Raw genomic sequence first — 56,761 nt, forward strand, 5'->3', positions numbered from 1 at the left:
CCGCAACCGCGGCCTGATCCACAAAGAGACCGTCTACAAAACTTGACACAGCCCAAGAGCTCCTATCCCCATCGTGTCGGCGTGGGGCGTTGCGGTCATGCTTCTTGGTGGTCGAGTCGGGAGATGGCGCGGTGGCCGTGGGGGCCGAATAGGTGCAAGATCTCTGCGGCGGTGTCGTTTGCAGGGCCGAACCAGTGCGGCACGGCGGCGTCGAACTCCGCGGTCTCTCCCGGATGCAGCTCGAGTTCGTCGTCGCCCACGATCAGTCGGAGTGTGCCGGCGAGGACGTAGAGCCAGGCGTGGCCCTCGTGTGAGACGAGGTGGGGTGTGCGTGGTCCGACGACGTGTTTGAACGCCTGCACCCGTGTCGGGTAGCGGGTCAGGGGCACGACGATGCCACCGCGGGAATGACGATGGGGCTCCAGGTGCACTCTCGGGTCGCCCGTTGCCGGTGCGGCGACGAGTTGATCCAGTGCCACCTGGTAGGTGCGTGCGAGCGGTATGAGCACGTCGAGTGTGGGTTGACGGCGACCGGTCTCCACCCGCGACAGGATACTGATGGACAGTCCCGAGGCGTCCGCCGCCTCGGCGAGTGTCAGTTCTCGGGACTGCCGGAGCGCGCGCAGGCGCGGCCCGATCGCGTCGAGGATCGCGGCAACATCCGCACCGGGAGTCGTTTCCACTCTCCTAGTTTTGCAGATTCCGCAAACCTACTAGGGGGTAGTGCCCGCGCCGCTGGAGGATCGACGAAGACAAATTCGTCACCAGAGTGAAGGGCGTGGTGCTGCTGTGGTTGAGACCATCGTGGACGAAGCTCCCGGTTTGAGCGTGCGGCGCCGGTGGCTGGTGTTGGTGATCTGCGCGTCGGCGTTGTTCCTGGTAGGGCTGGACACCACGATCGTGACGGTCGGGCTCTCGCACATCGGTGCGGGCCTGGGTGCGGAGCCGGGCAGCTTGTCGTGGGTGGTCGATGCGTACACGGTCGTGTTCGCGAGCCTGTTGATCACCTCCGGTGCGCTGGCCGACCGGTTCGGGCGACGCCGGGTCTTCCAGACCGGGCTCGTGGTCTTCGGGGCAGCGTCGCTGCTGTGCGCGGCAGCCGGGGACCTCCCGGTCCTGATCGCCGGCCGGGCGCTCCAGGGGATCGGGGCGTCGATGCTCCCCCCGGTAGCGCTCGCGATCGTGGTCAATGCGATGCCCGACCCGAAAGAGCGCGCCCAGGCGATCGGAGTGTGGGGAGCGATGTTCGGGCTGAGCATGGCCGCAGGCCCGGTGGTGGGGGGTGCGCTGATCACCGCGTTCGACTGGCGGGCCGTGTTCTGGGTCAACGCCCCCGTCGTCCTCCTCGCGCTCGTGCTCGTCGCCGCCCTGGTGCCGGAATCGCGTGGGCGACGCATCCGCCGTATCGATCTACCTGGACAGCTCCTTCTCATCGTCGTGCTGGGGCTTGCCGTGGCGTTGCTGATCGAAGCGCCCGGACTCGGCTGGACCTCTCCGGTCGTGCTCGCCGGCTTCGGGGTGCTGGCGGTGCTGGTCTGGGTGTTCGTCTGGGTGGAGTCGCGGCGGCGCGAGCCGCTCATCGATCCCGGCCTGTTCCGGGTGCCCAGTTTCACCGGGGCGATCCTCGGGGCCGTCGCGGTGTTCGTCGCGTTCAGCATGACCCTACTGATGACCACCCTGTTCCTCCAAGACGCGCAGGGGTGGGCACCTCTCGCGGCAGGAGCCGCGACCCTGCCGATGGCCTTCGGCGCGACCGTCTTCGCACCCGTGTCCGGATTCCTGGTCGGCAGAACCGGCCCCCGGCTCCCGCTGCTGCTCGCCGGCACGCTCATCCTGGCCGGCGGACTCTGCCTCATCACCCTCACCGGCGGGATGAACGTGCCCGCGCTGCTCATGGCGTACCTGTTGATCGGCACCGGTATCGGGTTCGCTAACGCGCCTATCACGAATACCGCCGTCAGCGGCCTGCCACCCGAACGCGCCGGAGTCGCCGGAGGCACCGCCTCCACCGCCCGGCAACTGGGCACCGCGATCGGCATCGCCCTCGCCGGAACCCTCATCGCGGGCGTATCACCCGACCGATTCGCCGCAGCAAGCCTCCCCGGGTGGATCATCATCACCGCCTGCGGCGGACTGCTCCTCGCGGTAGGAACCCTCGCCCGGCACCGGGAGGCGGCACCAGCGTAGGGGCGTGTCCGCGAGCTGCTTCTCACCGGCGAACTCCGCGGTCGCAGGATCGATCTTCGTGATGAACCGGTCAGCATTCGTTTCGATCAGCCCCGTCGTTCATCAGTGCGGCCCGCGCGCACCGAGGAACGAGTGGCGTCTGACCTGGACTCGGCAGCCATGGCGGCAGGCACCGGCGGGGCCTGTTACCGCGATGGTGCCGAGCTCTCGTCGGGATGGTTCGGCCGTGAGGGTCGTGTGAAGCGCGGGTGAGTGAGGACGAAGGTGGTGACGGCGGCCATGATGATGGCGGCGACGATCACGGGGAGGGGTGCCCAGGCGCTGTAGAGGGCGGTGCCCGCGGTGGGTGCGATGACGAAGGTGAGGCCGTTGGTGGCGCCGATGAGTCCGGCCAGTCCGCCTTGTTCATGGCGTTCCATGAGCAGGGAGGGCCCTGCGGTGTAGCCAGGCATGGCGATGCCGAGCCCGAGACCGATCAGCAGCATCGCGGCGAGGATCGAGGCCATGCCCAGGTCGGGGATCAAGACGACGAACCCGATCAGGGCGGTGGCGCTGCCGGTGCGCAACAGCGCGGGTGGTCCCCATCCCAGGCGCGGGACGATGACGGCTTGAGCGAGGACCATGCCGACGCCGGCGGCCAGGAGCGCTGCGCCGGTGACCAGTCCGGTGGCGGAGGCGTCGAGGCCGAGGCGGTCCTGGACGATGAATCCGGTGATGACCTGGATGAACCCGAGGGCGGTGAACATGCCGAACCCGGCCAGCAGGAACGGCCAGACGCGCGGGTCGGTGGGGCGGATCCGGGCGGGGTCGTCGATGAGTGTGGTGCGCGGCTCGCGGCGCAACCGGAATCCGACGATGCTCAGCCCGGCGATGAGAAGGACAGGAACGGCCGCGAGGGAGGTCATCAGACCGAACGCGGACAGCGCTCCGCCAATGATGGCGCCGCCGACCATCGCGATGCCTTGCACGGCGCCGACGCCGGCCATCCCTTTCACACGGGTGCGTTCGTCGATGGTGACGTCGGCGATGTAGGCCTGCGCGGTCGGAGGGACGGCCGCGATCGCGGTGCCGAACGCGATGCCGCGCAGCAGCACGAACAACACGAACAGCACGGTCCCGCCGATCAGGCCGGTCATCCCGAGCTGCGCGACGATCGTGAACAGGATCATCGAGACGGCGGCGAGGGTGAGCGCGCCGACGAGGACAGGTTTGCGTCCCCAGGACTGGGATCGGCGTCCCCACAGCTGGCTGGTGGTGACGACCATGATCGCGGCGGTGCTGATGGTCACCCCGACCTGCCATTCGGCCAATCCGACCTCGCGGGCGAGCGGGGCGATGACCGGGTTGAGGGTCATCTGCCCCAGGAACACGATCAGCACCGCAGACAGGACGAGCGGGATCTGCGGCGAGTGCTGGACCGGCACGGGCACGGTGGACGGAGAACGGTTCATGACCTGGGCTTTCCAAGAGCGGGGGTGGACGAGTGGAGAGTCGGGGTCAGCCGGTGGCTTTGCCGTGGATCCAGTAGAACTGGGTGAACTGCGAGGACCGGTCCAGCTGGAGGTGGTCGCGGAACACCGAACGGACATGTTTGATCAGGGTCTTCTCTCCCGCCGCCCACGCGTACAGGCCCGGCCGGGCGTGCTCGGAACCCGTCAGATGCGCCGCGAGCGCGGCACCGCGCGTCGCCTCTGGCCCCACCCAGGTCCAGGTCACGTTCTCTCGCGCTGCACAGGGCAGGCCGGCGAGGTCGTCGTGATCGTCTTCGATCGCCACTGATACGGGCAGGTGGGTGGGGATGGCGTCGATCCAGGTGTTGATCGCGGGCAGGGCGGTGGTGTCGCCGGCGAGGATGACCTCGGTTGCTTTCTCGGGCAGGCTGATTCTGGCTGGGGTCAGTGCGACGTCGAGCCTCTGGCCGATGGCGGCGTTCTTTGCCCAGTCTCCGGCGGGGCCGGGTTGTTCGTGCAGGATGAAGTCGAGAGCGAACGTGCCCTCGTCTGGCCGGATGTCGACGAAGGTGTATCCGCGCTGGCTGAGGTGCCCCTCGCCTTTCGCAGGGTGCGGCACCCACAGGCGTAGCCAGAGCGTGGGGAACACCTCCAGCTGGTTGACGAGGTCTGGCGCGGTGAAGGTGATGCGCCGGTAGCACGGGGTGTAGTCGTGGATCACGGTGACGGTGACCGCGTGGTTGGGAATGCGCATCAGGCGCATCACGCCGCGCTGCCAGTTGGCCATCAGTGTGATTCCTGTCCGTGTGGTGTGGCGGTGGGTTCGAGGCGCCATCCGGCAGCGCGGCTGTGTTCGGCCCAGAAGCCGGTATAGCGGGCCGCCGGCAGCCAGGTTGGTTCCGCGTTGAACGATGCGGCCGTGCTCGTGTGCGCCGGAGACTGCTCAACGGTCGTCATGGCGTTTCCTCCTGTCGGGGTGCGAGTTCCTGTGCGATGCCCGCGAGGACGACGCCCAGTTTCCGTTCGAACCACTCGACCGGTTCCACCCGGATCGCCCGCACCATCTCCGCCCGCACCTCGTGCTGCCCTTCCGGTCCCGGTGACACAGGGGCTGTGCGCCATCCGTGTTCCACTCCGCCTCGAGCGGCCGTCTCACCTGGCTCGCGAATGGTGTCGAGCGCCTCGACACCGCGACGGTTGTCCGCCGCGAGGTCGAAGACGAGGTCGACGGCGAGCACGGCATCCGCGGCGATGAACCCCCGCTCCACGAGCGCTCCGCCTATCCGGTCGGCGAGTCCCACTATCGATGGCGGGATCACTCCACGCGAGATCGCGAACACCGCACCGGGATGCTTTTCCCACGCCCGCCAGGACGCCACCGCCCATCGCCGCAGCAATGAGTCCCACCGGCCCGTAAGATCCGGCCAGGCGAAACCAGACACCGCCTCTTCCAACCCGAGACGCACCAGCTCGTCACGATTGGCCGCGTGCCGATACACCGTCGCCTGCCCGACACCCAGCCGGTCCGCCACCGAAGCGAACGTCACCTCCCGGAAACCGACCGTCACGACCGCGCCGCCGATGGCCGCCGCATCGATCGTGGGTGGACGCCCCGGCCGACGCGCGCGACCTGCCGCACGGACACCGCTTTCTGAGGTAAGGCTCACCTCAACAGATTATGAGAGTGGACTACCGAAATCAAGGGACGGCGTCATCGACGCCGAAGGACGGGGTCGACAGCTGGGCTACCCGGGTGCTTGCGGCACATGGCGCAGCGCCTGGTTCATTCGAGCAGGTGCTCGATGGTGGCGATTCGCATGGCGATGGTCTCGGCGAACATCTCATCGCTGGTGCGGGGGTCAAGGTCGGACGCTTCTCGTGACCGTGGTGCAACGACGTCGGGGAGGGAGTCCAGCCAGGCTTCGGGCACTGGTTGGCTCATCATCCGGCGCAGTTCGTCGTCGCCGCGGTCGTAGCGGTAGTCGATCAGCAGCGTGAAGGCGAACACGTCGAAGAGGAACCCGCTGCGTATCACGAGCGCCTGGGGCAGTGTCAACCCGAGGTCGACCAAGAACTGTAGGAGGCGTTCGGCAAGGATCACCCGGTGCGGGTCGACCGACGTGGCACTGACGGTCTCGTCCAGTGAGATCAGGGTGGCGCGCGGGTAGGCCCGGTAGGCCTGGCGGGCTTTGTCGTAGGCATCGCGGAGCGCGTCGCGCCAATCCGGATGGTCGAAGGCCGGCATGGGCGTGTGCTGCAGCATGCGCGCGGCGGCGAGATCGATCACTTCCTGCCGGTCTGCGACATGGTTGTAGAGCGCTCTCGGGGTCACGTCGAGCTGGCGAGCGAGTCTGTGCATGGAGAGCGCGGCGAAGCCTTCTGCACCTGCGATCGCGAGCGCGGTCTCGACGATGAGGTCGCGACTCAGGACGATCTCACCCTGACGGGGGCGCCCTCTCCCCCGGTCGCTACGGCGCTCAGTGGACACACCACGATCCTAGCTTGGCGAGAACAATAAATACATGACTATTGATTTTCGCGCTTGCTGCTTCTAGCCTCACTTAGGTGACCCTTACTCGAGCTAATGCCCTGATGTCTGGAGCTGGCGAGGCAGGTGCCCGGCCCGGTGCGGAACCCACCACCCTCGGTGCGATCGTGGCCGGGCACCGTTTCGGTCTCGTGGGCTCTGCCGTGCTCGCCGTCGTCGGTACCGGGTGCTCGCTGGCGCCGTATCTCGCGGTGTATGCGGTGACGGTGGCGCTATTCGCTGGGCCGTCTGCGGATACCGCAGCGGTTGGCTGGATCGCGTGGTGGACGGCGGTCGCGCTGGTCGTGGGCGATCGCGAACGGGCTGTCTACCCACGTCGGGCATGTCGCCGCGTACCGGATCCTCGGCGACCTGCGGCGTGCCATCGCTGCGAAGCTGCAGGTGCTGCCGCTCGGGCGGGTGCAGGCGAGGTCGACGGGTGAGCTGAAGAAGGTGCTGCACGACGACGTCGAGCAGCTCGAGGAGGCGCTCGCGCATGGCGTTCCCGACGGCGCCGCCGCAGCGGCGGTGCCTGTGGCGACGACGATCGCATTGTTCGTCGTCGACTGGAGGCTCGCGCTGGTGGCACTCGCCTCGCTCGTGCTGCTCGTCGTCGTTTCGGCGATCGGTATGAGGCTCGCGCAGCGCAACAATGCCGCTCTCGCCGAGCACTCGACTACGCTCAGCCGGGCTGTCATGGGGTATCTGCAGGGCATTAAGGTCATCCGCGGGTACCTGCGGCCGGACACCGGCTACGACCAGGCGCGCACGGCCGTCATCGAGGCCGCGCGTCTGCAGACGGTGGCGACGGCCGGGCCGGTGAGGTGGCTGGTGGCGGCGATGACCGTGGCCACGGGGCTCACGGTCGCGCTGCTCATCCCCGTCGCAGGCCTGCGCTTCGCTTCGGGCGAGCTGGATCTGCCGACGCTCGTGCTGTTCCTGCTGCTGGCGCTCGGGTATCTCACGCCCGTCATGGGCCTCGTCGGCACGCTGGCGACGATCCTCGTCAGGATCCAGCTGGCGGCGGGGACGATCACCGAGATCCTCGCCGAGGACCCGCTGCCCGCACCGGCCGAGCCCGTCGTCCCCGAGCGTTTCGACGTCGAGTTCGACGACGTGCGATTCGCCTACCGCGAGGACGCACTGGTGCTCGACGGCATCAGCCTGATCGCACGGGAAAGGGAAACACTCGCGCTCGTCGGCCGGACCGGTAGCGGTAAATCGACGCTCGCCAAGCTCGTGGCGAGGTTCTCCGACGTCGATTCCGGTGCGGTGCGCATCGGCGGGGTCGATGTGCGGCAGATCCCCACCGAGTCGCTCGCGGGGCTCGTGGCGTTCATCCAGCAGGACGAGTATGTCTTCGCCGCGTCGCTGCTGGAGAACATCCGCATCGCCAGACCGGCCGCGACCGAGGCCGAGGTGGTCGCCGCCGCGGAACGCGCCCAGCTCGGCGACGTCGCGGCCGCACTACCCGAGGGGTGGGCCACCGAACTGCCCGCCGGCGGCGGGGTGCTTTCCGGCGGCGAACGGCAGCGCATCGCGATCGCCCGGGCCATCCTCAAGGACGCGCGCATCCTCGTACTCGACGAGATCACCGCATCGCTGGACGCCACCACCGAACGCAACACACTCGACGCTCTCGATGAAGTCATAGCGGGACGTACCGTGATCGCGATCGCCCACCGGCTCTCCACTATCCAGCACAGCGCCCAGATCGCCTATCTCGACCAGGGTGTGGTCGCCGCGACCGGCGACCACGAGGGGTTGCTCGAGACGTGTACCCCGTATCGGGAGCTCTGGCACTCCTACCGGGACGCCGAGGGCTGGCGGCTCGAGGCATCGACCGCACCGGTACCCGCGCCGGCACCCGCTACGAATGTCGCTGAGAACCTCCCGGACAGCGCCGCGGACGAGTGGGGGCAGGCTGCGCGTTCCGTCGTGCGAGCGCACATCGGCGGGCTCGGCTTCGCCAGGCAGTGGCGTGCCCTGTACGGGCGGAGCTGGCAGACGCTGTGGCGCCGCGGGTTCGTGCGACTCGTCGCGGAATCGCTCGTGCGCGGGGCGCCGCTCATCGCGGTCTTCGTGATCGTCATGGCCGCCATCGGCGAGGGCTGGGCCGGCGGCCTCGATGCGTCACTGGTCTGGACCGTCACGGCGCTGCTTGCCGGCATGCTGGTGTTGCGTCTGCTCGCCTCCGTCTGGTCCAACGCGCTGGTGTGGCGGTTGTCGGCCCGCTCCAAGGCCGATCTGCAGCTGTCGGTGCTCGAACGTCTCCGGCGGGTTCCGCTGGGGTTCTTCGGTCGCGTCGACAACGGCAGGATCGCCACGCTCGTCGGCAACGACACGGCGATGATCGACTTCCAGAACGTCCCGCAGCAGATCGTCGGCGGGCTCGTGCAGCCCGTCTACGCGATGATCATCCTGCTCGTCATCGACTGGCGGCTCGCCCTCGCGGCGCTCATCGGCCTGCCGTTGTTCTGGCTGCTGACGGTGTGGAGCGATCGCATTCACCACCGGGCCTTCGCCGACCTCTACGCCGCGAGGCAGGAGGCCACCGTCGCACTGCTCGACCAGGCCCGCGGCGCCGCTGTGCTGCGTGGGAACCCTGGGTCGGCGATGGCAGCCCGCTATGACACCGCGATCTCGCGACTCTCCGAGGCGAGCACGGCCATGTCGGTACGGGCCACGCCCGCGACGGCGCTCGGCTCGATCGCGGTCGAGTCCGGGCAAGTGGTGCTCATCGTTGTCGGGGCAGGTCTGTACGCCACTGGGGCGGTGCCTGCCGTCACCCTGCTGGCCTTCCTGTTCCTGTCGCTGACGATCTACCAGCCCATCCAAGAACTCATGATGCTCGCCGGCTACCGGCGCAACCAGCAGCAGATCGCCGCCAAGATCGGCGAGATCTGGGACGCACCCGTGCTCAGTGAACCCGAACGACCCATCGAACCTGCCGACGGGTCGGTCGAGTTCCGTGACGTCTCCTTCACATACGACGGCGCATCGCAACCGGTCCTCACCGGTGTATCGTTCCGAGCCGAGCCTGGGCAGATCACCGCACTCGTCGGACCGTCGGGCTCGGGCAAGTCGACCATCGCCCACCTGGCCGCACGACTGTGGGACGTCCCATCGGGGCACGTGCTGCTCGGCGGCGTACCGGTCACCGAACTCGGCAGCGACCGCGTCATGGCACAGGTGGCGGTCGTGCACCAGGACGTCTACCTCTTCGACGACACCGTGCGCCACAACCTCGCACTCGGACACCCGCACGCCACCGACGACGAGCTGTGGGCCGCGCTCGAGGCCGCGCAGTGCGACGACGTCGTCCGGGCGCTGCCCCACGGCCTCGACACCGTGCTGCACGACGGCGGCACCGACCTGTCCGGCGGACAACGCCAACGGCTCGCGATCGCCCGAGCCCTGCTGAAGGACGCGCCGGTGCTCATCCTCGACGAGGCCGTCGCCGCAGTCGACCCCGGCACCGAAGACCGCATCCAGCGAGCACTGTCCTCGCTCGTGGCCGGCCGCACCGTGCTCGTCATCGCGCACCGCCTGACCACCATCGCCGCCGCCGACCGCATCGTCGTCGTCGAACACGGCCGCATCGCCGGCATCGGCACCCACACCGAACTGCTGGGCGACTGCCCGGCCTACGCGGATCTCGCCGCCCAGCAAGGAGCATCATGACCACCAGCCGCCCCCCGCTTCCCGGTGGCCAGTCCCGTCGCGGGAGGATCGCACTCGTCGCCGCGCTCTACTGCACCCAGAACCTGAGCCTGGGCTTCTTCACCTACGCGTTCCTGACCATCGCGCAGGCCCGTGGCGTGCCACTCGCGCTCATCGGGGCCGCAGCGGGCATCGCAACACTACTCACGCTCAAGTTCCTGTGGGCGCCGGTCGTCGACCGGTTCGGGTCACGACGGCTCGGACACTATCGCGGCTGGCTCCTGCTCACGCAGTCGCTGCTCGCCATAGGATGCGCCTCGCTCGCCCTGTTCGACCCGGCCACCCAGTTCATGACCCTGCTCGTGCTCTTCGCGGTGATCTTCGTCGTCGCCGCCACCCAAGACGTCGCCGCCGACGCCGCCGCGACGAGACTCCTCCGGCCAGACGAGCGCGGCCTGGGCAACGGCTTCCAATCGGCGGGATCGTCAGTGGCACAGGTCGTCGGCGGTGGCGTCGTGCTCGTCGTCTACCAGGCGGCGGGATGGCAGATCGCCGCGCTCTGCCTCGCCGCATGCACGCTCGTCGCGCTCCCCTTCGTGCTCCGCTGGCGCGAGGAGGCCGATGAACGCGACGTACCCGCCCCCCGCATCACGCTGCGGGTGATCGCCCGGTTCTTCGGCGACCGGCGCGTGCGATGGTGGAGCCTCGCACTCATCCCCGCATACAGCGCGGGGTTCACCGTCGCCTACAACCTCGTACGCCCCATGCTCGTCACCGACGGCTGGGACGAGGCCACGATCGGCCTGTACGTCGTGATCGGCGGCAGCCTCACCGGCGTCGCAGCCGGCATCCTCGCCGGCGCATACATCGCCCGGATCGGCAGACGACCCGCCCTACTGTGGCTGGGCGGACTACAGGTGCTCGCCACCTTCGGCACCCTGCCGATCGCACTCGGTGCGATCTGGCCATGGCTCGTGCTGCTGGTCGTGGCACTGTCGAACGCCGCATTCGCCGCCGCCTTCGCGATCATCTACACGATCTCGATGGACCTCACCCGCCCCGAAAGCGCCGGCACCGACTTCACCCTCTTCACCACCATCACGTCACTCCTCATGGTCATCTCCGGCGGCTCCGGCCTCGCACTCGCGGGCACCTTCGGATTCGTCCCAGTCATACTCGGCGCCGGAGTGCTGTCCGCACTCGGACTCACGGTGGTCGTATGGAACATCGGCCGCGTACTCGACGACGACATCCAGAACACTCATCACGCCACACCGTCGACTGGCAGCCGAGAACCTCGTGGCACCCGTCAACGCTGACGCCGGTGGCGACGAGCACGACCGTTTCAGGACATCGGTACCAGTCACCGATCCTGTGGCGCTGACCTGCCGACGCTGCGCGGTGCGGAGTCCCAAAGGAAGCGGCATCAGACCGAGGGCGCTTCGGTCGATGCCACCGCCAAACAACGCCACGGAACACTCACACTCTCAGCAAGAGGCCGGCGGACTCGACGTTATGCCTCCGTGGCGGACAGCCCTGATATACCCCAAACCGCTGCTGGCGGTCCCCGGTAGGCACTCAACGGTCACGCTCGAGAAGACCTGTCCAGACGGGAGCGGACCAGAGGCACGTACGCTGCATCCTTCTCTACCGCGACCACACAAAACCCCGCTCCAGCTGCGGCCTCCACCGTGGTGCCGGATCCGGCAAATGGCTCCAGCACCATGCCACGCGGTGGGGTGACGAGCGTGACCAGCCAGCGCATCAGCGCCAGTGGTTTTACCGTTGAGTGCGACACCCCGAATGCCCGAGGACGCTCAGCGGCGGAGGGCTTTCGGTCGAAGCGGAAGATCGGGAACTTCCTCGATAGCGACTCGCTTTGCCATGTCCCCGTCAACACATCCAACGCATCCGCTTGACTGGCATCGAATGCGACGTTCGTCGGCCACCGGCCGTCAGCGAACCCGGCGCCGTCGATGTTGAGCCCGCCGACACCGTGACTGAGGACGTTTCGGACGACGCTTCCTTCGGGTGGTTTGCGGGCGATGATGATCGGCTCGAACGCAGGCCGCAATGCCGTGCCCCACCCTTCCCACCGTGTCGCGTCCTCGGTGACCGGTGTGCCTTTCGACAGTACCGTGCGCGTTGCGCCGAGCACCCCGTCGTGATCCGTGGCCTGCACGACCCGGTCGGCGCGCTGCATGCCGTGGTGCTTGTCGATCGTGTGCGAGAGGTCCAAGCTCTTGGGCATCCCGGTTGTGTGCAGCCATGCGATCTGGTCGCGGATCTCGAACCCTGCATTCTCGATCCCGCGCACCATGCGATGCCAGGTGCGTGCACCACCGAATGCTGCAACATACGCGCCCGGCTTGAGTGCGTGCAATGCTCCTGCAGCCCAGGCCGTGCACCAGGTCTCGAATACCTCCGGCGCACTCATCCCAGTCATGTCGATGTGCGGGAGGGACTCGCGGAACCCGGAAGCGTCGTCCCAGGCTTGCCCGTTGAAGCTCAGCCCATACGGCGGGTCGGTCACCAGGGCGTCGATGCTGGCCTCGGGCAGGAGCGGGAGAAGCTCAACGGTGTCACCGAGGTAGAGCGTCGCCCGCTCGTCGGCGAAGACGGGCGCGGGAATTTCGGCCAGGCGCGGGGCGGGCGACGGTGTGGGGTCAGGCATGGCGGGGGCTCCTTGCTGTTCGGGGCCTGTCCGCCTTCGTGTGCGACGAACAGTGTCACCCAGCAGGTACGGGCCATACCGACGGAACCGAGCCCACACAGCCCCAGCGTCGACGCCAGGCGAGAGTCAGTCCCAGCGGGCCGAGTCCGAGCTCCCCGAGGTGCCTGCGCTTCGCTGATTTCCAGTGCCTGATTTCTCCCTCACACGATCGGCAATCAGCGATGAAAGGGTCGATATCCGATCGGATGCCGCAGCCCACGCTGTCGCCGAGGCGCCTTGACCGGCGCCTTCTCCGATGTCGCCGATAGTCTGTGACTACGGCAACCCGTCCGCGACGTGCTCGTGGCCGACCTGCATCTGCGTCCTGCCCGGTTTCGGCGTCGCTATCCCGTAGCCTCTAGCTAGCCGGATCGGATCGAGGAAGGAGCTCGGCGTGGATTTTTACGAGCGCCTTTCGATGCGCGGCGTACTCTGGGGGCACCTGCATGAACTGCACGGGAACGCATTTCAGTCGTTCTTCCACGATGTGATGTCACTGTGCGTGCCGGGTTTTGTCGATGTGCGCACGCACGGCAACCTGGGCGATCAAGCCAGCGACGGCCTGGATCTGCACGATGGCAAGCTATACGCCTGCTATGCCCCTGAGACTGTCGACGCCGCTGCAACGGTCCGCAAGTTCAACTCCGACCTCGACGGAGCGGTCAAGAAGCGCTCAGGGCAATTCACGACGTTCGTGTTCGTCCACAACGACGTGCGAGGGGTGCACCCTGAGATCTCGACCGCACTTGCTCACGCAAGGTCCTCGCATTCCAACATCTCCTTCGAGGTCATGGGGATGCGCCATTTTCGTGACTTGCTCGGCCAACAGGACAGCCAGGATGTCGAGGTGTTGCTGAAGAGTCAGCTTCCGATGCAGCACACCGTCGCTGTTGGTCTGCAGGAGATGGAAGAGCTCCTCGCCGACCTCGCGGCCCAGCGGCTCTCCGATATCCTGCAGGCGTCGATCGAGAACGTATCAGTCCACAAGCTGCGCTACAGCGAACTCTCCGAGGAAAGCCAGGCCGAGATTCGTGACGGCTTGCGTCACTCAGCTATGATCGCCGACTACTATCAGCGCCGCATCGACATTACAGAACGCGACGACGTCGCCGCGAGGTTTCACGCCGAATACCTCGAGGCGGTCAACGATGGTCTCGAGCCCGAGGACGCGCTGCTGCGGCTAAGGGAGTTCCTCGCCGGCAACCGGCTGCCTTCCGCGCCGAGCTACCGGGCACAAACGGCGATCTTGGCCTACTTCTTCGAGAGCTGCGACATCTTCGAAAACGCCCCGGCTGGATGGGAGCCGAACCTCCAGGTGAGCGCACCGTGATCACCCCGACGAAGGGCATCGCCCCGCAGCGTGCACTGCTGACCATCGGAGCCCAAATCTCCCTGATCCTCACCGAGCCGATGACTGTCAGCCAGGCATGGGTGGGGCTGAAGACATGGCGGGCACGGCATGCCAATGATGCGGTGCTGCCGTTTTCTTGGTTCGTGCTCGCGCTCGACACGCTGTTCGCGCTCGGGACGATTCACTATGAAGACGGCAGTCTCTACCGGAAGCGGGTGAGCTGATGCTCCGTCAACTTATATCCAGCGACGCACGATTCAAGACGATCGAGTTCAAGCCCGGACGCAACATCCTGATCGCCGACAAGACTGAGCGATCCAGCGGAACCGACAGCCGAAACGGCGCAGGCAAGTCGTCCATCATCGAGATCCTGCACTTTATCCTCGGCATGCGCACACTCACCGGCTCGGTCCTGGAAAACAAGGCGCTTCAAACCGACACGTTCTCCTTACGGCTCGATTGGCCCGATGTAACGGATAGCGTCACCGCCAGCCGCGGGCTCGCCAAGCGAAGCCGTATCACCCTCGCTCCCGACATCACCGCAGGATCAGCGCTCGTTCAGACCGCAGGCGATGCCACGATCCCCGAGTGGGTGACTGCTATCGGCCGCGACCTCTTCGGTTTCCCCGATGAGCACGTGGGAATCAGGCTCTTCACGAACGAGGGTGTAGTCGAGGTCTGAAACCGCCGGCTTCGAGCAGACTCCTGTCGATGTAGTGCCTCAGGTTCCGGAACCCAAGCGCGATCCCGCGCAGATGCTCGAGTCGGCCATTGATCGCCTCCGTCGGGCCGTTGCTGGTCCCGGGCCGATCGAAATAGCCGAGGACGTCAGCGGCTCGTTGCTTGAGCGTACGAGCGAGCTTGCGGACCTCGACCAGCTGCACGGGCACCCCCGTGGAGATCCGGTCGATCGTGTGCTGCAGGAAGAACCTCCCCAGCCCGCGGTCCGTCTCCCGATACGCGGTGATCATGTCCTGATACACACCCCAGGTCGCTTCAACCTCGACATGGCGCTGGTCGGCGAACACCTCCTCGAGTCGCGCATGCTGCTTCTCGGTGAGAAGACCCGCTCCTGTCAGCAGAGTCCGGCGGACCCGGTAGAGCGGATCACCAGTCCTACCCCGACGACCGAACACATCGCGCTGAACACGGCGCCGACAGTTCTCCAGCGCGTCCCCGGTAAGCCGGATCACATGGAATGGATCCATGATCGGAGCAGCGTCGGGAAGCTCTTCGGCGGCGGCGGTCTTGAACCCAGTGAATCCGTCCATCGCAACGACCTCGATCCCGTTCTGCCACTGCTGCGGGCGTGCAGCCAGCCACCGCTTGAAGACTGCTTTGGAGCGGCCTTCGACCATGTCCAGCAGCCGGGCAGGTCCGGCCTTCTCACGCACCGGGGTCAGATCGATGATCACGGTCACGTACTTGTCGCCACGCTTCGTGTGGCGCCACACGTGCTCGTCGCCACCGATCGTGGTGACACCGTCGAAGCGGTGGGGGTCATCGATCAGTTGTCGTGTGCCTTCAGCGAGGATCGCGTCGTTCGCGGCCGACCATGACACGGCCAGTCCTGCCGCGACGCGGGAGATGGACAGATGGTCCACCACGAGTCCTTCCAGTCCCCATCGCAGACCGCCGCGGGAGATCTTCGCCCGCGGCGGCGCCGCTGCGGTCGTGTCCTGGCGCCACACCCGGCCGCATCCTGAGCACTTGTAACGACGCACGCGGATCAGCAGCGTCGTGGGTCGGTGTCCGAAGGGTTCGTGCGCGAGCCTGCGCACCACCGTGTCCCGTGGCGTCCCCTCACATCCGCAGTGCTGGCACCACTGGTCTGGTTCAACGACTCGGCATTGGAGCATCGCTCGGTCGGGTTCCAGGTGTTGTCCGACGGCTTGGAGACCGAGCTCGTCGAGGCGGCAGAACGTGGTCAGGCAGGGCGCATCAAAAGTAGGGTGGGACATGTCGAGGTCTTCCGGATGGGCAGTGTAGGAACTTCCATCTTCAGGGAGACCTCGACTCCTACACGGACAGCGACGCGCTCAACGGACTACACCCTCGTTCGAGAAGAGCCTCATTACCGCAGTTCAGTAGCGTCGGGATCGGGCCCGGTCTGCACCGGGAGGGCGGCTCTGGCGTCAAACTGGTGAATTAACAATACGAAGCTGCCTGGAATTGATCAGGGGGCAAGCTGCCTGTCAGGCACCTCTACATTCTTTCGAGGAATACGGCAATGAAAATGCTGCATACCCATACTGCGATGAGAATAGCCAGCTCGAACGCTCGGAGCGGTCGACTCTGGTGGACCGTGCGTTTCGGATGGGCACCGAAACCACGAGTGTCCAGGGCGAGAGCGAGCTCATCGCTATGCCGGAAACTTGCCACGAGAACTGGCAGCGTCGTCCGCAGTAATAATCGCGTCTGTCCACGAATGCTCCCGCGGGCACGTAGTCGAGCCATCCTGCGGGCGGTGCGCAGGTCAGCTCGCATGAGCATAGTGAAACGTTCCCCGAGTAGCACGGTGTCCATGACCCGATAGGAAACACGGAACCGATCAATCAACGAGTCTGCCAGCACCGGCCAGTTCACATAGAAAAACGGCACCACGAGTAGGGCGCTGAGTGCAACGATACGCAACGCCCCGTTCGTCGCGGCCTCTAGAGGCAGCCACAGGCCCATCCCGACCCAAAGAACCAGGGATAGCGCGCCAGCCGCCGCGATAAAGACAGCGGCAAAGCGGGGTTTCGTCACCACTGTCACCAAGAGACAGCACGCCAGCACTGTAATACTGAACCAGGGCCGTTGGGCGAGCAATACCGCGAGCTGTGCGGGAACGGTGAGCAATACGATAATCAGCGGATGCGGAACCCACCTGCGGGAGTTGAAGCGGGTCATATCTGCCAGACCCCTTTGACGATTCCGGTTTGTAGCTCGATGTGATGAGTGGCGATGCCGCGGAAGGAGCCCGCATCATGCGTCGCGATGACGGCGACGCGATCCTGAGCATTTCCTGCTAACAGCGCACGAATCTGTGCTGTGCCAGTCACATCCTGTGCATTCGTAGGTTCGTCCAGCAGGAGAAATGCCGGTCTTCCGGCGACGGCGAGGAGCACCGAGAGCCGCTGTCGTTGCCCGCCCGATAAGTGCTGCGGATGCACTTCGGCCAGACACAAGAGCCCCGCCCGGTTCAACATATCGTCGATCTCCGCGGCACTAGAACGCGCCCCCGGTGGTAATGCCAGGTGTAGCTCCGTCCGAACGGTGTGGGCGAACATGAGCTCGCTCCCGCGTTGTGGCAGGTACCCAATGCCTCTGGTGAGCCTTACCCGCCGTGACGGATCGATGTGCCCGCGCACCCCGCGTTTCTCGCCGGCAAGCGCATCCAGCAGGCTGGTCTTACCCGCGCCGTTTGGGCCCAGCAGCAGCGCGATTGCTCCTCGGGGAAGTGTGAGGGTGGCGTCTCGCAACAACAGTGCGCTGCGTCTGGCGACCGTAAGAGCCTGGGTTGTCAGACCGGGTGCTGTCTGGTGGACGGTCAACGCGCCGAAGTCTGTGTCACTGCTCGAGGTCTCTTTTGCGGGTAGATGCACGCCGATTCTGCGGCAGAAGTCTACGTTCTCACCGTATACACTGGCGGGCTTGTCGTCGAGCGCGATTCTGCCGTTCTCATCGAGTACGATGACCCGATCGGTATGTTCCAGATGTGGGTCCGGACGGTGGTCGAACGCCACGACGGTGAGCTGGCGAGCGGACCGAATCTCCCTGATGATTTTTCCGAGCCGGTGGCTTGCGGTGCGATCCAACTGTGACGCGACCTCGTCGAGCACCAGGATAGGCGCTCGCAGCACGAGTGCTGACGCGAGGGCAAGTCGCTGTTGTTCGCCGCCCGAGAGGGTCAGTGGGTTACGGGATTCGTCAATGTGGCTCAGACCGACGAGGTGCAGGGCTCTGCGCGCCCTGAACGTGGCCTCGTTGGGTGCTATGAGTTGGAAGTCGAGGCCGGCACGGACTTCTGCCAAGACGGTGCTGGCGAAAAGCTGGGTTTCTGGGCGCTGCCAGACCGCAGCGATCGTACCGGAGCGTTGGGCTGAGTCTAGGGTTGCAAGCTGGGTTCCGTTCATGCTGATGCTGCCTGCAACCCGAGCTGTCGTCATATCTTCAAGCACCCCGACCAGTGCGTGTGCCAGACTTGACTTACCGCAACCGGTGGGTCCGGTGATGAGCGTGTAGCTCCCGCTGACCAGCTCCAGGTAAGGTATATTGAGCACCGGATTTGCGCCATCGTAGGCGATTGTGAACTGCTGTATCCGTACGTTGTAGCGGCCAGGGTCGGCCGAGTTCGGGAGGCTCATGCGACGACGATGCGCTGTGGGTTCACATTTGCACGTAGCAATCCGATGGTCATGACCCAGGCGCCCCACCCGTAGAGCACGCCAAGTCCAACCCGAATGATGAGGGCGAGTAGCTTGATGCTGGGGTCTAGCAGCAGAAACTCTTGGTAGAAGAACATGAAACCGAAGCTCATCAGACTCACGATTGCGCAGGCCAGGATGGCCCACCACAGCCAGAACTGGGACCGGGCAGGGGGCCAGGTGGGCTGGGTTTGTGAGCGCAACCGTCTGGTAATGAAGAAGGTGAGTTCGATGACGATGCCCGCGCACAGGGCGAGTGCGCCGAAGCCTGCGACGGTTGTGACAATCGAGGTGAGCAGCGCCGCGCCGCTGCGTTGAATCAGCAGGGCGGCGATGAGGATCCCCAGAAACCAGGGGACTGGTGCCGGGAATGCTAGCCACGGGACCGTGGCTTGTAATGCGACCCCGAGAATTCGTGATACGTGGACGATGATCGCGCCCAGCGCGCCGAGTACAACGAAAGTCAGCAGAGCACGAGTGGAGAATCTGTCGGATTTCAGGCTCGTAATTCTTGTCTCGCCGTTCACAGTTCGATCTCGAAGTCGTCGGTATCGGTGAATGCGCGCCCCGCTGCGAGCCCCTTTTGCGTTGCCCGGAGTCTGGCGAAGTCCAGCCGGGTGTTCGTCATCCCATATTTCCAGTAGCCGAATACCTGTGTTTGCTCGGACAGTAGTCCGAGATGGTGTTTGCAGCGGTGGCGAATTTCGCGCATATCTTCCCGTTCGCCGGCCGCCCACACGCTGGCGTCAGTGGTGAGATCGAATTCGGCGAAAGCAGTGGCCAGTGGGTATTGGCCGTGCGGCTCTACTCGAAACGCGGTGATGGGTTCTGCTAATGCGGAGATCTCCTGTTGCAGGATAGCAAACTCATCCTCCGGGACGGCAGCAAAGACGAAAGTCTCGTCCACGTGGGGCATGGTGCGCAGGAGCCGCGTCGCCGCGGGGAGCGCAGAGGAGTCGGCAAGCAGCACCCGCGGGGTGCCCTCACCGGGGGTGCGGTGCGGGCGTGGTCCGACAATGTCAATGCGGTCGCCAATCCTGAGCTGCGCTAGCCAGCGCATCGCAGGAGAAGCTTCGGCGTGCACTACGAGGTCTATTTGCGCGGTGCGGGTTGCTGGATCGATTTCCACGAGTGTGTATACCCGCGTCGTGGTCTTTGGTACCCCGGGGATTGCGGCGAATTCCTCGGGTGGTTCCGGCAATGCGACGCGGACCGTGGGATTTGCCAGAGTCCATTCGTTGAGTGGGTCGTCGCCAGAAATCGTCGCTGAGATACGAGTGAGTTTTCGTGCGCGGTGCTCAATTGCGGTGACGGTCAGATAGCGGTCCTCGAGCCCCTGCTGATGATCGGGGTGTTTGAGTACCTCGAGTAGTCCTGCGAGCTCGTCTTGGGTGAGGTTGATCGAATCTGTCATGTTGGCCCCGTCAGTATGATGTTAGTAAGGCTAACCTTACTTCTAGTTTGGCGTGGACGCAATCGGACATGGCAGGATGGCGTTATGAGGCTCTTCACGAACGAGGGTGTAGTCGAGGTCTGAAACCGCCGGCTTCGAGCAGACTCCTGTCGATGTAGTGCCTCAGGTTCCGGAACCCAAGCGCGATCCCGCGCAGATGCTCGAGTCGGCCATTGATCGCCTCCGTCGGGCCGTTGCTGGTCCCGGGCCGATCGAAATAGCCGAGGACGTCAGCGGCTCGTTGCTTGAGCGTACGAGCGAGCTTGCGGACCTCGACCAGCTGCACGGGCACCCCCGTGGAGATCCGGTCGATCGTGTGCTGCAGGAAGAACCTCCCCAGCCCGCGGTCCGTCTCCCGATACGCGGTGATCATGTCCTGATACACACCCCAGGTCGCTTCAACCTCGACATGGCGCTGGTCGGCGAACACCTCCTCGAGTCGCGCATGCTGCTTCTCGGTGAGAAGTCCCGCTCCTGTCAGCAGAGTCCGGCGGACCCGGTAGAGCGGATCACCAGTCCTACCCCGACGACCGAACACATCGCGCTGAACACGGCGCCGACAGTTCTCCAGCGCGTCCCCGGTAAGCCGGATCACATGGAATGGATCCATGATCGGAGCAGCGTCGGGAAGCTCTTCGGCGGCGGCGGTCTTGAACCCAGTGAATCCGTCCATCGCAACGACCTCGATCCCGTTCTGCCACTGCTGCGGGCGTGCAGCCAGCCACCGCTTGAAGACTGCTTTGGAGCGGCCTTCGACCATGTCCAGCAGCCGGGCAGGTCCGGCCTTCTCACGCACCGGGGTCAGATCGATGATCACGGTCACGTACTTGTCGCCACGCTTCGTGTGGCGCCACACGTGCTCGTCGACACCGATCGTGGTGACACCGTCGAAGCGGTGGGGGTCATCGATCAGTTGTCGTGTGCCTTCAGCGAGGATCGCGTCGTTCGCGGCCGACCATGACACGGCCAGTCCTGCCGCGACGCGGGAGATGGACAGATGGTCCACCACGAGTCCTTCCAGTCCCCATCGCAGACCGCCGCGGGAGATCTTTGCCCGCGGCGGCGCCGCTGCGGTCGTGTCCTGGCGCCACACCCGGCCGCATCCTGAGCACTTGTAACGACGCACGCGGATCAGCAGCGTCGTGGGTCGGTGTCCGAAGGGTTCGTGCGCGAGCCTGCGCACCACCGTGTCCCGTGGCGTCCCCTCACATCCGCAGTGCTGGCACCACTGGTCTGGTTCAACGACTCGGCATTGGAGCATCGCTCGGTCGGGTTCCAGGTGTTGTCCGACGGCTTGGAGACCGAGCTCGTCGAGGCGGCAGAACGTGGTCAGGCAGGGCGCATCAAAAGTAGGGTGGGACATGTCGAGGTCTTCCGGATGGGCAGTGTAGGAACTTCCATCTTCAGGGAGACCTCGACTCCTACACGGACAGCGACGCGCTCAACGGACTACACCCTCGTTCGAGAAGAGCCCCTTTTGGGAGGCGTCACCGTGGACGAACACACCTCACCCGCTGCCAGCGATGCTGCGGGAACGACTGGCTCGGCCAGCAGCAGTTTCGAGAGCCCAGAAGGTCTACGCTCCCTACTCACCCGGCTACACGGCGCCGGGCCGGGCGCGTGGCGGGGTGACCGTGAAGCAGCTGAACTCATGCGCTACACAGCGACCAAGTACCAGCCGCTCGCACGTAAGCACGGGCTAGATGCCTGGGAGGTGGCGTCCGCTGCGTTCGAGGTGATGCTCGCGCCTTCGACGCGCAACGCGGGCCACCCGTGGGCTGTGGTGACCCGTGCTGTGCAGATCACCTGTCACGCGGAGACTCGCGCCTCTGGGATGCTGACATCAGCCAGCAAAGTGCGCCACACCGCCAGGATCATCGGGTTCCACGATGCAGTGCGGTTCGCCGAGCGGGAGCGCCTGGCCGACTATCACCCCGCGTTCACACACTACGACGGCGACCCGGACGAGAGCGAGCATGAGGCGCGAGTGGCCGCTCTGCTGTCTGCCACGGTCGCACTATTCGAGTCGGCGGGCTGGGATGCTGCACTGGTCGCCGAGTGCGTCGAGCATGTGGCTTACCGGCTTGCCGACCTCTCCTCCCGGCAGCGCGGGGTCGAGGTGCTGCGCCGTGACCGCGGGATCCCGACGCTGCTCGAGATACCGCCCCGGTCGTGGTCTGCGCTGTTGCGGATCGTGCTCGGGCACCCCGACCCAAAGCACATGGGTACTCCGATAGGTGATGGGGTGCTGCTGCGATTACTGAACGGCGAAACACTGGACGCTCTGCGCGACGACGAGGCACTGATGAAGATGATCCGCGCCGCCAACCCCGACAAAGGCACCGTGCCTTAACTTGGGGGTGGGGCTTCCGCACCTAACGGTATGAGCACTCGTACTGTTACCCCCGCTGCTACCTCCACCGCTTCTTCTTCGTCATCTGACACCACGCTTGGCGCACGGCTCGCTGCTGCCTCCCGCTGCGCGCAGGGTCTCGCCACCATGGTGGACGATCCTGTTGTGTTGGCCGAACTGCGCGGGCTCTGCGCCACACCTCGCCCCATGCGCGCGCCCGTCGCCGAGAAACGCGAAGGCCCCGCACCCTGAACGGCTCAGAGCTGCGGGGCCGGTCACGAATCGCCGGGGTTACGCGCGCCAGACGAATTCGACCCGGCGCGCGAGCACTGCCGCCCGGTGCGCATCGCGGCGCACATGGAACGCCTCGGTGCTCTCGTTGCGGCGCTTAGGCACAGCTGTCATCATGTCAGCGGGGTGAGCGTGCACCAATACCGCTTGCAAGATCAGACTCGCCGCCTGGTACTGCCACATTGGGGTACGCCCTTCCCACTCAGCAGCGACCGTGCTGACATCAATATTCAACCCGGAGTGCTCGGGTGCGGTCGCGGTGTACTCGCGGCGGGTGGCTTCGATCCGTTCCGCGATCCGTGCGCGTTGCCGCACCCACATGGCTTTGTCAATCAGCCCGTCATAATAGTCATCATCGAGCCGCGCCAGACGCTCCCGATCTTGGTCGAGCGTCGCCGCGAGCCCAACCCGTGCCGCAAGGTCACTGCCAGAGGTTCGGCGCACCTTGGGGTGGAGGGTGATCTGCTCGAACGTCGCCAGCACCGCTTCCTCGACGAGCTTGGCCATTTCAGCAGAGCGAATCGAACGGGTGCACCCGCCCGGGGTCGGCTGTAAGCACTGGTACACGCCGCCCCGGTGAATCATCGACGTTCCGCACAGTGAGCAGCGAATTAGCCCCGAGAACGGGTACATCCGCACCGCCGCACCCGTACCGGGTTGGTGAAAGTTCCTGGCTTTCTTGCGTGCGTCAAGGACATCGGAGACTTGCTGCCAGGTGTCCTCATCCACAATCGCGGGCCACGCCGCCTGCACTTGCATCTTCGACGTCTTCGCGCGACTTCCGTCCGGCATCACAGGCCGGTACTCGCGCACTCCCTTGTTGGAGGGGTTGTAGAGCACCATCTTGAGTGTCCGATCCGACCACGCACACCCGTGAGTGGTGAGGATGCCTTGTGCGTTCCAGTCCTTGCGAATGCGATACAGGGATTCACCGGCCAGCACCCGCTGGTACGCCTCGACCACCAGCGGCCCGGTCACGGGATCGATCACGAGCGCGCCTGCCTCTGCCCGGTATCCGAATGGCACCCTGCCGCCGTGCCAGGCACCTTCGATGGCCTGCTGCTTCGCCGCCCTCGCCACACGTCGGGCGGTGTCAGCGGACGACTTGTTCGCCATCGCCACCAGCACCCTGGCCATCGCCACATCAGAGTCCGTGTCCAGCCGGAGCGAGCCTGTCACGGAACGCACGGTGAACCCGCCCAGCACCTTCGCATCAATGAGGTCTTCCAAATCGCGCGGGTCGCGCACCGCGCGATCCAAGTCGTAGGCGACCATCACCTGCGCGTGCCCGTCGGTGAGGTGTTTCAACATGGTGCGAAACTGCGGGCGGATCACCCGCCGCACCCGCTCACCCGACGGGAGCGTGATCGTGCGCTGCTTGAACGCCGACGTGTCATTCTCACGAAACACCGCTGCGACTTCCCACCCGTGGGCTTCTGCATAGGCACGACAGTCGGCTTCCTGCCGATCTACGCCCCGTTCGCTGCCCTCTGGGTCGTCGCTGATTCTGACGTACACCACCGCCTGCAACGCATCCGTGCTCTGTTTCTGCTCGTTGTGGCCCATCTCTCGGCCCCACCTTCCTACTCGTGTGAGAGGTAGGTGCGTTTACAGAACCTCGGCTACGCGATCACGGCGCACCGTGCGCAGGGCTCCACTGTCGATACCGCGCACGCGATCGTGCACTCGCCCGAGATGACCCGCGAGTCCCTTTATGTCGCGATGACCCGAGGGCGGGAGTCGAACCGTGCCTATATCGCCACCGATCAGCATCACCTCGAAGAGCACCAGCACCGTGACGACCTGCAGATGACCGCGCGGAGCATCCTCTACGGGATTCTGCAGCATGTCGGGGCGGAGCAGTCCGCACACGAGACCACTACGGCGGAGCAGGACATGTGGGGGTCGCTGGCCCAGCTGGCTGCCGAGTACGACACCATCGCGCAGGAAGCGCAGCTGGACCGGTGGGTCACGCTCCTCGAACACGGAGGCCTTACCCCCGAGGCGATCGACGACCTGGTCGAGACGGAGTCGTTCGGGATCCTCACCACCGATCTCCGCCGCCTCGAAGCAGACGGACACGACATCAACGACCTCCTCCCACGCATCACCCTCGCCGGAAGCATCGACGGGGTGGAGGATCTCGGATCGCTCCTGCGCTACCGCATCCAGAAGGTCGCCGCCACCTACCAACCCTCAGCACGTCGGGTGTCGCTGATCGCCGGCCTCGTCCCGCGTGCGACGGGCATCACCGACCCGGCCATGCAGCAGGCGCTCCAGGAGCGAGAGCAGCTCATGCAGCAACGCCTCGACGCCCTCACCACCACGGCCATCGAACGACCCGAGCCTTGGATGAGAACCCTCGACGGCATGGACCCCGAAGCACGACTGACGGCGGTTCGAGCGGTGGCCGCGTATCGGGACCGGTGGGGCATCACCTCCACCAGCCCCCTCGGCCCCGTCCCCAATGATGACGCACAACGTGTCGACTACGAACGCGCCCGCGGGCTCCTCACGAACCACCAGCCAGACCCGCAGGACGTAGCATCCGGGGCACAGCAGCGACGTAGCGGCCGCACCCTGTGAGCACCACCGATCGCCCGGCAAGGGATTGCTCTTCCTTTGCTGCAGGGGCGTCGGTATCCTGGTGGTGGCAGGAGCAACCACACGCCGAGCCCCGGGACATCGTTCAGGAGCAACGCAGACCGTTCGAGAAGCGTCTCGGGCACTCAACCACTCAGGACCCGCCACACCGCAATAGTCCTGCGTGCGAAAGTGAGGCCCACACCATGCTCCTGAACCGGCTCTGGAACGCCAGCACCCACACCCGCATCTTCCTGCGCCGCTGGATGCCCACCAACATCCTCCTCGACCGGCTCCGCTCCAGGACCGGACTGAAGTGGGGTGTCCCGGCGATGCTCCTCGGCGTCGTCTACATCCTGATCGCCGCGACCTGCACCGAGCTCATCGAGCAGGGCTGGAGCGAATGGCTCTACCTGGCCTTCTTCTGGGCACTGTGGAACGGCCTGAAGTTCCTCCTCTTCGGGCCGTGGAGCCTCGTCCTCCTCGCCCGCGCACGGCTCCGCGAGGCGCGAGCAGCACGTCAGGTTCTGAGGCCGGCCCGCCCATAGACCGGTCACCCCCGCCCAAGCTTTCGGCCCGCCCGGCGGGCATTTGGACGCGACTCAACACCGGCCCGCTTCAACGCCCGCCACACCATCGAGTGCCCCACACCGAGCTCTCGCGCGATCTCACGCGTCGTCAGCCCCGACTCATAACCGCGAACCGCGTGCGTAACCTGCTCATCGTCCAACCCCTGACGGCGGATCCTGACACCAGCATCCACGAGTAGATCCCGCACCGTTTCCTTACCCAAACGATGCTCACGTGCGATCGAGATCAGCGATGCCCTGGACTCGTACGCCGCGACCATCGCCTGCAACGTCTCGGGGGCGACCGGGGTTCCAGCCGTCTCAATCGGCGTCACCACCGGCCCACGAACATCACTTCGAGGCACAGCTAGACTGGAAGCCGACACGCCCTGACCTTCGGAAGATCCGCGTGAAATCAACGATTTCAAGGTGACGAACGAGGATACAGTTTTCTCCCGGTTGGGGCACTGAGAGACCGGTTCTGGGGCCTCAGGCAGGCGGCGTCAGGTAGACAGCCGCTGCGGCATCGGCCCCCAGGTGCGTCTCGCCCGACGGGGTTCCGATGCGCACTGTGCCCGAGTACTTCGCGCGCTCGAGCACCCGCACCTCGACGTCGGGCTCGATGCCCTCATTGGCGAGAAACCGCAGCAGCTCGCCATCCGAGTCCGAGATGCGCGTCACGGTGCCGGTGGTGCCCACTGCAGCATCGAGCACGCGCACGCCCTCCTGCGCCACGATGACGCCGTCGGCCGTGGGAATCGGATCGCCGTGCGGATCACGGGTCGGGTGACCGAGCGACGCGGCGATCGACTCGACGAGTCGGTCGCTCATGGCGTGCTCGAGCACGTCAGCCTCTTCGTGCACTTCATCCCACTGGAATCCCTGCTGCACGACGAGCCACGTCTCGATCAGCCGGTGTCGCCGCAGCAGCTGCAGCGCGAGTGTGCGGCCCTTCTCGGTCAGTTCGACAGCGCCGTACGGCTTGTGGTCGACGAGGCCGGCAGAGGCGAGCTTCTTCACCATCTCGGTCACGCTCGACGCGGCGAGCTGCAGCTTCGCGGCCAGCTGCGAGGGCGTGATCGGCTCGTCCTGCCACTCTGTGTGGGCGTAGATGACCTTCACATAGTCTTCGCCGGCTGCTGATCCGCGCCCCGGAATCCACTCCATCACAGTGATCGCGACCTGATGACCTGTGCGAGCTGCTCGAATGCGCGCCGCCGGTGGCTGAGGGCGTCCTTCTCGGCAGCCGAGAGCTCAGCCGAGGCACGCGTCTCTCCGTCGGGCTGAAACAGCGGGTCGTAGCCGAAGCCGCCCGCTCCCCTGGCCTCAGTCAGCACGCATCCCGGCCAAACGCCCAGCTCGACAGCCTCGAACTCGCCGTCGACGAACGCCGCGGCGCACATGAACTGCGCGGCGCGGTCTTCGACGCCCTTGAGGTTCTCGAGCAGCAGCGCGTTGTTGTCAGCGTCTTCGCGGGTGCCTGCGTAGCGAGCAGAGCGGATGCCCGGAGCGCCTTCCAGCGCGTCGACGGCGATCCCCGAGTCGTCGGCGAGTGCGGGCAGGCCCGTGTGCTGCGCTGCCTCCCGCGCCTTGATCAGCGCGTTCGCGGCAAACGTGTCGCCCGTCTCATCGGCATCTGGGCCGTCGTACTTCACCAGCTCGATGCCGGGCAGCAGCGGGCTCAGGATGCGCCCGAGCTCCTCGACCTTGTGCGCGTTGTGGGTTGCGACGACGACTCTCATGCCGAGAGCGCCTCGCTCTGCTTCTGCGACAGGGTCGCGCATCCGCCGACTGCCAGCTCGAGTAGCTGGTCGAGCTCGCGCTTGTCGAAGGGCGCCTCCTCGGCTGTTCCCTGCACCTCGACGAACAGTCCGCGACCGGTGACGACCACGTTCATGTCGGTGTCGGCTGCGGAGTCCTCGACGTAGGGCAGGTCGAGCACGGGCTGGCCGCCGACGATGCCGACTGAAACCGCTGCGACCGAGTCGATGAGCGGCTTGGCGCTTGCGGGAATCCGCTTCTGCTCCTTGGCCCATTCGATGGCCTGCACCAGCGCGACGTAGGCGCCCGTGATCGATGCGGTGCGGGTGCCGCCGTCGGCCTGCAGCACGTCGCAGTCGACCGTGATCGAGATCTCGCCGAGCGCCTTGAGGTCGACGACGGCGCGCAGCGAGCGGCCGATGAGGCGAGAGATCTCGTGCGTGCGACCGCCGATGCGCCCCTTGACGCTCTCGCGGTCCATGCGCTCGTTGGTCGACCTGGGCAGCATCGAGTACTCGGCGGTGACCCAGCCCTTGCCGCTGCCCATGAGCCAGCGCGGAACCTTGGGCATGACGCTTGCCGTGCACAGCACCTTCGTGCCGCCGAACGAGATCAGGGCGCTGCCCTCAGCCTGCTTCGACCAGCCCGGCTCGATCACGATCTCGCGAAGCTCGTCTGCTGCGCGTCCGTCGGGGCGGGGCTTCTGGTTCTCGGTCATGCTCTCTCTCATTCCTTGGGCGATGCCTCTGCCAGAGTCGGCAGGGTGATCGCGGCTGTTGTCGTGTGCTCGACGCGGCTGACCTCGGGGCCGAGGAAGCGTCGTGCGAGTCTCAGAAACGGCGCCTGCTCGTCGGTCGTCGCCTCGAAGCGATAGCTGGCGGGGCCCTCGGCCAGAATGCTGCGGTCTGCAAGGATGCGGTACACGTCGGCGGCCGTCTCGTCAGCGCTCGAGACGAGCCGCACGCCCGGGCCCATCACATAGCCGATGGCACCTGCGAGCAGCGGATAGTGCGTGCAGCCGAGCACGAGCGTGTCGATGTCGGCTTCCTGCAGCGGCCGGAGGTATTCGCGAGCTGCGGCCAGCACGGTCTCGCCCGTCGTCTCGCCCGCCTCGACAAACTCGACGAAGCGCGGAGCCGCGACTGCGGTGATGTCAAAGCCCTCGGCAGCGAACGCCCGCTGATACGCGCCGGAGCCGATCGTGCCCTCGGTGCCGACTACGCCGATCCGTCCGGTCGTCGACCCCGCTGTTGCTGCGCGAACCGCCGGCGAGATGACTTCGACCACGGGAATCCCGAGCCCGACCTCGTACCGCTGCCGGGCGATGTCGAGTGTCGCCGCAGTCGCCGTGTTGCACGCGATCACCAGCATCTTCACGTTCTGCGCGACCAGCGCATCCATCACCTGCAGGCTCAGCCGTCGCACCTCGGCCTGCTCGCGCGGCCCGTAGGGCGTGTGCGCCGTGTCGCCGATGTACGTGACGGACTCGTCAGGAAGCTGGTCGATGACAGAGCGGGCGACTGTGAGTCCGCCGAGTCCGCTGTCGAAGATGCCGATGGGTTGCTGCACGCTGACAAGCCTAGTTCGACTGGGCTGCGTCGCCCGCACGACGAACCATGCGGCGCATCGATACGCCTCCCCATGACGGGCCGGCCGCAACCGACTCGCCGTAGTCGACGAATCCGCGCCGTGCGTAGAAGCGCTTCGCGCGCTCGTTGCCGTCGATGATCCAGAGGTATGCGTCATCCGCTCCGAGCGCTGCGTCCATCAGCTTCGCCGCGAGGCCAGTGCCCCGTGCACGCTCAGACACATACAGGCGGCCCAGCTCGCGATCGGCGGGCGCATCATCGGCAAGGCCGAGCGACCGCTCCCATGCCGCTGGAGCATCACAGGCCTCGACGGCGCCGACGAGCTCGCCGTCGATCTCGGCGATCAGTCGCACAGTCGTCGACGGATGCGCGAATGCGGCCGTGCGCGCGGCCCGGTCTCGCTGCGCTCGCTGCCGCTCGGCGAAGTCGTCTGGAACGACTCCGCGGTACACCGCAGCCTGTTCGGCGACGATGAACTCGTCCCATCGCTCGGCATCTGTCGCAGCGGGCTCGCGGATCACAGCCTGAGCCGCATCGATTGTCTCCATTCCTCCAATGATACGAGGCGGCGGTACCCTGGGCTTGTGAATTCCAGCGCACTGATGACAGACCGCTACGAGCTGACGATGATCGACGCCGCCATGCAGGCCGGCACCGCTTTTCGCCCCAGCGTGTTCGAGGCATTCGGCAGACGGCTCTCCGGCGGCAGGCGCTACGGCGTCGTGGCCGGAACGGGGCGGCTGCTCGACCGCATCGAGCAGTTCAGCTTCACCGATGCACAGCTGAAGTTCCTGCGCGAGGGCAATGTCGTCTCACCTGAGGCTCTCGACTATCTCGCCGACTACAAATTCACCGGCCGCATCCGCGGCTATGCCGAGGGCGAGCCGTACTTTCCCGGCTCTCCCCTGCTCACTGTGGAGGGCACGTTCGCCGAGTGCGTCGTGCTCGAGACCGTCATCCTCTCGATCCTCAACTACGACTCTGCCGTCGCAACGGCCGCCAGCCGCATGGTCACTGCCGCCGGCACTCGCCCGGTCGCAGAGATGGGCTCGCGGCGAACGGGCGAGGAGTCGGCCGTTGCCGCCGCACGTGCCGCATACATCGCGGGATTCACGAACACCTCGAATCTCGAAGCGGGCATCCGCTGGGGCATTCCGACCATGGGCACTGCCGCCCACTCCTTCACGCTGCTGCACGACAGCGAAGAGGATGCATTCAGAGCCCAGATCGATGCGCTCGGAGTCGGCACCACCCTGCTGGTCGACACCTATGACACGGCCCGCGGCGTCGACCTGGCAGTGAAGGTCGCCGGAACAGAGCTCGGCGGCGTGCGCCTCGACTCAGGCGACCTGCCGATCATGGCCGCCCGCACCCGAGAGCAGCTCGACGCGCTGGGGGCGAAGAACACCCTCATCACGGTCACGAGCGACCTCGACGAGCACGCGATCGCAGGTCTCGCCGCCTCACCCGTCGACGCCTACGGCGTCGGCACGAGCGTCGTCACCGGTTCGGGCACCCCGGCTTCGGGCATGGTCTACAAGCTGGTCGCACGCGAAGGCGACGAGGGCTGGAAGTCGGTCGCCAAGGCGAGCGAGAACAAGGCGAGCCACGGAGGCGAGAAGCTCGCCGTCCGAACACTCGAAGACGGCGTCGCCGTCGAAGAGACGATCTTCATGGGTGACCCGACGAAGGACGACGCAGCCGACGCGTCACGCGGCCGCGGACTGCAGGTCGACCTCGTGCGCGGCGGCGCCATCGCCGACGAGTACCGCGGTGCAGCGGGCGTCGCGAAGGCGCGCGAGCACAGGAAGAACGCTGTCGCCGAGCTGCCGATCGTCGCTCACAGGCTGCGTCCGGGCGACCCGGCGATTCCCACCGTCTTCAGGTAGGCCGCCGAATCGGGGCGTCGCCTACTCGTCTTTCATCGACTCGTAGATCTTCTTGCACTCCGGGCAGATCGGAAACTTCTCGGGGTCGCGCCCCGGCGTCCACTTCTTGCCGCAGAGAGCCCTGACGGGCTTTCCTGACATGGCTGACTTGAGGATGCGGTCCTTCTTCACATAGTGCGAGAAGCGGTCGTGGTCGCCGTCTTCGAGCTGCTCCTCGTTGAGGAGCTTCTCGAGCTCGCGATCCATGACATCTGTGCCGCCGGCCGGAGAGTCGAGGTCTGTTCCCATGCATCCATTGTCTCACCCCTGGGCGAACACTGCGAGGCGATGCGACACTCCTGCCGTACCATGAGCTTCTGCGCAGCGCATACGCTGGCGCGGCAACGAGAGGAGACATCCATGGCCGAACAGCAGCCCATCGAGGCCTCGAACACGATCATGCGCGTGCTTGACACGATTCTCGACACGCAGCGTCCGCTCGTCGTAGCCCACCTGCGCTCGCTGCGACGCAAGCAGCCGCACATGACTCCCGAGCAGATGCTCAGCCGAATCGAGAAGCAGTTTCTCGCTGCTGTCTCGACAGGAGGCGCCGCCGTCGGCGCCACGGCTGCCATTCCGGGCCTCGGCACGGTGTCATCGCTCGGCGTCTCTGCCGCAGAGACCCTCGGATTCCTCGAGGCGAGCGCCTTCTTCGCCCAGGCCTACACCGAGATCCATGGAACAGCGCTGGTCGACGAGAAGCGCGCCAAGGCCCTGGTCATGACGCTCCTGCTCGGTGAAGCCGGAACGTCGCTCGTCAGGCGAGTCGCCGCGCAGAGCATGGGCTCAGGCCCCACGAACGAAGCCTTCTGGGGCGATCTGATCACCAACTCGATGCCTCCCGGCGTGACGCAGCAGCTGCTCGAGTACCTGCGCAACGCGTTCATCCGCCGCGTCACGCAGAACGCCGCGAAGGGCTGGATCGGCAGGGCGATCCCGTTCGGCATCGGTGCCGTCGTGGGCGGAGTTGGCAACCACGTGCTCGGGCGTCAGATCATCGCGAACGCACGCGGTGCATTCGGTCCGGCGCCGATGTACTTCACCACCGAGCTCGACCCGCGGCCCTCCGACCGCGCTGACCGCAAACGTCAGAAGCAGCTGCAGCGCGATCTGAAGAAGCAGATCGGCTCGGCCACGAAAGAGCGCGGGCTCACCGGCATCGTTCGCAAGAACAAGCAGCGTTCATTCGACGAGCCGGAGTCCGAAGACTAGGGCATCTCGCCCAGCTGCACCGTCAGCTCGAGCTCCTCGCCGTCGCGCATGAGCGTCACGGCGACCTCTTCGCCTGCGGCGTACGAGCGGATGCGCGCAGTCAGGTCAGCGGCGCCGGTCACGGAGGTGCCGTCGACGGCAGTGATGACATCGCCTGACCGCAGGCCGGCCTCAGCCGCAGCCCCTGACTCGGTCGTCTCGTGCAGGGTGGCTCCCACCACGCCTGCCCGCGCATCCGTCTGGTCTGTGACGGTCGCACCGAGCAGACCGTGAGACGCTTCGCCGTGCTCGATGATCTCGTTCGCGACCCGCTGGACGAGATCGCCCTCGATTGCGAAGCCGATGCCGATCGAGCCGCTCGCTCCCTCCTGCGCGCCGCTCTGGGACGGGCTGGCGTCGGCGATGGCGACGTTGATGCCCACCAGTTCGCCGCTGCCGTTCAGCAGAGCGCCGCCGGAGTTGCCCGGGTTGATGGGGGCATCGGTCTGCATGACCGGCACCGTCACCTCGCTCGAGAGCTGGATGCCGCGGCCCGTTGCCGAGATGATGCCGTCGGTCACGGTGTTGCTCAGCCCGAGGGGCGAGCCGATCGCGACGGCCTCGTCGCCGACCGACGGTGCGCTGTCGGCAAAGGCTACTGCCGGAAGATCGGCGTCGACCTTGAGCACTGCGAGGTCGACAGCAGGGTCGGTTCCCACGAGCTCTGCCTGCAGCAGCTGGCCGTCAGCGGTCTCGACGGTGATGCGGGCGCCTCGGCCCTGACCGTCGAGTGAGACCACGTGGTTGTTCGTGACGATGTACCCGCCCTCGGCCACGACGACGCCGCTTCCTGTTCCGGAGGCCTGCTCCGTGGTCACCGAGACAGTCACGACCGACTGCGCCGCAGCCTTCGCCACTGCTGCCGTGCTGCTCACCTGCAGCGTCGATGTGTCTTGCACGCTCGGACGCGCATCCTGCTGCTCCTGTGCAATCAGCGTTGCCGCCTGGCCGCCGGCCACGCCTCCGAGCACCGTGCCGCCCGCAACTGACAGCGCCGCGACCCACGCGATCGTCACCTTCGTGCTCGACTTCGGCCGGGCAGCCGCTCGGGCGCTCAGCTGCTCTGCGAGAGGGTTGACGACTGATTCACGTGGCGACTCCATGCCTCCATGGTGCGCTCGTCGGCTATGCGTCATCCATGCGCTTGCCATGACTGACAGACGTGTTCGCCACGCCCACCTCTAGGCTGGTCGCATGAATGACCTGCCATGGCTGAAGACCGCACGGGCCGCGCAGCTCGCTGGCGACGACGGCGCGCTGCGGCCCACCGTGTTCGCAGAGATGACGGCGATCGCCGCAGAGACCGGCGCCGTCAACCTCGGCCAGGGATTCCCTGACTTCGACGGGCCGCCTGAGATTCTCGAGGCCGCACGGCAGGCGATTGCCGACGGCGTCAACCAGTACGGACCCGGTCGCGGCAACCCGATCCTCATCGACGCCGTGCGCGATCAGCGTCGACGGCACTACGGCCTCGAGCACGCTCGCGACGAAGTGCTGATCACGGTCGGAGCAACCGAGGCGATCTCTGCGGCGCTGCTCGCATACTGCGACACCGGGGATGAGGTCATCGCATTCGAGCCGTACTACGACGAGTACGCTGCGGTCGCCGCACTCGCGGGCGCGAAGCTCGTGCCCGTCGCGCTGCAGGTCGGCGACTTCCAGCCCGACCCGGCAGATCTCGAGCGGGCCATCACACCCCGCACGAAGGCGATCGTGCTGAATTCGCCGCACAACCCCACCGGCGCGGTGTTCACCCCCGAGCGGCTGCGCGCGATCGCCGAGATCGCCAACAGGCACGGCATCCTGGTCATCTCAGACGAGGTCTATGAGCACCTCACCTTCGGCCCGCGTCATGTTCCGATCGCGGCCCTCGGCCTCGACCCCGACCTCTCGATCGCGATCTCATCGGGCGGCAAGACGTTCTCGGTCACGGGCTGGAAGGTCGGATGGGCGGTCTCGACTCCCCGGCGCATCAGCGAGATCACTGCGGTCAAGCAGTACATGTCGTTCGTCGGCAGTGTTCCGCTGCAGCCGGCGATCGCACTCGGCCTCGGGCTGTCAGACGCGTTCTTCGACACGCTGCGAGCCCAGTTCACCGCCAAGAGAGACCGTCTCGTCGAAGGGCTCGAGGCAACGGGCATGCGCGTGTTCACTCCCGAGAGCGGCTACTTCGCGCTCGCTGACGTGGCGCCGCTCGGTCATGCCAGCGCGACAGAACTCGCCTACGCCCTCCCGCGCGAGGCTGGGGTCGCTGCTGTGCCCGTCTCTCCGTTCGCGAGGCCCGGGCGCGACGATCTGCGATCGATCATGCGGTTTGCCTTCTGCAAGCGCGACGAGACGATCGCAGAAGCGTCAAAGCGACTGCAGGAGTTCGCCGCTCGCGCAGCTCAGTCTTAAGAAGACGGATGCGCGAGCAGCATCTCGCGCGCGTCACCGATGTCACGGTGCATCTGCTCGATCAGCTCTTCGCCCGAGCCGAAGCGGTGCATCGTGCGCAGGAACGACACGAACTCGACGGTCATGAGCTGGTCGTAGCAGTCGACGTCGGCATCGATCAGGTGCGCCTCGACGACACGCTCGATCTCGCCGCCGAACGTGGGGTTGTTGCCGACCGAGACCGCTGACGGGTAGCGGACTCCCCCGACCGTCGCCCATGCTGCGTACACGCCGTCTGCCGGAACGAATCCCTGCGGGTTGGTCTCGAGGTTCGCGGTCGGGAATCCGAGCTCGCGCCCGCGCTGTGCGCCGCGAACCACAATGCCCCTGACAGACGGCAGCCTGCCGAGCATGATCGCGGCGTCTTCGACGCGGCCGAGCGTGAGCGCATCCCGGATCCAGGTCGATGAGATCCTGCGGCCGTCGCGCACGCAGATGTCGTCGATCACACGCACCTCGGCGCCGTAGCCGGGCGCCGCCTGCATGAGAGTGGTCGCGTTGCCTCGGCCGCCCTTGCCGAACGTGAAGTCAGGGCCGACCATGACGAGCTTCGCCCGAAGGCGCTCGAAGATCGCCGCGATGAACGCATCCGGCTCGGTCGCCATGAGCTCTCGGTTGAACTCGAGCACGATGACTCGGTCGACGCCCGACTCCTTGAGCAGCTCTTCGCGCTGCGAGCTCGAGGTGAGCGCACGCGGAGCGAGGTCGGGTCTGATCAGCTCGAGCGGATTTCTGTCGAAGGTGATCGCCACGGTCTCGAGCTGCTGCTCGGCGGCCGCTGCCGACAGGTCGCTCATGATTCGCGTGTGCCCTGTGTGCACCCCGTCGAACTTGCCGATCGTGACCGCGGTGTCGCAGTCGCTCTGAATCTCGTCAATGCGCATTGTTGTTCCGTTCGCTTCCTCGCAGGACCCACCACAGGCCGACAATCGGCAGAATCAGGGGAATGAAGCCGTAGCCCATGCCGAACCAGCTCCAGACGCTCGGGTGCCCGAACAGCTCGGGCGCCGTCAGCGACAGCACACCCACTGCGAGCACGCCGACGAGCTCGAAGCCGATGGTCGCGACCGCGACCCGGCGCCAGCCCGCTCCCCGCTTGAGCAGCGCGACCGTGGCAAGGATGTACACGAGCGCGGCTGCCGCACTCAGCGAGTACGCCAGCGGAGCTGCGTCGAAGTCGCGCACGATCTGCACGAGCGAACGACCTGTCGCAGCGATCGCCAGGACGCCGTACACGACGACGAGGACGCGGCCGAAGCCGTTCGAGCGCGCTGATTGAGACATCCTGACGATTCTACTCCCGCAGGTCAGAAGACCTGCACGAACCAGATCTGGTGCATGCGGTAGACCATCACGCCGACGCTCATGAGGGCGACGCCGAGCGCGACCACTCCCCAGCGCCCCTTGTCGATCAGCGCCCAGAGCGCGACAGCGGGAGGAATCAGCACAGCCATGACGAGGTACACCCAGTACTCGAACGGGTCGCCTGTAGGGCCGGAGCCTGTGAAGGGAGCGATGATCGAAGCCACGATCTGCACCACAAGCGTGAGGGTCGCGATCGCTGCGGCTCCCAGGATCCAGTCGTTCATGCGCACTTTCGCGATGCCCGCGACCGTGACGCCTGCCCCGAGCAAACCGAGCAGCGCCGCCTGCGCGAGCATCATCCACGCGATCATCAGCCGTCGGCCTCTGGCATGTTGGCGACGGGCACGAGCCGCCCATGCTGCCCCCTGGCCACCCCGACCAGTCGACCCTCGTGCACCGCCGCGACCAGCCCATCCGCCTCTGTCGCGAACCGGCGACCGTGCTTCAGGTGCTCTGCCTCTTCGTCGGTGAGCTCGAGCGTCGGCATCACGAGCGCGGCGGCGGTCGCAGCGTCCATCAGCGACTCGGCATCGATCGAGTCTGCGCCGACGGCGTCGTCGATCGAGAAGCGCCCGACGCGCGTGCGGCGAAGGGCCGTGAGGTGCCCGCCGACGTCGAGGCTCTCGCCCATGTCGCGTGCCAGGGCTCTGATGTAGGTGCCGCTCGTGCAGTCGACGACGGCGTCGACGCTGGCCCTCTCGCCCGGGGCGAACCCGTCGAGGTCGAACCTCGAGACGGTCACGGGCCGCGCCTTCAGCTCGACCTGCTCGCCTTCGCGAACGCGGGTGTACGAACGAACCCCGTCAACCTTGATGGCGCTGACGCTCGAGGGCACCTGCTCGATGTCGCCTGTCAGTCGCGCCGCGGCCGCCTGCACCGCCTCGAATTCGATGTGCGATGCGTCCGCTGAGGCTGTCACATCGCCCTCTGCGTCATCGGTCACCGTCGTCGCACCGAGCGCGATCGTCGCCTCATACGTCTTGTCAGCGCCGACGATGAAGGTCAGCAGCCGCGTCGAGGCGCCGACGCCGAGCACGAGGAGTCCGGTGGCCATCGGGTCAAGGGTGCCTGCGTGGCCGACCTTCTTCGTGCCGAGCGCTCGGCGGGCCATCGAGACCACGGTGTGGCTGGTGACGCCAGCTGGCTTGTCGACGAGAAGGATTCCATTCGGCACCCATCGAGCGTACTCCAGTCGGCGTAGGCTGAGTGCTGTGCTGCATGTGGGAGTCATCGGTGCCGGCGCGATCGGCGGTCAGCTTGCCGCGCTGCTGGATCGCGGCGGCTTGCGGGTCTCGGTCACTGCTCGCGGCGACAGCCTGGCCGCGATGCAGGCAGAAGGCCTCAGGCTCATGGGCAGCACCGGTGAGCACGTCGCCCGGGTCGAGGCCGCAGCTGCACTCCCCGAAAGCTCGCCGCCCGATCTCGTCATCCTCACGACGAAGGCCAGCGACACCGCTGAGGCCCTCGACGCGAATCCTGTCGCTCGGCGAGTGCCCGTGCTCGTCGTGCAGAACGGGCTGGATGCGCACGGCCGCGTCGCGAGGCTCGTCGGACACGATCGCGTGGCGGCAGGAATATCCACAACGGCCGCCAACTCGCTCGAGCCGGGCCTGGTGAACGTGACCGCGTCGGGCCGCCTCTTCATCGGGGGTGCCGAGCGAGCACGCTTCGCCCAGCTGCTGTCGCCCGCGGTTCCCGATGTGACCGAGATCGAGAATCTCGTCGGCGCCCAGTGGACCAAGCTCGTCATCAACATGGTCAACGCTCCCCCCGCAGTGGTCGGCCTCAGCGTGCAGCAGTCGGTCGCCGACGCGGATGTGCGCCGTGTGATCACCGCTTCGATGCGCGAGGCCGCACGCATCGGACTCGCAAGCGGCGTGCGCTTCGAACCGCTCCAGGGCCTCACCCCGAACATCATCCGCATGCTCGCGCGAGCGCCCTACTGGGCGTCAGAGCAGGTGCCGAAGCGCATGGCTCGCACTATGGGCGACGTGCCGAACCTCGGTTCGACGCAGCAGAGCCTCGCACGCGGGCGCCTGACAGAAGTCGACATCCTGAACGGCGCCGTCGTAGAAGCGGGCCGGTCGGCATCGATCGCAGCGCCTGTGAATGCAGCGGTGACTCGGCTCGTGCACGAGCGCGAACAGGGGCGACCTGCGCTCACTCCTGCCGAGTTCCGCAGCGCTGTCAGCGAATGACGGGTGACTCCCAGTCGGAGTTGTCGAAGACGATGTCTGCTCGCGACACCGGGTCGCAGATCGACTCGTAATGCGCGTTCGCCTGTTCGCGCTGGGCATGCGACGGATGCGTCACGATCGGGTGGGCGCCGTCTCGCTTCGCCATGCGCGACCCTCGCACCGCATCCGCCGCTTCGACGCGGATGAAGCCGTGCCACAGCCGCGACAGCGCTGGCCTCGCCAGGAACTCGCCCTCGACCAGCAGAATCGCGTCGGGGCCGGTCGTGGTCCAATCGGGCTCAACGAACTGCTCGGCATGAGCGTCGTAGGCGTCGAGCACGAAGGCGGTCGAGCCGCCGAGCAGGAAGGGCTCGATGAGGTTGCGCTTCAGCTCTGAGAGGTTGTAGGTGTCGTCGTAGTAGCCGGTCGCGGAGTCGCGCCCCTGCCGCTCGCGGACGGCCCGCTCGTTCTTGAAGTCCGACATCGACGCGACGAACGACGTGGCGCCCGCCCGGGCGAGTGCGACTCGCAGCTCGATGGCCAGCAGCGACTTGCCGACACCGGGGCGGCCGTCGAGGGCGATCATGCGCCGGCCGCGGGAGTTGCCGCGCAGGATGCGCTCAGCGATCTCTGTGTAGACGGACTTCTGGGTGGTGTTCCAGTCGGCGGCGCGCATGAGCAGCGAGTAGTCGTCCATGCCGCAAGTCTAGTTCTCAGTTCAGAAGTTCTGCCTAGGCTGGAGGCGTGCTGACCTCTGAATCTCTGCATGCCGCGCTCACCCCCTGGTACAGAAGCCACGCACGCGACCTGCCCTGGCGCCAGCCGTCGTTGGACGCATGGGGCACCCTCGTCAGCGAAGTGATGCTGCAGCAGACCCAGGCGTCGAGGGTGGCGGTCGAGATCGTCCGATGGCTCGAGCGCTGGCCGACGCCTCGCGATCTCGCCGATGCCCCCACCCACGAGGTGCTTCGCCAGTGGGGGTCGCTGGGCTACCCGAGGCGAGCGCTGAGGCTGCAGGAGACCGCCGTCGCGATCGTGGAGCGTCACGGCGGCATCGTCCCCCGCCACGTCGACTCGCTGCTCGCGCTGCCCGGTGTCGGCGAGTACACCGCGCGCGCCGTGGCCGTGTTCCATTTCGGCGACCGCCACCCGGTCGTCGACACGAATGTGCGCCGCGTCATCGCAAGAGCGGTGCGCGGCCAGGGCGAAGCGGCTCCCGCTGCCAAGCGAGACCTGCACGAAGTGGAGGCGCTGCTGCCGAGAGACTCGCACGACGCAGCGATCGTGTCGATCGCGCTCATGGAGCTCGGAGCACTCGTCTGCACAGCACGGGCTCCGCAGTGCGACGAGTGCCCGATCCGCAGCCAGTGCGCATGGATCGCAGCCGGAAGCCCGCCGTACGAAGGCAGGCGAGCCGCTCGTCAGGCGAAATTCGCCGGCAGCGACCGACAGGCCCGAGGGCGCGTCATGAAGGCGCTTCGCGCATCCGACATGCCTGTTCCGCTCTCGGACATCGCACTCGAGTGGCCCGACGACGACCAGCGTGCGCGAGCGGTCGAAAGCCTTGTGGGCGACGGCCTCGCTGTGCGCGAAGGAGATTCGCTGCGCCTGCCCCACTGACCCGTGCGCTGACGATTTCGAGCGATATGCTCGCATCATGCCAGCACGCAAGCAGACGCTGACCAGGCTCGACAACGCACTGCAGCGGTCGCTGCGCGATGTTCGAGAAGAGCTCGAGCTGCCGGAGGAGTTTCCGGCAGAGGCCCTTGCTGAGGCTGAGCGGCTGCAGGCCGATCCTCCGACCGCAGACGCCGACATGACTGACGTGCCGTTCGTGACCATCGATCCAGAGGGCTCGACGGATCTCGACCAGGCGCTGCACTTCGAGCGCCCAGGCGACGGCTTCGTCGTCCGCTATGCAATCGCGGATGTGCCAGCATTCGTCGAGCCGGGCGGCGCCCTCGACACCGAGGCTCGCGAACGCGGCCAGACGCTCTACGCAGCCGACGGTCGCATTCCGCTGCATCCCGCGTCCATCAGCGAAGACGCAGCGAGCCTGCTCCCCGAGCAGCTGCGCAGCGCCCTGGTGTGGCAGTTCACACTGAACGCACGCGGCGAGGTCACCGAGACTGCGCTCACGCGCGCGAGCATTCGCAGCCGCGAGCAGCTCACGTACGAGACCGCTCAGCAGCGCATCGACGACGGCTCTGCCGACGAGTCGCTCGCGCTGCTGCAGACCATCGGCGAGCTGCGCATCGCTCTCGAGCAGGAGCGAGGCGGCGCCAGCCTCGACATGCCCGAGGAGCAGGTCGTAGAAGCGGATGGGCGCTACAGCATCGAGCGTCGCGTGCTGCTTCCAGCAGAACAGTGGAATGCGCAGATCTCGCTCATGACCGGCATGGCCGCAGCAGACCTCATGCTCTCGGTCGGCAAGGGCATCCTGCGCACCATGCCTGCTCCCCCTGCTGACGACGTGCAGCAGTTTCGCGCCGAGGCCGCGGCACTGGGCTTTGAATGGCCAGAGGGCGCCACCTACGGAGAGTTCCTTCGCAGCGCCGAACGCGACACGCCTCGCTCGATGGCCCTGCTGCAGAGCGCGCGACGACTCTTCCGCGGCGCCGGCTACACGGTGCTCGACGGCTCGCAGAAGCCAGAAGAGGTCATCCAGGCTGCGATCGGCGCACCCTACGCTCACGCGACCGCACCGCTTCGGCGTCTCGTCGACCGGTACGTGCTCGGTCACTGCCTCGCCATCTCTGCCGGAGAGCCCGTGCCTGAGTGGGCCTCCGCCGGCCTCGATGGGCTGCCCGAGATCATGCAGTCGACAGGACAGCGAGCCTCTGCACTCGAGCGCGCATCCGTCGACCTCGTCGAGATCGCCGTGCTGGCAGGTCGCGAGGGCGAACAGTTCGAAGCGGTCGTCATCCAGCAGAGAGAGAAAGATGCGCGGCTGCAGCTGGTCGACCCGACCACCGAAGTGACATGCGAAACGGCCGCGAACCCCGGCGAACGCGTCACGGTCAGGCTTGTGAAAGCCGACCTGCAGACACGATCACTCGAGTTCGCGGCCGAATAGCTCGCTAGTCTTCTTCGCCCTCTTCATCGGGCTTGCGGTATGGGTCCTCTTCGCCTGCATATGCAGCCGACGAGGCAGCCGAGGCTGTCTGGGCGTCCCGGTGACGGGCCTCGTCGAGCAGGTGCTCGATCGAAGCCGCGTTCTCGGGAAGCCCGTCGAGCACGAACTCCACTGACGGCGTGAGCCGCAGTGAGAGTCCGCGTCCGAGCTCTCGGCGAATGAGACCCTTGGCGCTCTCGAGTGCCACACCGGAATCGGTGATCTCCTCTTGGCTGCCAAGCACCGTGTAGAAGACGGTTGCGTTCTGGAGGTCGCCCGTGACCCGGACATCCGTGATCGTCACGAATCCGAGCCGCGGGTCTTTGACCTCGTTGCGGAGGGCGTCAACCGTGATCTGTCTGATCCGGTCGGCGATCTTCCGCGCGCGTGGGTTCTCCTTCATGGGTCCTCCTGCCTCAGTCGCGAGGCTTCTCGACCATTTCAGTGGTCTCGATCTCGTCGCCGAGCTGGATGTCGTTGTACTTGCCAAGGCCGATGCCGCACTCGAAGTCAGTCTTGACCTCGGTGACGTCGTCCTTGAAGCGGCGCAGCGACTCGATGGCGAGGCCATCGGCCAGCACGATGCCGTCGCGGATGATGCGGGCCTTCGCGTTTCTCGTGATGGTTCCCGAGCGAACGATGGCACCGGCGATGTTGCCCCACTTCGAAGAGCGGAACACTTCGCGCACCTCTGCCACACCCGACTGGACCTCTTCGTACTCGGGCTTGAGCATGCCCTTGAGCGAGTTCTCGATGTCGTCGATTGCGCCGTAGATGACGTTGTAGAAGCGGATGTCGATGCCCTCACGCTGAGCACGCTCACGTGCCTTCGTGTCGGGGCGAACGTTGAATCCGATCACAACAGCGTTGTCGACGGTTGCGAGGTTGACGTCGCTCTCGGTCACAGCACCCACACCGCGGTGGATGATGCGCAGGTCGACGGAGTCGTCGACCTCGATCTTGAGCAGCGACTCCTCGAGCGCCTCGACGGCACCCGAGACGTCACCCTTGATGATGAGGTTGAGCGTCTCGACCTTGCCCTCGTCGAGAGCGGTCTTGAAGTCCTCGAGCGAGAGGCGCTTGCGGGCCTTCGCCAGCATTGCGTTGCGCTCGAGTGCCTCACGCTTCTCAGCGATCTGACGGGCCGTGCGGTCGTCTTCGGTCTGGAGGAACACGTCGCCTGCGCGGGGCACGGACGAGAGTCCCTGCACCTGCACCGGCGTCGACGGGCCAGCCTCTTCGACGCGCTCTCCTGCGTCGTTGATCATGGCGCGAACGCGTCCGTATGCCGTTCCTGCGACAATCGCATCGCCGACACGGAGGGTTCCCGACTGGACCAGGACGGTTGCAACAGAGCCGCGGCCCTTGTCGAGCTTCGCCTCGATCGCAATGCCTCGAACCTCGCGGTTCGGGTTGGCACGCAGGTCGAGACCGGCGTCTGCAGTCAGCAGCACAGCCTCGAGCAGCGCAGCAACGCCCTCGCCCGTGCGAGCCGAGACGTCGACGAACATCGTGTCGCCGCCGTACTCCTCGGTGACGACTTCGTACTCGGTCATCTGCTGGCGGACCTTTGCGGGGTTCGCGCCTTCCTTGTCGATCTTGTTCACTGCGACCACGATCGGCACATCTGCCGCCTTCGCGTGGTTGAGCGCCTCGATCGTCTGGGGCATGATGCCGTCGTCTGCTGCCACCACGATGATGGCGACGTCGGTGACCAGCGCACCGCGAGCACGCATGGCGGTGAACGCCTCGTGACCCGGGGTGTCGATGAACGTGAGCGAACGGTCTTCGCCCTCGTGCTCCTGCACCACCTGGTAAGCACCGATGTGCTGGGTGATGCCGCCTGCTTCACCGGCTCCGACGTTGCCGCTGCGGATCGCGTCGAGCAGTCGAGTCTTGCCGTGGTCGACGTGACCCATGACGGTGATGACGGGCGAGCGGTACTCGAGGTCTTCTTCGTCGTCTTCCTCGTCGAGGTCGATGTCGAACGTCTCGAGCAGCTCCTTGTCTTCTTCTTCAGGGCTGACGAGGTCGAGCTTGTAGCCGAGTTCGTCTGCGAGCAGCTCGAACGTGGTCTCGTCGAGCGACTGCGTCGCAGTCGCCATCTCGCCCAGGTGGAAGAGGATCGTCACGAGGTCAGCAGGGCTGCCGCCGATCTTCTCAGCGAAGTCAGCGAGGGTCGAGCCACGGCGCATGCGCACCTTGGTCGAGCCGTCGCCGCGGGGAACCCTGACGCCGCCGATTGTCGGCGCTTCGCGCATCTCGAATTCAAGACGCTTCGTGCGCTTCGACTTGCGCGAGCGGGCCTTGCCGCCGCCCTTTCCGAATGCACCGGCAGTGCCGCCGCGTCCGCGTCCGCCGCGACCGGCGAATGCGGGTCCGCCGCGTCCGGGGGCGCCGCGACCGGGCGCGGCTCCGGGTGTCGTGGGAGCACCGGGACGGGGCGATCCGGGGCGAGGAGCTCCGGGTCGGGGTGCACCGGGGCGAGGAGCGCCGCCGGGCTGGCCGGGACGACCGCCACGGCGCTCACCGTCACGCTGGGGTGCGCCGCCGGGACGGGCACGGCCCATTCCCTGACGCGAGGCAAACGGGTTGTTGCCGGGACGAGGCTGACCGGGGCGTGCCATCGGACGCGGGATCGCGCTCGGCTTGGGGGCATCGCTCGGTGCGGCCGCAGGCTTGTCGGCCGCCTTCTCAGCGGGCTTGTCAGCGGGCTTCTTGGGAGCCGCTTCAGCAGGCGCGGGGGCCGCAGCAGGCTTGGCAGCCTCTTCCTTGGGAGCACGGGGGCCGGCGCCGGGCTTCGGGCCGGGTGTCGGCGCAGCTGCGCCAGGCTTGGGTGCGCCAGCGGGCTTCTTGGCCGCGGGCTCGGACTTTGCCTCTGTGGGCACAGCTCCGTCTTCGATGAGCTTCTTCTTCAGTCGACGTGCGACCGGAGGAGCGACGGACGACGCGGGGCTCTTGACGAACTCCCCCATCTCCTTCAGCTTCTCTAGTGCGACTTTGCTCTCTACTCCGAGCTCAGACGCGATTTCGTGAACGCGTGGGTTAGCCACTTTTCTCCTGTCCGGTCCGCGACACCGGGCAGGGGTCACGGACGATTACTTGCTAAGGGGTCTCATTTCGAGCCGCTCATTAGTTGTCCATGGTGTGTTTCATTCCTTCGTTCTGCGATTCGGTTGAATCGAGTTCCGCGTATTCCCGCAGGTGCGAGGTGTCGAGAGCATCTGACTTCAGCGCTCTGCGAAGCCTGGGTTCAGCCTTCGCAAGGCATTCCGCCGTCGGATGCACCCACGCGCCTCGGCCTGGGAGCCTTCTGCGCTGATCCGCTGTCGCGAAACCAGCACGCGCAACCAAGCGCAGCAATTCGCTCGGTGCTTCGCGCTTTCGACAGCCAAGACACGTACGGATTAGACAAGTCTAGCGCACTTGTCGAATCGAGCCCCTCAGACGTGCTCAGGCCGCGCGAACTCAGCGCCGAGCACATGGTGGTCGAGGAAGGCGAGCACCGTCTCGTACCAGAGCTTCGAATTGCCCGGCGAGAGGATCCAGTGGTTCTCGTCAGGAAAGTACAGGAACTTGTTGCGATTGTCTCCGCGTTCCGCCTGCTGTGCGTGCAGCAGGTCGCTCCACAGCTGGAGCCCCTGGCCGATCGGCACTCGGTAGTCCTTGTCGCCGTGGATCACCAGCATGGGCGCCACGATCCGCTCGACATGCGCATCCGGCGACGCCAGCTCGTTGTGCGCATCCGAGAGGTGCGACCTCCAGTGATCGCCGGCATCGGTCGTCGCCCTGAACGACCTGTTGTCGTACAGCGAGGCATGGGTGACGATGCACTTGAAGCGGTCGCCCGTGTGGCCAGCCACCCAGTTCGCCATGTATCCGCCGTAGCTGCCGCCGAGAGCAGCCTGCTTCGTCTCGTCGATGTCGTTGCGCGCGACCGCCGCATCGCACAGGCGCAGCAGGTCGTCGAACGGCGCTCCGCCGAGATGGCTCCAGCCCCTGTCGATCATCTTCTGTCCGTAGCCAGTCGAGATCGCTGGGTCCGGCAGCAGGACTGCATAGCCGCGGGCAACCGCCGTCCACGGGTTCCAGCGCCAGGTCCAGGCGTTCCAGCTGCCCCACGGACCACCGTGGATGAACATCGCCAGCGGTGCCGGAGCCTCCTCGCTCGCCACCTCGGGCAGACACAGCCACGAGCGCAGCTCGGTGCCGTCCTCGGCGGTCGTGAACACCTCTTCAAGTCGTCCGTGCACATCCACCTCGGCGACGGGCGACGGCAGCCGAGTCGTCATTCCGGATGCGCTCAGCACCACCGGAGTCGCAGGCCGGTCGACTGCGTCGGCAAGTGCATAGATGCTGCTCGACGCGCCTTCGGGCCACTCAGGGTGCACCTGCACGCCGCTGAAGTGCAGGCGCTCATCGCTCAGGCGGCTCGGAGCCCCTCCTGTGATCGGATACGCGACGACAGCACCGGAGCCCTCGTGGTCAACAGCCGACACGACCCACTGGCCGTCGCGCGAGAAAGCGACTTCGCCGGGGAACTCATCGAAATCGCCGCCGAGCAGCGTCTCCGCGCCTGTAGCGATGTCGATGGACACCAGACGCTGCGCGAGCGGAGTCTGGTCGTTCTGCTTGCGGCTCTTGCTGGCGACGACGCATGAGCCGTCGGGCGAGACCGTTGGCCCGTAGTAGTCGAACTCTTCATCGGCTTTGATCTCGGTCGGCTCCCCCGTCGTGCGATCGATTCGCACGAGCACGCTCTGCCCCGTGATTCCTCGGACGAGACGGCCGACGCCTGCGACGATCACGTCACCCGAGTCATCCATGCTGAAGCTCTCGAGCTCCTCGTCACGCGGGAAGCGTGTGAGCTGCGCAAACTCGAGTGAGTCGTCATCGAGCCCCGCTGCGTCGGCGACAAACATCTGCGGGCGCGTGGGCGCAATGTCGTGATCCCAGCTGCGAACCGGGAAGCCCTCGTGCAGGATCCCAGACACCTTCTGCTCGCGTCGCGCCTTGATGATCTCTGACTCTTCCTCTGCGTCAGTCGCACCGACCACCGCATCCGAGATGACATGCACCCGCTTGCCGGCGCGATCCGCGAGAAGATTCGAGAATCCGCCGTGGCGCTCGGCCACGACAGACGCCTCGCCTCCTCCAGCGGGCAGCCGGTGCAGCTGCGGCTTGGCGTCATCGCCCGAGTCGCGCTTCGAGGCGAAGAAGATGTCGCCCGCGGCAGAGAATCCCAGCAGGCTGTCGCCCTCTTCGCCGCGCGTGAGTCGATGCGGATGCCCTGCAGCGTCGAGTGGAATACTCCAGAGGGCGTTCACCCACTTCGTGCGCTTCTCGTTCAGCTTCGCAATCGTCGCGACGAGCTTCGAGCCGTCGGGAGAAAGCGCGAGCCCATTGACCCGAGGCATGTCAATGAACTGATTGAGGTCTGCGAAGGGGTTTGTCATGGGTCGAGCCTACAGAGTCGTGCCCCGACCGCCGCAACAGCGAAGGACCCGAAGTCGGCTGACTTCGGGTCCTCGGCTCAGATGCTGCGACTGATGGACGAATCAGTCATTCATGACTGAATCCGGCCTACATGCTTCGAGGCTCGCAATCCCGGCCTGGCAACGACCCGTCAGGGTCGTTGCTCTCCAAGGCAGCGAATCGCCATCCGGCCGATTCAGTCATTCATGACTGAATCCGGCTGGATGTCGATTCGCGCCCCAGTAAGTTTTGCCGCCAGACGGGCATTCTGCCCCTCCTTGCCGATCGCGAGCGACAGCTGGAAGTCAGGCACGAGCGCCCGGACTGCCTTCGTCTTCGCATCGAGCACGAATGCCTCAGACACTCGCGCCGGGCTCAGCGCACTGGCGACAAACGACGGCAGGTCGTCTGAGTAGTCGACGATGTCGATCTTCTCGTCGCCGAGCTCTGCCTGCACAGCACGAACTCGCGATCCGAGTTCGCCGATGAACGCACCCTTGGCGTTGACTTCGGGGTCGTTGGCACGAACAGCGATCTTCGAGCGGTGCCCGGCCTCGCGCGCGATCGCGATGATCTCGACGACACCATCGGCGAGCTCGGGGACTTCGAGCGCAAAGAGCTTGCGCACAAGGCCCGGGTGCGTGCGCGAAACGGTGACCTGCGGGCCGCGGAGTCCGCGCTCGACCTTGGTGATGTAGACGCGAAGACGCTCGAGGTGCTTGTACTCGACACCCGGAACCTGCTCCTCAGGGGGCAGCACGGCTTCGAAGTCGTCAGAGAGCTTGATTCGGATCATGCGGGGGTTCGCACCCTGCTGCACGACACCCGCGACGATCTCGCCCTCGCGGTTCTTGTACTCGCCAAGGATGCTCTCGTCGTTGCGAGCGCGCATCTGCTGCACGATGACCTGCTTGGCGACACTCGCAGCGAGGCGCGTGAAGTCCTCGGGCTCGGTCTCGTGCTCGCCGATGCGGTTGCCCTCTTCGTCGAGCTCGGGCTCGAGCAGGGTCACCTGGCCGCTCTTGCGGTCGATCTCGACCCTGGGCCGCGACGCGGGCGCGCCCTCTTCTTCCTTCGAGCGCAGATAGGCCTGCAGAATGGCCTGTTCGATGATCTGCAGAAGATCGTTGAAAGGAATCTCCCGCTCGCGCTCGACCAGCTTGAGAGCGTTGATGTCGATTTCCATGGCGGTCTCCTCCTGTTCAGCTGTATGTGCCCCAGTGGCACACTATTCTGTTTTCACATGGTCTGTTCCGCATTCCTGCGGACGCATCAGCTTACCCACTCGGCAAGCTCCGACGCTACTTGGCGAACTTCTGCAGCACGTCCTCGCGACGGATGGGCTGCTTCTCCCCCGTGGCTCGGTTCCAGAGCTCGAACTCGCCCTCGAGTGCGCCTCGGCCGATCACGAGAATCCACGGGACTCCCACGATCTCGGCGTCCTTGAACTTGACGCCCGGCGAGACCTTGCGACGATCGTCGAACAGCACTTCGAGCCGGCTCGCGTCGAGCTCAGCCACGACCTCTTCGGCAACGGCGAACACCGCTTCGTCCTTGCCCGTCGCCACGACGTGCACGTCGAACGGAGCGATCTCGGCGGGCCAGATGATGCCCTTCTCGTCGTGGCTCGCCTCGACGATCGCCGCCAGATTGCGAGTCACACCGATGCCGTACGACCCCATCGTGACGGTCGCGCGCTTGCCGTTCTGGTCGAGCACGCTCAGCCCGAGGGCCTCGGCGTACTTGCGTCCGAGCTGGAAGACGTGACCGACCTCCATCGTGCGGATCAGCTGCACAGGGCCCGAGCCGTCGGGCGCCGGGTCGCCTTCGCGAACTGTCGCGGCCTCGACTGTGCCGTCTGCGGTGAAGTCGCGGCCTGCGACGAGACCCGAGACGTGTCGGCCCGACTCATTCGCACCGGTGATCCACTGCGTTCCGTCGACGACGCGAGGGTCGGCAAGAAAGCGGATGCCCGTGCGCGACTCGTCGCCCAGCACCGGTCCTGAGGCGCTCCAGGGTCCGATGTAGCCCTTGACGAGGCCGGGGTTGGCAGCAAAGTCGGCTTCGCTGGCGGGCTCCGCCACCGCGGGCGCGAACGCGACCTCGACGCGCTTGTCATCGACGTCGCGGTCGCCGGGCACAGCCACGACGACGAGCTCACGGGAGCCATCAGGGTGCGTGAGCGCCAGCACGACGTTCTTCAGTGTGTCTGCGGCACTCCACGCACGACCGTCCTCGCGCGGGAACTGCGCGTTCGCAACGTCGACCAGCGTCGCAATGGTGGGTGTGTCGGGGGTGTCGTGCACGACCGGCTGAGCCAGCCCATCCGTCGGAATGGCGTCGGGAACGAGCGTCGCGAATGCCTCGACGTTTGCGGCGTAGCCGGAGTCGTTCATGACCACGGTGTCTTCGCCGACAGCGGTCGGGTGCATGAACTCTTCGCTCTTCGAGCCGCCCATCGCACCGGCGTCGGCCGAGACGATGACGTACTCGAGGCCGAGTCGCTTGAAGATCCGCTCGTACGCGTCTCGCTGCAGCTGGTACGAGCGCTCGAGGCCCTCGTCGTCGAAGTCGAAGCTGTAGGCGTCCTTCATCGTGAACTCGCGAGCACGAAGGAGGCCGGCACGGGGCCGGGTCTCATCGCGGTACTTGTCCTGGATCTGGTAGATCGTGAGCGGGAGGTCCTTGTACGACGAGTACAGGTCTTTCACCATGAGGGTGAAGACCTCTTCGTGCGTGGGCGCCAGCAGGTGATCTGCGTCGCGGCGGTCCTGCAGCCTGAAGATGTCGGATCCGTACTCGGTCCAGCGTCCGGTGACTTCATACGGCTCACGCGGCAGGAGTCCGGGAAACAGCACTTCCTGTGCGCCAGCGGCGTTCATCTCCTCGCGGATGACCCGCTCGACGTTGCGACGCACCCGAAGGCCGAGCGGCAGCCACGAGTACAGCCCGCTGCCCACCCGGCGGATGAAGCCGGCGCGCAGGAGCAGCCTGTGGCTCGCCACCTCTGCTTCAGCAGGGTCGTCTCGAAGCGTGCGGAGGAAGAGGGAGGAGAGTCGTTCGGTCACGTGAGAATCGTAGCGCGAGTGCTACCAGGGTTTGTCGACCCCGCCGCCGTCGCCCTCCTCGTCGCCGTCGTAGCCGTCCTGGTTCTGGCGCTGCTCTTCGGCTTCGCGCTCACGCTCCTGGAGCTCCTTCTCCTGCTCCGACATGTTCTCTTCGTCGCCGTCGCCGCCGTCACCGTCTTCAGGCTCCTCCTCGCCGTTCTGCTCTTCGCTCTCGCCGTCGCCGCCGCCGTCGTCCTCTTCGATCTTGGCTTCGATGCGCGGAACAGACTCCTCGAGCTGCTGCTTCGTGTTGGGCTCGCGTTCGGCAGGCTCTTCCATGCAGCCCGGAGGCGCCTGCTCGATGAGGCCGAGCGCCTCTCGGTACAGCTCGTTCGCCGCTTCGCGATCGCCTGCTTCACGCAGCTCATCGCCCTGCTTCTCGATCACGTACACGATGTTGATGTAGTTGATGCAGTACTCGACGCTCTCGGGGTCGTCGTGCAGCGTGAGCGCCTCTTCGAGCAGCGCCCGCGCATCCTCGAACTGCCCCGACATCGCCAGCGCGGTCCCCTTGTCGTAGGGGGCCTTCCACTGCTCGTAGAAGTTCCACCAGAAGAGCGGCTCAGTCTGCTCTGCTGCCTCCTGGTACGCGCGGTGATCGTATGCGGTCACCGTCGCATCGGCCGAGAGCTCGGTCGCGAAGAACTTCACCGAGAGCACGGTTCCGGCGACCGCAACCGGAATCGCTCCGATCATGAGCCACTTGCGCCAGCGTCGGCGCTGTCCGTCAGTGAGTGTCATTGCTTCTCCCTCGTCGGGATCGACTTTCTAATCAGGCGGGCGATGTGCAGGCCCTCCCAGGCCAGCAGAGCCGCGATCGGGAAGGCGAAGATCCAGTACAGGTCGAGCCGGGACTCCCGCATCTGCTCCATGCTGATCTCGGCGTCGCCTCCGCCGCTGATGCCCTGGAGCGTCGGCTTGAGCGGCGTCGCAGCGTCTCGGTGCAGGTAGGTGAGCCCGGTCTCGCTCGCGATCTGCTGCAGGTTGCCCTCGTCGATGACCGAGACGGCATCCTGCCCGTTCGTCGGATCCTGCACGTACTCGTCGCTCAGCCCCGTGTATGTGGACTGCTTCATCTTGCCGCCCTGGTCGGTGCCATACCCCAGCACGAAGCCGCCCGCGACCTTGCCTTTGATGTCGGCGAACGACTCGACCGGATCAGCCGATGTCTGCTCGCCGTCGCCCATGTAGATGACAATGATCGGGTCGCCGGGATCCGCGGCGTGGATCTTGTCGACTTCCTGAACGAGCAGGTCGCGCGCCGCAGAGATCGAGGATCCGCGGGACTTCTGTGCGATCTCGGGCCGCAGAGCGCGCACCATCTCGATGACGGCCGAGCCGTCGCCGGTCATGGGCACATTCAGGTTGGCCGTCGAGTTGAACGTCATCACCGAGATGTCTGCACCCGCAAAGGCGTAGGCGACGTCCTTGACGTCTTCGCGAACGCCGTCGAGCCGGACGCCGTCGCCATAGTCTTCGGCTGCCATCGACTGCGACGTGTCGATCGCGATGATCACCTTGGCGCTGATCGAGCCGGTCGGAACGAGCCCTCCGGGAACTCCCGGATGCGAGAGCATCGCGCCGACCAGCAGCACGAGCACGCCTCGGCGAATCCAGGCCACCAGCTGCCGTCGGGCGACCGCTGCGCGCCAGACGCAGAAACCGACGCCGACCAGCACGCCGATCAGCAGCAGCGGCAGCGAAACTTCGGGAAGGAGCGTCATATGCGAGCCCTCCAAGCCACGACGAGAAGCACCCCGACGACGATCACCAGCAGCAGCGGCCTGTTGCCCGGCTGATCGACGACCTGCACTTCGGGCGGGGTCTGGATGTATCCGGCCTCGATCGAGTTGATGTTGTCGATGATGCCGCTGACGGTGCTGCCGAGATCCATCGGGTAGTACTCGCCTCCTGTGCCCTCGGCAACGGTCTGCAGCTGCTGCGACGCCGTGTCGAGCGGATAGTCGAACGGGTTGATCGCGTACACGCGCACCTCGTTGTCGACCGCAAGCTGGCCGGCCTGCTCGAGGGAGTAGATCTGGTTGCCGTTCACGATGTTGTCGGTGGCGAGAATGATCGACCGTGGGCGGTCGTTGTCGTCAGACAGGTCGCCGAAGTCGTTCGCGCATCCGGCGAGTCCGTCTCCGACCAGGGATGCGCCGCTCACCGAGCTCGTGCCTGCCTGGTAGTCGAAGTCCTCGTCAGGTCCGAGCGTGCCGTCGAAGGCGCGCTCATAGAGGCCGAGCTGATCCATGATGTATTCGTAGTCACTCGTCATCGGAAACGCCATGTACCCCGAGGCGTCGAAGACTCGCAGTCCGATGCGCTCGCCGTTGAGGCCCTTCACGATGTTCTGGAACACGCGCATGATCTCTGCGTCGACACCGACCATCGAGCCTGACACGTCGAGGCACAGCAGGATGTCTCGCTTGTAGTCCTCGTTCTGCTGAGCGTCGACCGCTGCGGGCCGGGCCGCGATGACCGAGGTCACTCCCCCGCCCACGAGCACGAGCACGAGCGCTGCCGCCGTCAGCCAGCGATACCGGCGCATTGCCGAGCGGTACGCCTTGAGCTTCGTGAGCCTGTCGACGTGCGCGACCGGAAGGCCTCCGCCGTGGCGGCCACGGCGATACACGAGGAAGCCGCCGACGGTCGCGGCGACCACGACCAGGATGACGAGCGGAATCCACCACCACCACATCAGGGTTCCTACGCCCATGTGGACACCACCCTTCGCGCTGTCTCGATTGCCATGTCTGGGTCCTGCTTCGCCTGACGCATGAACGACGAAGGGTAGTACTGCTCGACCGCGTGCGGAATCAGCGGTACCTGAGCGTCCCTGAGGTCTTCAAGGGTCATCACCTCTGCCTCGACTCCGCTCGCCTCATGGGCGAAGAAGCGCAGCACGAGGCTGAGTCGCTGTGAGAGCTCGCGGGGCGTCATCTCGCCGCCCTGGTGCTCGACCGACACCTCGCCGATCATGTCGATGTACTTCTGCTTGACCGTGCGCACGTCGACCTGCTTGGGAGGAGGAGGCGGCGGCTCGAGGATGCCGCGCGGCCGTCCGAAGATCCAGAGGCCTGCGTACAGCACGACGAGCACGGCGAGGATGAGGGCGCCCACAGCCCACCAGGGCCAGTAGGCGAATGGGCCATAGAGGTCTGGGGCATCAAGAACGGCGCGCACGTCGGTGCCTCTCCAGGAGTCTGAACAGAGCCGGAACGGTGCCGTCGAGCGACCCGATGCGCCCGGCCGAGACGCCCTTCTTGCGAAGTCGCGTCGCGAGGATCTCGTGACGCTGTGCGACTCCTTCATCGAATACTGTCTGGAGCCCGCGGCTGCGCCGCAGGTACTCGGGGATCTCGACGCCGCCGTCGACCGCCCACACAGGCGGTGCAGAGAGCTGGCGCGCCATGAGGTCAGCGTCGCCAACCGAGATCCAGAGCACCTCGTGCCTGGCGTGCAGGCGTGCGATCTGCTTGTCCATGTCGCGATCGAGCGCGATGTCGTCAGAGACGATGAACACGATCGACCTGTGGCCGAGCCTGCGAGCCACCTGCGTCAGCAGGTGCTCCATGTCGCTGCCGGGCGCATCCAGCTGGATCCTCGCGTCGACAGCGCGCAGCATGCGCTCGATGTGCGCCTCGGAGCCGCCGGCAGGAGTGAAGTCGATGTGCTCTTCGTCGCCGGTGAACATCGAGACCCGATCGCCGTGACGCGTGGCCAGGTAGGCGAGCACTCCGACCGCCTGGATCGCGATCTCCTTCTTCGGCTCGCCGCTCTCGGCCACTGCGGCCATGCCGCGACCGGTGTCGACGATGAAGACGATGTTGTGCTGCCTGGACGCGATGTAGCGCTTGATCAGCGGCACGGTCGAACGGGCAGTCGCCTTCCAGTCGATGTCCTTGACCTCGTCGCCGGGCGCATACTCGCGCAGATCATCGAAGTCGTGGCTGCGACCATGGTGGATCGACGAGTACTCGCCCTCCAACAGCTCGATGGTCTTGCGGTGGGCGTGAATGCCCATCCGCGATTTGACCTTGACTAGCCTTCGCTGCACGGTGTGCCCTACGGGGTTCGCACAGCGGCGAAGATCGCGTCGATGACCTGTTCGCTCGTGACGCCGTCTGCTTCGGCTTCGTAGTTGAGGATGATGCGGTGACGCAGGATCACGTGGCTCAGGTCTTTGATGTCCTCCGGGATCACGTAGTCGCGGCCCCGAACCAGTGCGAGCGCACGGCCAGCCTGCGAGAACGAGATCGAGCCACGGGGGCTCGCGCCGTACTGCAGGTAGTCGGCGAGCTTCTGGCCGACATAGTCTGCCGGATGACGCGTCACGTACATGAGCTGGACGATGTAGTTGGTGATCGCCTGGTCCATGTAGACGCGCTTGGTGAGTCCCTGCAGTCGCATGACGTCTTCGAGTGAGGCGACCGGCTCCTCCGGGGCGCCGTCGAAAACGCCCGACTCGATCCGGCGCACGATCTCTGCCTCTTCGCTGGGGCTCGGGTAGTCGAGGATGTCCTTCAACAGGAATCGGTCGAGCTGCGCCTCGGGCAGCGTGTAGGTGCCCTCCTGCTCGATGGGGTTCTGCGTCGCGAGCACGAAGAACGGCTTCGGCAGCGGGTGCGTCTCGCCGCCGATCGAGGTCTGACGCTCCTGCATCGCCTCGAGCATCGCCGACTGCGTCTTGGCGCTCGAGCGGTTGATCTCGTCGAGCAGCACGAAGTTGGCGTGAACGGGGCCGAGCTGCGTGCGGAAGCTGCCCGAGTGCTGATCGTAGATCTGCGTGCCGACGATGTCGCTCGGCAGCAGGTCGGGGGTGCACTGGATGCGGTTGAACGACGCCTGGATCGACTGGGCGAGTGTCGCTGCCGCGGTGGTCTTCGCGAGGCCGGGAACCGACTCCATCAGCACGTGTCCGCCTGCGAGCAGCGCGACCATCAGGTTCTGCAGAAGACTCTGCTGACCGACCACCTTCTCGCCGAAGCTGCCCTGAATCGACGAGATCTTGGACTTCGCCCACTCGAGCTCGTCCTGTGAAATCGGGGGACGCCCCTGCTGATCGTTGGCCACGTCAGTTCCTTTCGTTGCTTTCCAAGAGCCTAGGGCCGCAAGCAATACAAACCCTGGGTGCCGTCTGGGCTCAAGCTGAGTGAATCCGGTTCTTCAGGCCGCGCGTGGCACCGATCACGATGAGCGCGAGAGCGATGAGCATGATCCAGTTGAGCGAATCGAAGCCGATCGTGGCGACCACGACGCCGGCGAGTGCTCCTGCCCCAGCGCCGGCGAATCCCATGGTCGTGTCGCTGCGCCCTTGGACCACGGGTCTTGCGTGCTGCGGCGTCTCGTCGTTCAGAAGAGCGGATGCGGCGACAGTGACCGCAGACCAGCCGAATCCCAGCAACGCGAGGCCGACGATGCCGAGGCTCTCGGGCAGCAGCAGGTTCGCAGCCGCCGACGCTGCGAGGAGGAAGGCTCCGAGCAGCACCGTGGAACGCCGGCCGACGCTGTCAGCGAGGAAGCCGAACACCGGCGACAGCACGTACATGCCGCCGGTGTGCGCGCTCATGGCGAGCATGATCAGCGGCAGCGCCTGACCGGCGTGCTCGAGGTGCACGGGCGTCATCGCCATGATCCCGACCATCATCGCGTGGGCTGAGGCGATCATGACCACCACCCACAGGATGCGCGGGTGGTGAAGGATGCGAAAGGCCGTCTCGGGGTTCGCTGTGGACTCCCCCGCCTGCGCTCCCGCTGCCTGCAGCGGATCGGGCCTCAGGAACACCCACACGACAAACGTCACGATCAGCAGCCCGGTGCCGCTCAGCACGTACGCGCCAGTGAGCTCGCCCAGCCCCAGCGGCACACCGAGTCGGTCGCCGAGCGGGACGATGCTGGGACCTGCGACGACGCCGATCGTGGTCATCCAGATCACCAGCGACATGTCGCGGCCGCGTCGGTGCGGCTGCGCCAGGTCGACCGCCGCGAATCTCGCCTGCAGCGTCAGCGACGAGCTCGCGCCGAGCCCGAAGAACCCGATCATGACGAGCCAGCCGAGGTCGAAGGCGCCGCTGATGACGAGCACGGCAGTCGCAGTCAGCGCCACGACACAAGCAGTTGTGAGCGAGATGCGGCGTCCCCGACGAGCCGCGAGTCGCGCGAGCGGAGCAGACATGACGGCACCGCCCAGGGTGACGAGCGTCGCTGCCATGCCGCCCAGCGCATCCACGCCTGTCACGCGCACGACGAAGAGGCTGCCCACTCCGACGGCCAGGCCGTTTGCCAGACCGACGAAGATCTGAGCAAGCGAGAGCACCGCCAGCGTGCGGCGCTGCGCCGGGTGCGGCCTGCTCGTCAGCTCTGCGGCTGTGTCAGGCGAGCTCTCACGGCGTGAGGACTGTGGCCTCGCCACTCTCGAGCCCCTGCTCATCGGCGATGCGTCGGGCCTCCGCGATGAGCGTCTCGACGATGTCTGCCTCGGGCACCGTGCGAATCACTTCACCCTTGACGAAGATCTGCCCCTTGCCGTTGCCGCTGGCCACGCCGAGGTCTGCTTCGCGAGCCTCGCCCGGGCCATTCACGACACAGCCCATGACGGCCACCCGCAGCGGGAACTGGACGTCTTTGAGGCCCTCCGTCACGTCTTCGGCCAGCGTGTAGACGTCGACCTGCGCACGACCGCACGACGGGCAGGAGACGATCTCAAGCTTCTTCTCGCGAAGGCCGAGCGACTGCAGCAGCTGGAGTCCGACCTTGACCTCTTCGACAGGAGGCGCCGAGAGCGAGACGCGGATCGTGTCGCCGATGCCCTCTGCGAGCAGGATGCCGAACGCGGCAGCCGACTTGATCGTGCCCTGGAACGCTGGCCCGGCTTCGGTCACACCGAGGTGCAGCGGCCAGTTGCCGCGCTCGGCAAGCTGACGGTAGGTCTTGACCATGACCACAGGGTCGTGGTGCTTGACCGAGATCTTGAAGTCGTGGAAGTCGTGCTCCTCGAAGAGGCT

The 56,761-nt window shown here is 66.1% G+C and carries 56 protein-coding genes (1 of these 56 cut by a window edge); 15 read left to right on the plus strand and 41 right to left on the minus strand.

Annotation, left to right across the window (positions count from 1 at the left end):
* Nucleotides 1-95: 95 nt before the first annotated feature.
* Nucleotides 96-683 (minus strand): helix-turn-helix domain-containing protein, encoded by a 588-nt coding sequence (locus CZ674_RS06895; RefSeq protein WP_086991803.1) that lies wholly within the window; start codon nt 681-683, stop codon nt 96-98.
* 106 nt (nt 684-789) lie between these two features.
* Between CZ674_RS06895 and CZ674_RS06900 the strand changes: the two genes are divergently transcribed.
* Nucleotides 790-2,187 (plus strand): MFS transporter, encoded by a 1,398-nt coding sequence (locus tag CZ674_RS06900; protein ID WP_200810054.1) that lies wholly within the window; start codon nt 790-792, stop codon nt 2,185-2,187.
* 185 nt (nt 2,188-2,372) lie between these two features.
* Here CZ674_RS06900 and CZ674_RS06905 read toward each other — a convergent pair whose 3' ends face one another.
* The 5 genes from CZ674_RS06905 to CZ674_RS06920 form a co-directional block, all read right to left on the minus strand.
* Entirely contained in the window at nt 2,373-3,638 is a 1,266-nt protein-coding gene (locus CZ674_RS06905; RefSeq protein ID WP_086991804.1) for an MFS transporter, read from the minus strand.
* Nucleotides 3,639-3,684: 46 nt separating this feature from the next.
* The gene (locus CZ674_RS06910) at nt 3,685-4,425 is read right to left on the minus strand and encodes a siderophore-interacting protein (RefSeq protein WP_159456921.1); all 741 of its coding nucleotides are present in this window, start codon (nt 4,423-4,425) and stop codon (nt 3,685-3,687) included.
* The gene (locus CZ674_RS14160; protein ID WP_159456922.1) at nt 4,425-4,595 is read right to left on the minus strand and encodes a hypothetical protein; all 171 of its coding nucleotides are present in this window, start codon (nt 4,593-4,595) and stop codon (nt 4,425-4,427) included. Before CZ674_RS14160 ends, CZ674_RS06910 begins: the two co-directional genes overlap by 1 nt.
* Nucleotides 4,592-5,305: a TetR family transcriptional regulator gene (locus CZ674_RS06915; protein ID WP_086991806.1), complete on the minus strand. Its 714-nt coding sequence runs from the start codon at nt 5,303-5,305 to the stop codon at nt 4,592-4,594. The genes CZ674_RS14160 and CZ674_RS06915 overlap by 4 nt, the downstream gene beginning before the upstream one ends.
* Before the next feature lie 116 nt (nt 5,306-5,421).
* Nucleotides 5,422-6,126 (minus strand): TetR/AcrR family transcriptional regulator, encoded by a 705-nt coding sequence (locus CZ674_RS06920; protein ID WP_086991807.1) that lies wholly within the window; start codon nt 6,124-6,126, stop codon nt 5,422-5,424.
* A 306-nt stretch (nt 6,127-6,432) separates the two neighbouring features.
* Between CZ674_RS06920 and CZ674_RS06925 the strand changes: the two genes are divergently transcribed.
* Together CZ674_RS06925 and CZ674_RS06930 are read left to right on the plus strand one after the other, a co-directional pair.
* Nucleotides 6,433-9,849: an ABC transporter ATP-binding protein gene (locus CZ674_RS06925; RefSeq protein WP_200810055.1), complete on the plus strand. Its 3,417-nt coding sequence runs from the start codon at nt 6,433-6,435 to the stop codon at nt 9,847-9,849.
* Nucleotides 9,846-11,147, plus strand: a complete 1,302-nt coding sequence (locus tag CZ674_RS06930; RefSeq protein ID WP_086991808.1) for an MFS transporter — start codon at nt 9,846-9,848, stop codon at nt 11,145-11,147. Before CZ674_RS06925 ends, CZ674_RS06930 begins: the two co-directional genes overlap by 4 nt.
* A 266-nt stretch (nt 11,148-11,413) precedes the next feature.
* Here CZ674_RS06930 and CZ674_RS06935 read toward each other — a convergent pair whose 3' ends face one another.
* A complete protein-coding gene (locus tag CZ674_RS06935) occupies nt 11,414-12,502 on the minus strand; it encodes a DNA-methyltransferase (protein WP_200810056.1) in 1,089 nt (362 codons plus the stop codon).
* A gap of 433 nt (nt 12,503-12,935) precedes the next feature.
* Here CZ674_RS06935 and CZ674_RS06940 point away from each other — a divergent pair, with 433 nt between their 5' ends.
* From CZ674_RS06940 to CZ674_RS06950, 3 genes are read left to right on the plus strand one after another with little or no spacing between them, the layout of a single operon-like run.
* Nucleotides 12,936-13,871 carry an ABC-three component system protein gene (locus tag CZ674_RS06940; protein WP_086991809.1) on the plus strand — a complete coding sequence of 312 codons (936 nt, stop codon included), beginning with the start codon at nt 12,936-12,938 and terminating at the stop codon, nt 13,869-13,871.
* Entirely contained in the window at nt 13,868-14,116 is a 249-nt protein-coding gene (locus tag CZ674_RS06945) for an ABC-three component system middle component 6 (RefSeq protein WP_086991810.1), read from the plus strand. The genes CZ674_RS06940 and CZ674_RS06945 overlap by 4 nt, the downstream gene beginning before the upstream one ends.
* Nucleotides 14,116-14,574, plus strand: a complete 459-nt coding sequence (locus CZ674_RS06950) for a hypothetical protein (protein ID WP_200810057.1) — start codon at nt 14,116-14,118, stop codon at nt 14,572-14,574. The genes CZ674_RS06945 and CZ674_RS06950 overlap by 1 nt, the downstream gene beginning before the upstream one ends.
* Here CZ674_RS06950 and CZ674_RS06955 read toward each other — a convergent pair.
* The 6 genes from CZ674_RS06955 to CZ674_RS06980 all read right to left on the minus strand — a co-directional run bounded on the left by CZ674_RS06955 (nt 14,546) and on the right by CZ674_RS06980 (nt 21,117).
* Entirely contained in the window at nt 14,546-15,853 is a 1,308-nt protein-coding gene (locus tag CZ674_RS06955; RefSeq protein WP_086991811.1) for an ISL3 family transposase, read from the minus strand. The genes CZ674_RS06950 and CZ674_RS06955 overlap by 29 nt on opposite strands.
* A 244-nt stretch (nt 15,854-16,097) precedes the next feature.
* Nucleotides 16,098-16,784: an energy-coupling factor transporter transmembrane component T gene (locus tag CZ674_RS06960; protein ID WP_025388378.1), complete on the minus strand. Its 687-nt coding sequence runs from the start codon at nt 16,782-16,784 to the stop codon at nt 16,098-16,100.
* Nucleotides 16,781-18,241 carry an ATP-binding cassette domain-containing protein gene (locus CZ674_RS06965; RefSeq protein WP_006821247.1) on the minus strand — a complete coding sequence of 487 codons (1,461 nt, stop codon included), beginning with the start codon at nt 18,239-18,241 and terminating at the stop codon, nt 16,781-16,783. Before CZ674_RS06965 ends, CZ674_RS06960 begins: the two co-directional genes overlap by 4 nt.
* Nucleotides 18,238-18,828 (minus strand): ABC transporter permease, encoded by a 591-nt coding sequence (locus CZ674_RS06970; protein ID WP_006821246.1) that lies wholly within the window; start codon nt 18,826-18,828, stop codon nt 18,238-18,240. The genes CZ674_RS06965 and CZ674_RS06970 overlap by 4 nt, the downstream gene beginning before the upstream one ends.
* Nucleotides 18,825-19,715, minus strand: a complete 891-nt coding sequence (locus tag CZ674_RS06975) for a siderophore-interacting protein (protein ID WP_006821245.1) — start codon at nt 19,713-19,715, stop codon at nt 18,825-18,827. Before CZ674_RS06975 ends, CZ674_RS06970 begins: the two co-directional genes overlap by 4 nt.
* Nucleotides 19,716-19,809: 94 nt before the next feature.
* Nucleotides 19,810-21,117 (minus strand): ISL3 family transposase, encoded by a 1,308-nt coding sequence (locus CZ674_RS06980; protein ID WP_086991812.1) that lies wholly within the window; start codon nt 21,115-21,117, stop codon nt 19,810-19,812.
* A gap of 288 nt (nt 21,118-21,405) precedes the next feature.
* On the opposite strand from CZ674_RS06980, the gene CZ674_RS06985 reads away from it, so the two are divergent.
* Nucleotides 21,406-22,107 (plus strand): exopolyphosphatase, encoded by a 702-nt coding sequence (locus CZ674_RS06985; RefSeq protein ID WP_234988479.1) that lies wholly within the window; start codon nt 21,406-21,408, stop codon nt 22,105-22,107.
* A gap of 291 nt (nt 22,108-22,398) precedes the next feature.
* On the opposite strand, the gene CZ674_RS06990 is transcribed toward CZ674_RS06985, so the two are convergent.
* A complete protein-coding gene (locus CZ674_RS06990; RefSeq protein WP_086991813.1) occupies nt 22,399-23,964 on the minus strand; it encodes a recombinase family protein in 1,566 nt (521 codons plus the stop codon).
* 36 nt (nt 23,965-24,000) lie between these two features.
* Between CZ674_RS06990 and CZ674_RS06995 the strand changes: the two genes are divergently transcribed.
* Both CZ674_RS06995 and CZ674_RS07000 read left to right on the plus strand, forming a co-directional pair.
* Complete coding sequence (locus CZ674_RS06995; protein ID WP_143244670.1) at nt 24,001-24,984, plus strand: C-terminal helicase domain-containing protein; 984 nt, start codon at nt 24,001-24,003, stop codon at nt 24,982-24,984.
* A gap of 203 nt (nt 24,985-25,187) precedes the next feature.
* Nucleotides 25,188-25,529: a hypothetical protein gene (locus CZ674_RS07000; RefSeq protein WP_086991814.1), complete on the plus strand. Its 342-nt coding sequence runs from the start codon at nt 25,188-25,190 to the stop codon at nt 25,527-25,529.
* Nucleotides 25,530-25,534: 5 nt separating this feature from the next.
* On the opposite strand, the gene CZ674_RS14605 is transcribed toward CZ674_RS07000, so the two are convergent.
* The 6 genes from CZ674_RS14605 to CZ674_RS14380 all read right to left on the minus strand — a co-directional run bounded on the left by CZ674_RS14605 (nt 25,535) and on the right by CZ674_RS14380 (nt 29,448).
* On the minus strand, nt 25,535-25,831 hold the full coding sequence (locus CZ674_RS14605) for a helix-turn-helix domain-containing protein (RefSeq protein WP_407640218.1): 297 nt from the start codon (nt 25,829-25,831) through the stop codon (nt 25,535-25,537).
* Between the two features lie 208 nt (nt 25,832-26,039).
* Nucleotides 26,040-26,717, minus strand: coding sequence for a metal-dependent transcriptional regulator (locus tag CZ674_RS07010; RefSeq protein ID WP_086991816.1), 678 nt, complete (start codon nt 26,715-26,717; stop codon nt 26,040-26,042).
* A complete protein-coding gene (rdgB, locus tag CZ674_RS07015; RefSeq protein WP_086991893.1) occupies nt 26,717-27,292 on the minus strand; it encodes an RdgB/HAM1 family non-canonical purine NTP pyrophosphatase in 576 nt (191 codons plus the stop codon). The genes CZ674_RS07010 and rdgB overlap by 1 nt, the downstream gene beginning before the upstream one ends.
* Entirely contained in the window at nt 27,289-28,029 is a 741-nt protein-coding gene (gene rph / locus CZ674_RS07020; protein ID WP_086991817.1) for a ribonuclease PH, read from the minus strand. The genes rdgB and rph overlap by 4 nt, the downstream gene beginning before the upstream one ends.
* Nucleotides 28,030-28,037: 8 nt before the next feature.
* The gene (gene murI, locus CZ674_RS07025; RefSeq protein WP_234988480.1) at nt 28,038-28,880 is read right to left on the minus strand and encodes a glutamate racemase; all 843 of its coding nucleotides are present in this window, start codon (nt 28,878-28,880) and stop codon (nt 28,038-28,040) included.
* Nucleotides 28,881-28,890: 10 nt separating this feature from the next.
* Nucleotides 28,891-29,448 (minus strand): GNAT family N-acetyltransferase, encoded by a 558-nt coding sequence (locus CZ674_RS14380; RefSeq protein ID WP_086991894.1) that lies wholly within the window; start codon nt 29,446-29,448, stop codon nt 28,891-28,893.
* 36 nt (nt 29,449-29,484) lie between these two features.
* On the opposite strand from CZ674_RS14380, the gene CZ674_RS07035 reads away from it, so the two are divergent.
* A complete protein-coding gene (locus CZ674_RS07035) occupies nt 29,485-30,789 on the plus strand; it encodes a nicotinate phosphoribosyltransferase (RefSeq protein WP_268802390.1) in 1,305 nt (434 codons plus the stop codon).
* A gap of 21 nt (nt 30,790-30,810) precedes the next feature.
* Here the strand turns inward: CZ674_RS07035 and CZ674_RS07040 are convergent, their stop codons facing one another.
* Nucleotides 30,811-31,077: a DUF3039 domain-containing protein gene (locus CZ674_RS07040; protein ID WP_086991820.1), complete on the minus strand. Its 267-nt coding sequence runs from the start codon at nt 31,075-31,077 to the stop codon at nt 30,811-30,813.
* Between the two features lie 111 nt (nt 31,078-31,188).
* Here CZ674_RS07040 and CZ674_RS07045 point away from each other — a divergent pair, with 111 nt between their 5' ends.
* On the plus strand, nt 31,189-32,040 hold the full coding sequence (locus tag CZ674_RS07045; RefSeq protein WP_086991821.1) for a hypothetical protein: 852 nt from the start codon (nt 31,189-31,191) through the stop codon (nt 32,038-32,040).
* Here CZ674_RS07045 and CZ674_RS07050 read toward each other — a convergent pair.
* A complete protein-coding gene (locus CZ674_RS07050; protein ID WP_159456924.1) occupies nt 32,037-33,182 on the minus strand; it encodes a S1C family serine protease in 1,146 nt (381 codons plus the stop codon). The two genes, CZ674_RS07045 and CZ674_RS07050, sit on opposite strands and share 4 nt — an antisense overlap.
* 91 nt (nt 33,183-33,273) lie before the next feature.
* Between CZ674_RS07050 and CZ674_RS07055 the strand changes: the two genes are divergently transcribed.
* Nucleotides 33,274-34,476: an aminotransferase class I/II-fold pyridoxal phosphate-dependent enzyme gene (locus CZ674_RS07055; RefSeq protein WP_086991823.1), complete on the plus strand. Its 1,203-nt coding sequence runs from the start codon at nt 33,274-33,276 to the stop codon at nt 34,474-34,476.
* Here the strand turns inward: CZ674_RS07055 and CZ674_RS07060 are convergent.
* Genes CZ674_RS07060 through truB form a run of 4 tightly spaced genes read right to left on the minus strand, consistent with a single transcriptional unit; the run spans nt 34,473 to nt 37,054 of the window.
* A complete protein-coding gene (locus CZ674_RS07060) occupies nt 34,473-35,399 on the minus strand; it encodes a bifunctional riboflavin kinase/FAD synthetase (protein ID WP_086991824.1) in 927 nt (308 codons plus the stop codon). The two genes, CZ674_RS07055 and CZ674_RS07060, sit on opposite strands and share 4 nt — an antisense overlap.
* Nucleotides 35,389-35,799, minus strand: coding sequence for a hypothetical protein (locus CZ674_RS07065; protein WP_086991825.1), 411 nt, complete (start codon nt 35,797-35,799; stop codon nt 35,389-35,391). Before CZ674_RS07065 ends, CZ674_RS07060 begins: the two co-directional genes overlap by 11 nt.
* 23 nt (nt 35,800-35,822) lie before the next feature.
* Nucleotides 35,823-36,179 (minus strand): hypothetical protein, encoded by a 357-nt coding sequence (locus CZ674_RS07070; protein WP_143244672.1) that lies wholly within the window; start codon nt 36,177-36,179, stop codon nt 35,823-35,825.
* Nucleotides 36,180-36,190: 11 nt separating this feature from the next.
* Entirely contained in the window at nt 36,191-37,054 is an 864-nt protein-coding gene (gene truB / locus CZ674_RS07075; RefSeq protein ID WP_234988481.1) for a tRNA pseudouridine(55) synthase TruB, read from the minus strand.
* A 37-nt stretch (nt 37,055-37,091) separates the two neighbouring features.
* Between truB and CZ674_RS07080 the strand changes: the two genes are divergently transcribed.
* Entirely contained in the window at nt 37,092-38,078 is a 987-nt protein-coding gene (locus CZ674_RS07080) for a ketopantoate reductase family protein (protein WP_234988482.1), read from the plus strand.
* Here CZ674_RS07080 and CZ674_RS07085 read toward each other — a convergent pair.
* Entirely contained in the window at nt 38,068-38,754 is a 687-nt protein-coding gene (locus tag CZ674_RS07085) for a nucleoside/nucleotide kinase family protein (protein WP_086991828.1), read from the minus strand. The two genes, CZ674_RS07080 and CZ674_RS07085, sit on opposite strands and share 11 nt — an antisense overlap.
* A gap of 50 nt (nt 38,755-38,804) precedes the next feature.
* Here CZ674_RS07085 and CZ674_RS07090 point away from each other — a divergent pair, with 50 nt between their 5' ends.
* Together CZ674_RS07090 and CZ674_RS07095 are read left to right on the plus strand one after the other, a co-directional pair.
* Nucleotides 38,805-39,677, plus strand: a complete 873-nt coding sequence (locus CZ674_RS07090; protein ID WP_407640219.1) for an HhH-GPD family protein — start codon at nt 38,805-38,807, stop codon at nt 39,675-39,677.
* Nucleotides 39,678-39,714: 37 nt separating this feature from the next.
* The gene (locus CZ674_RS07095; protein ID WP_086991829.1) at nt 39,715-41,133 is read left to right on the plus strand and encodes an RNB domain-containing ribonuclease; all 1,419 of its coding nucleotides are present in this window, start codon (nt 39,715-39,717) and stop codon (nt 41,131-41,133) included.
* A gap of 4 nt (nt 41,134-41,137) precedes the next feature.
* Here the strand turns inward: CZ674_RS07095 and rbfA are convergent, their stop codons facing one another.
* The 14 genes from rbfA to ispG all read right to left on the minus strand — a co-directional run.
* A complete protein-coding gene (rbfA, locus tag CZ674_RS07100) occupies nt 41,138-41,575 on the minus strand; it encodes a 30S ribosome-binding factor RbfA (protein WP_086991830.1) in 438 nt (145 codons plus the stop codon).
* Nucleotides 41,576-41,588: 13 nt separating this feature from the next.
* Nucleotides 41,589-44,225, minus strand: a complete 2,637-nt coding sequence (infB, locus tag CZ674_RS07105) for a translation initiation factor IF-2 (protein WP_086991831.1) — start codon at nt 44,223-44,225, stop codon at nt 41,589-41,591.
* A 79-nt stretch (nt 44,226-44,304) separates the two neighbouring features.
* A complete protein-coding gene (locus CZ674_RS07110; RefSeq protein WP_086991832.1) occupies nt 44,305-44,580 on the minus strand; it encodes a YlxR family protein in 276 nt (91 codons plus the stop codon).
* A 35-nt stretch (nt 44,581-44,615) separates the two neighbouring features.
* Nucleotides 44,616-46,628, minus strand: a complete 2,013-nt coding sequence (locus CZ674_RS07115) for a S9 family peptidase (protein WP_086991833.1) — start codon at nt 46,626-46,628, stop codon at nt 44,616-44,618.
* A 215-nt stretch (nt 46,629-46,843) separates the two neighbouring features.
* Nucleotides 46,844-47,833, minus strand: coding sequence for a transcription termination factor NusA (nusA, locus tag CZ674_RS07120; protein WP_086991834.1), 990 nt, complete (start codon nt 47,831-47,833; stop codon nt 46,844-46,846).
* A gap of 115 nt (nt 47,834-47,948) precedes the next feature.
* A complete protein-coding gene (locus CZ674_RS07125) occupies nt 47,949-49,715 on the minus strand; it encodes a proline--tRNA ligase (RefSeq protein ID WP_086991835.1) in 1,767 nt (588 codons plus the stop codon).
* Nucleotides 49,716-49,736: 21 nt separating this feature from the next.
* Complete coding sequence (locus tag CZ674_RS07130) at nt 49,737-50,495, minus strand: tetratricopeptide repeat protein (protein ID WP_086991836.1); 759 nt, start codon at nt 50,493-50,495, stop codon at nt 49,737-49,739.
* Nucleotides 50,492-51,478 carry a vWA domain-containing protein gene (locus CZ674_RS07135; RefSeq protein WP_086991837.1) on the minus strand — a complete coding sequence of 329 codons (987 nt, stop codon included), beginning with the start codon at nt 51,476-51,478 and terminating at the stop codon, nt 50,492-50,494. Before CZ674_RS07135 ends, CZ674_RS07130 begins: the two co-directional genes overlap by 4 nt.
* Entirely contained in the window at nt 51,475-52,473 is a 999-nt protein-coding gene (locus CZ674_RS07140) for a vWA domain-containing protein (RefSeq protein WP_143244673.1), read from the minus strand. The genes CZ674_RS07135 and CZ674_RS07140 overlap by 4 nt, the downstream gene beginning before the upstream one ends.
* Nucleotides 52,464-52,940, minus strand: a complete 477-nt coding sequence (locus CZ674_RS07145; protein WP_086991839.1) for a hypothetical protein — start codon at nt 52,938-52,940, stop codon at nt 52,464-52,466. Before CZ674_RS07145 ends, CZ674_RS07140 begins: the two co-directional genes overlap by 10 nt.
* Entirely contained in the window at nt 52,924-53,781 is an 858-nt protein-coding gene (locus tag CZ674_RS07150) for a DUF58 domain-containing protein (RefSeq protein WP_086991840.1), read from the minus strand. The genes CZ674_RS07145 and CZ674_RS07150 overlap by 17 nt, the downstream gene beginning before the upstream one ends.
* A 41-nt stretch (nt 53,782-53,822) precedes the next feature.
* Nucleotides 53,823-54,830: an AAA family ATPase gene (locus CZ674_RS07155; protein ID WP_234988484.1), complete on the minus strand. Its 1,008-nt coding sequence runs from the start codon at nt 54,828-54,830 to the stop codon at nt 53,823-53,825.
* Nucleotides 54,831-54,900: 70 nt separating this feature from the next.
* A complete protein-coding gene (locus tag CZ674_RS07160; RefSeq protein ID WP_159456925.1) occupies nt 54,901-56,169 on the minus strand; it encodes an MFS transporter in 1,269 nt (422 codons plus the stop codon).
* On the minus strand, nt 56,141-56,761 hold the 3' portion of the coding sequence (gene ispG, locus CZ674_RS07165; RefSeq protein WP_086991842.1) for a flavodoxin-dependent (E)-4-hydroxy-3-methylbut-2-enyl-diphosphate synthase. 522 nt of this gene lie beyond the right edge of the window; 621 of the gene's 1,143 nt are visible here — the last part of the coding sequence; its start codon lies beyond the right edge, outside the window; the stop codon is at nt 56,141-56,143. The genes CZ674_RS07160 and ispG overlap by 29 nt, the downstream gene beginning before the upstream one ends.

It is taken from the genome of Agrococcus casei LMG 22410, assembly GCF_900163565.1.
Lineage (GTDB): Bacteria > Actinomycetota > Actinomycetes > Actinomycetales > Microbacteriaceae > Agrococcus > Agrococcus casei.

What these genes read in the sequence shown, in the direction of transcription:
- CZ674_RS06905 (WP_086991804.1), bottom strand. Translation starts at nt 3,638, where the DNA reads ATGAACCGTTCTCCGTCCACCGTGCCCGTGCCGGTCCAGCACTCGCCG.
- CZ674_RS06910 (WP_159456921.1), bottom strand. Translation starts at nt 4,425, where the DNA reads ATGGCCAACTGGCAGCGCGGCGTGATGCGCCTGATGCGCATTCCCAAC.
- CZ674_RS14160 (WP_159456922.1), bottom strand. Translation starts at nt 4,595, where the DNA reads ATGACGACCGTTGAGCAGTCTCCGGCGCACACGAGCACGGCCGCATCG.
- CZ674_RS06930 (WP_086991808.1), top strand. Translation starts at nt 9,846, where the DNA reads ATGACCACCAGCCGCCCCCCGCTTCCCGGTGGCCAGTCCCGTCGCGGG.
- CZ674_RS06935 (WP_200810056.1), bottom strand. Translation starts at nt 12,502, where the DNA reads ATGCCTGACCCCACACCGTCGCCCGCCCCGCGCCTGGCCGAAATTCCC.
- CZ674_RS06950 (WP_200810057.1), top strand. Translation starts at nt 14,116, where the DNA reads ATGCTCCGTCAACTTATATCCAGCGACGCACGATTCAAGACGATCGAG.
- CZ674_RS06955 (WP_086991811.1), bottom strand. Translation starts at nt 15,853, where the DNA reads ATGTCCCACCCTACTTTTGATGCGCCCTGCCTGACCACGTTCTGCCGC.
- CZ674_RS06960 (WP_025388378.1), bottom strand. Translation starts at nt 16,784, where the DNA reads ATGACCCGCTTCAACTCCCGCAGGTGGGTTCCGCATCCGCTGATTATC.
- CZ674_RS06965 (WP_006821247.1), bottom strand. Translation starts at nt 18,241, where the DNA reads ATGAGCCTCCCGAACTCGGCCGACCCTGGCCGCTACAACGTACGGATA.
- CZ674_RS06975 (WP_006821245.1), bottom strand. Translation starts at nt 19,715, where the DNA reads ATGACAGATTCGATCAACCTCACCCAAGACGAGCTCGCAGGACTACTC.
- CZ674_RS06980 (WP_086991812.1), bottom strand. Translation starts at nt 21,117, where the DNA reads ATGTCCCACCCTACTTTTGATGCGCCCTGCCTGACCACGTTCTGCCGC.
- CZ674_RS06985 (WP_234988479.1), top strand. Translation starts at nt 21,406, where the DNA reads ATGCGCTACACAGCGACCAAGTACCAGCCGCTCGCACGTAAGCACGGG.
- CZ674_RS06990 (WP_086991813.1), bottom strand. Translation starts at nt 23,964, where the DNA reads ATGGGCCACAACGAGCAGAAACAGAGCACGGATGCGTTGCAGGCGGTG.
- CZ674_RS07000 (WP_086991814.1), top strand. Translation starts at nt 25,188, where the DNA reads ATGCTCCTGAACCGGCTCTGGAACGCCAGCACCCACACCCGCATCTTC.
- CZ674_RS14605 (WP_407640218.1), bottom strand. Translation starts at nt 25,831, where the DNA reads ATGGTCGCGGCGTACGAGTCCAGGGCATCGCTGATCTCGATCGCACGT.
- CZ674_RS07010 (WP_086991816.1), bottom strand. Translation starts at nt 26,717, where the DNA reads ATGGAGTGGATTCCGGGGCGCGGATCAGCAGCCGGCGAAGACTATGTG.
- rdgB (WP_086991893.1), bottom strand. Translation starts at nt 27,292, where the DNA reads ATGAGAGTCGTCGTCGCAACCCACAACGCGCACAAGGTCGAGGAGCTC.
- rph (WP_086991817.1), bottom strand. Translation starts at nt 28,029, where the DNA reads ATGACCGAGAACCAGAAGCCCCGCCCCGACGGACGCGCAGCAGACGAG.
- CZ674_RS14380 (WP_086991894.1), bottom strand. Translation starts at nt 29,448, where the DNA reads ATGGAGACAATCGATGCGGCTCAGGCTGTGATCCGCGAGCCCGCTGCG.
- CZ674_RS07040 (WP_086991820.1), bottom strand. Translation starts at nt 31,077, where the DNA reads ATGGGAACAGACCTCGACTCTCCGGCCGGCGGCACAGATGTCATGGAT.
- CZ674_RS07045 (WP_086991821.1), top strand. Translation starts at nt 31,189, where the DNA reads ATGGCCGAACAGCAGCCCATCGAGGCCTCGAACACGATCATGCGCGTG.
- CZ674_RS07050 (WP_159456924.1), bottom strand. Translation starts at nt 33,182, where the DNA reads ATGGAGTCGCCACGTGAATCAGTCGTCAACCCTCTCGCAGAGCAGCTG.
- CZ674_RS07055 (WP_086991823.1), top strand. Translation starts at nt 33,274, where the DNA reads ATGAATGACCTGCCATGGCTGAAGACCGCACGGGCCGCGCAGCTCGCT.
- CZ674_RS07060 (WP_086991824.1), bottom strand. Translation starts at nt 35,399, where the DNA reads ATGCGCATTGACGAGATTCAGAGCGACTGCGACACCGCGGTCACGATC.
- CZ674_RS07065 (WP_086991825.1), bottom strand. Translation starts at nt 35,799, where the DNA reads ATGTCTCAATCAGCGCGCTCGAACGGCTTCGGCCGCGTCCTCGTCGTC.
- CZ674_RS07070 (WP_143244672.1), bottom strand. Translation starts at nt 36,179, where the DNA reads ATGATGCTCGCGCAGGCGGCGCTGCTCGGTTTGCTCGGGGCAGGCGTC.
- CZ674_RS07085 (WP_086991828.1), bottom strand. Translation starts at nt 38,754, where the DNA reads ATGGACGACTACTCGCTGCTCATGCGCGCCGCCGACTGGAACACCACC.
- CZ674_RS07095 (WP_086991829.1), top strand. Translation starts at nt 39,715, where the DNA reads ATGCCAGCACGCAAGCAGACGCTGACCAGGCTCGACAACGCACTGCAG.
- rbfA (WP_086991830.1), bottom strand. Translation starts at nt 41,575, where the DNA reads ATGAAGGAGAACCCACGCGCGCGGAAGATCGCCGACCGGATCAGACAG.
- CZ674_RS07115 (WP_086991833.1), bottom strand. Translation starts at nt 46,628, where the DNA reads ATGACAAACCCCTTCGCAGACCTCAATCAGTTCATTGACATGCCTCGG.
- nusA (WP_086991834.1), bottom strand. Translation starts at nt 47,833, where the DNA reads ATGGAAATCGACATCAACGCTCTCAAGCTGGTCGAGCGCGAGCGGGAG.
- CZ674_RS07130 (WP_086991836.1), bottom strand. Translation starts at nt 50,495, where the DNA reads ATGACACTCACTGACGGACAGCGCCGACGCTGGCGCAAGTGGCTCATG.
- CZ674_RS07135 (WP_086991837.1), bottom strand. Translation starts at nt 51,478, where the DNA reads ATGACGCTCCTTCCCGAAGTTTCGCTGCCGCTGCTGCTGATCGGCGTG.
- CZ674_RS07140 (WP_143244673.1), bottom strand. Translation starts at nt 52,473, where the DNA reads ATGGGCGTAGGAACCCTGATGTGGTGGTGGTGGATTCCGCTCGTCATC.
- CZ674_RS07150 (WP_086991840.1), bottom strand. Translation starts at nt 53,781, where the DNA reads ATGGGCATTCACGCCCACCGCAAGACCATCGAGCTGTTGGAGGGCGAG.